Source organism: Aeribacillus composti (genome assembly GCF_007827555.1).
Lineage (GTDB): Bacteria > Bacillota > Bacilli > Bacillales > Aeribacillaceae > Aeribacillus > Aeribacillus composti.
In genome coordinates this window covers 1-57,671 of the sequence record NZ_VISS01000003.1, presented here as the reverse complement: position 1 = coordinate 57,671, position 57,671 = coordinate 1, and the positions used below count along the sequence as shown (strand labels likewise).

General features: G+C 38.5%; 56 protein-coding genes, 10 tRNA genes, 1 rRNA gene, 3 pseudogenes and 2 other annotated features (1 of these 72 running past the window's edge). Of the genes and pseudogenes, 50 read left to right on the top strand and 20 right to left on the bottom strand.

Features of this window, described 5'->3' with window-relative positions; genetic code table 11:
- Both FB379_RS02425 and FB379_RS02420 read left to right on the top strand, forming a co-directional pair.
- Positions 1-760 carry the 3' portion of an IclR family transcriptional regulator gene (locus FB379_RS02425; protein ID WP_063388379.1) on the top strand. It extends 20 nt beyond the left edge of the window, so the window shows 760 of its 780 coding nt (coding positions 21-780); the start codon falls outside the window, past its left edge; its stop codon occupies positions 758-760.
- A 20-nt stretch (positions 761-780) separates the two neighbouring features.
- Positions 781-1,719 carry an amidohydrolase family protein gene (locus FB379_RS02420; protein WP_130157907.1) on the top strand — a complete coding sequence of 313 codons (939 nt, stop codon included), beginning with the start codon at positions 781-783 and terminating at the stop codon, positions 1,717-1,719.
- Between the two features lie 190 nt (positions 1,720-1,909).
- Here the strand turns inward: FB379_RS02420 and FB379_RS02415 are convergent, their stop codons facing one another.
- A complete protein-coding gene (locus tag FB379_RS02415) occupies positions 1,910-2,677 on the bottom strand; it encodes an inositol monophosphatase family protein (protein ID WP_066247136.1) in 768 nt (255 codons plus the stop codon).
- Between the two features lie 318 nt (positions 2,678-2,995).
- Between FB379_RS02415 and FB379_RS02410 the strand changes: the two genes are divergently transcribed.
- The 4 genes from FB379_RS02410 (at position 2,996) to FB379_RS02395 (ending at position 6,426) form a co-directional block, all read left to right on the top strand.
- Positions 2,996-3,712: a FadR/GntR family transcriptional regulator gene (locus FB379_RS02410; protein WP_158640150.1), complete on the top strand. Its 717-nt coding sequence runs from the start codon at positions 2,996-2,998 to the stop codon at positions 3,710-3,712.
- 19 nt (positions 3,713-3,731) lie between these two features.
- Positions 3,732-4,940 carry a CaiB/BaiF CoA transferase family protein gene (locus FB379_RS02405; RefSeq protein ID WP_066247132.1) on the top strand — a complete coding sequence of 403 codons (1,209 nt, stop codon included), beginning with the start codon at positions 3,732-3,734 and terminating at the stop codon, positions 4,938-4,940.
- Positions 4,941-5,891 carry a hydroxymethylglutaryl-CoA lyase gene (locus FB379_RS02400; protein ID WP_144596872.1) on the top strand — a complete coding sequence of 317 codons (951 nt, stop codon included), beginning with the start codon at positions 4,941-4,943 and terminating at the stop codon, positions 5,889-5,891.
- A 160-nt stretch (positions 5,892-6,051) separates the two neighbouring features.
- The gene (locus FB379_RS02395) at positions 6,052-6,426 is read left to right on the top strand and encodes a hypothetical protein (protein ID WP_144596870.1); all 375 of its coding nucleotides are present in this window, start codon (positions 6,052-6,054) and stop codon (positions 6,424-6,426) included.
- Positions 6,427-6,605: 179 nt separating this feature from the next.
- On the opposite strand, the gene FB379_RS02390 is transcribed toward FB379_RS02395, so the two are convergent.
- The 8 genes and pseudogenes from FB379_RS02390 to FB379_RS02360 all read right to left on the bottom strand — a co-directional run bounded on the left by FB379_RS02390 (position 6,606) and on the right by FB379_RS02360 (position 14,001).
- Positions 6,606-7,541 carry a response regulator gene (locus FB379_RS02390; protein ID WP_066247125.1) on the bottom strand — a complete coding sequence of 312 codons (936 nt, stop codon included), beginning with the start codon at positions 7,539-7,541 and terminating at the stop codon, positions 6,606-6,608.
- A 32-nt stretch (positions 7,542-7,573) separates the two neighbouring features.
- Positions 7,574-8,839 (bottom strand): sensor histidine kinase, encoded by a 1,266-nt coding sequence (locus FB379_RS02385; protein ID WP_144596868.1) that lies wholly within the window; start codon positions 8,837-8,839, stop codon positions 7,574-7,576.
- A gap of 61 nt (positions 8,840-8,900) precedes the next feature.
- Positions 8,901-9,551, bottom strand: a complete 651-nt coding sequence (locus FB379_RS02380) for an amino acid ABC transporter permease (protein WP_117017463.1) — start codon at positions 9,549-9,551, stop codon at positions 8,901-8,903.
- A 122-nt stretch (positions 9,552-9,673) separates the two neighbouring features.
- Complete coding sequence (locus FB379_RS02375) at positions 9,674-10,327, bottom strand: amino acid ABC transporter permease (protein WP_144596865.1); 654 nt, start codon at positions 10,325-10,327, stop codon at positions 9,674-9,676.
- A gap of 63 nt (positions 10,328-10,390) precedes the next feature.
- Entirely contained in the window at positions 10,391-11,257 is an 867-nt protein-coding gene (locus FB379_RS02370) for a glutamate ABC transporter substrate-binding protein (RefSeq protein WP_066247116.1), read from the bottom strand.
- 21 nt (positions 11,258-11,278) lie between these two features.
- Entirely contained in the window at positions 11,279-12,007 is a 729-nt protein-coding gene (locus FB379_RS02365; RefSeq protein ID WP_066247113.1) for an amino acid ABC transporter ATP-binding protein, read from the bottom strand.
- 349 nt (positions 12,008-12,356) lie between these two features.
- A pseudogene (locus FB379_RS18685) lies at positions 12,357-12,603 on the bottom strand (IS256 family transposase); the annotation flags it as partial.
- Between the two features lie 1,218 nt (positions 12,604-13,821).
- Positions 13,822-14,001: an SE1832 family protein gene (locus FB379_RS02360; protein ID WP_063388738.1), complete on the bottom strand. Its 180-nt coding sequence runs from the start codon at positions 13,999-14,001 to the stop codon at positions 13,822-13,824.
- A 221-nt stretch (positions 14,002-14,222) separates the two neighbouring features.
- On the opposite strand from FB379_RS02360, the gene FB379_RS02355 reads away from it, so the two are divergent.
- From FB379_RS02355 to FB379_RS02345, 3 genes are all read left to right on the top strand, one after another.
- Complete coding sequence (locus FB379_RS02355; protein WP_063388739.1) at positions 14,223-14,426, top strand: hypothetical protein; 204 nt, start codon at positions 14,223-14,225, stop codon at positions 14,424-14,426.
- A gap of 93 nt (positions 14,427-14,519) precedes the next feature.
- Entirely contained in the window at positions 14,520-15,380 is an 861-nt protein-coding gene (locus tag FB379_RS02350) for a fructosamine kinase family protein (protein WP_144596863.1), read from the top strand.
- 573 nt (positions 15,381-15,953) lie between these two features.
- Entirely contained in the window at positions 15,954-16,478 is a 525-nt protein-coding gene (locus FB379_RS02345) for a type 1 glutamine amidotransferase domain-containing protein (protein WP_066247109.1), read from the top strand.
- 120 nt (positions 16,479-16,598) lie between these two features.
- On the opposite strand, the gene FB379_RS02340 is transcribed toward FB379_RS02345, so the two are convergent.
- From FB379_RS02340 to FB379_RS02330, 3 genes are all read right to left on the bottom strand, one after another.
- Positions 16,599-18,086, bottom strand: coding sequence for a peptide MFS transporter (locus FB379_RS02340; RefSeq protein WP_130157917.1), 1,488 nt, complete (start codon positions 18,084-18,086; stop codon positions 16,599-16,601).
- A gap of 281 nt (positions 18,087-18,367) precedes the next feature.
- Positions 18,368-19,366, bottom strand: coding sequence for an LLM class flavin-dependent oxidoreductase (locus FB379_RS02335; protein WP_144596861.1), 999 nt, complete (start codon positions 19,364-19,366; stop codon positions 18,368-18,370).
- A gap of 24 nt (positions 19,367-19,390) precedes the next feature.
- Positions 19,391-20,035 (bottom strand): SDR family oxidoreductase, encoded by a 645-nt coding sequence (locus FB379_RS02330; protein ID WP_063388744.1) that lies wholly within the window; start codon positions 20,033-20,035, stop codon positions 19,391-19,393.
- A gap of 162 nt (positions 20,036-20,197) precedes the next feature.
- Between FB379_RS02330 and FB379_RS02325 the strand changes: the two genes are divergently transcribed.
- Complete coding sequence (locus FB379_RS02325) at positions 20,198-21,397, top strand: CynX/NimT family MFS transporter (RefSeq protein ID WP_144596859.1); 1,200 nt, start codon at positions 20,198-20,200, stop codon at positions 21,395-21,397.
- A gap of 297 nt (positions 21,398-21,694) precedes the next feature.
- Here FB379_RS02325 and FB379_RS02320 read toward each other — a convergent pair whose 3' ends face one another.
- Complete coding sequence (locus tag FB379_RS02320) at positions 21,695-21,925, bottom strand: hypothetical protein (RefSeq protein ID WP_066247105.1); 231 nt, start codon at positions 21,923-21,925, stop codon at positions 21,695-21,697.
- Positions 21,926-22,048: 123 nt separating this feature from the next.
- On the bottom strand, positions 22,049-22,333 hold the full coding sequence (locus FB379_RS02315; protein ID WP_066247103.1) for a hypothetical protein: 285 nt from the start codon (positions 22,331-22,333) through the stop codon (positions 22,049-22,051).
- Between the two features lie 675 nt (positions 22,334-23,008).
- Here FB379_RS02315 and FB379_RS02310 point away from each other — a divergent pair.
- A pseudogene (locus FB379_RS02310) lies at positions 23,009-23,539 on the top strand (IS4 family transposase); the annotation flags it as partial.
- Between the two features lie 180 nt (positions 23,540-23,719).
- Here FB379_RS02310 and FB379_RS02305 read toward each other — a convergent pair.
- Together FB379_RS02305 and FB379_RS02300 are read right to left on the bottom strand one after the other, a co-directional pair.
- The gene (locus FB379_RS02305) at positions 23,720-24,391 is read right to left on the bottom strand and encodes an ABC transporter ATP-binding protein (protein WP_144596857.1); all 672 of its coding nucleotides are present in this window, start codon (positions 24,389-24,391) and stop codon (positions 23,720-23,722) included.
- Between the two features lie 17 nt (positions 24,392-24,408).
- Entirely contained in the window at positions 24,409-25,845 is a 1,437-nt protein-coding gene (locus tag FB379_RS02300) for an ABC transporter permease (protein ID WP_063388211.1), read from the bottom strand.
- A 175-nt stretch (positions 25,846-26,020) separates the two neighbouring features.
- Between FB379_RS02300 and FB379_RS02295 the strand changes: the two genes are divergently transcribed.
- The 6 genes from FB379_RS02295 to FB379_RS02270 all read left to right on the top strand — a co-directional run bounded on the left by FB379_RS02295 (position 26,021) and on the right by FB379_RS02270 (position 32,902).
- Positions 26,021-26,719: a response regulator transcription factor gene (locus FB379_RS02295; protein ID WP_063388212.1), complete on the top strand. Its 699-nt coding sequence runs from the start codon at positions 26,021-26,023 to the stop codon at positions 26,717-26,719.
- Complete coding sequence (locus FB379_RS02290) at positions 26,709-28,118, top strand: sensor histidine kinase (RefSeq protein ID WP_063388213.1); 1,410 nt, start codon at positions 26,709-26,711, stop codon at positions 28,116-28,118. The genes FB379_RS02295 and FB379_RS02290 overlap by 11 nt, the downstream gene beginning before the upstream one ends.
- Positions 28,119-28,147: 29 nt before the next feature.
- Positions 28,148-29,011: a VOC family protein gene (locus FB379_RS02285; protein ID WP_066247096.1), complete on the top strand. Its 864-nt coding sequence runs from the start codon at positions 28,148-28,150 to the stop codon at positions 29,009-29,011.
- Positions 29,012-29,134: 123 nt separating this feature from the next.
- Positions 29,135-30,331: a Ger(x)C family spore germination protein gene (locus tag FB379_RS02280; protein ID WP_144596855.1), complete on the top strand. Its 1,197-nt coding sequence runs from the start codon at positions 29,135-29,137 to the stop codon at positions 30,329-30,331.
- Between the two features lie 26 nt (positions 30,332-30,357).
- On the top strand, positions 30,358-31,494 hold the full coding sequence (locus FB379_RS02275) for a GerAB/ArcD/ProY family transporter (protein ID WP_144596853.1): 1,137 nt from the start codon (positions 30,358-30,360) through the stop codon (positions 31,492-31,494).
- Positions 31,487-32,902, top strand: a complete 1,416-nt coding sequence (locus tag FB379_RS02270) for an FMN-binding glutamate synthase family protein (RefSeq protein ID WP_144596851.1) — start codon at positions 31,487-31,489, stop codon at positions 32,900-32,902. Before FB379_RS02275 ends, FB379_RS02270 begins: the two co-directional genes overlap by 8 nt.
- A 6-nt stretch (positions 32,903-32,908) precedes the next feature.
- Here FB379_RS02270 and FB379_RS02265 read toward each other — a convergent pair whose 3' ends face one another.
- The gene (locus tag FB379_RS02265; protein WP_066247086.1) at positions 32,909-33,388 is read right to left on the bottom strand and encodes a ferritin family protein; all 480 of its coding nucleotides are present in this window, start codon (positions 33,386-33,388) and stop codon (positions 32,909-32,911) included.
- Positions 33,389-33,576: 188 nt separating this feature from the next.
- Positions 33,577-33,826, top strand: a binding site (T-box leader).
- 54 nt (positions 33,827-33,880) lie between these two features.
- Positions 33,881-34,133 (top strand) — a binding site (T-box leader).
- A gap of 185 nt (positions 34,134-34,318) precedes the next feature.
- Between FB379_RS02265 and FB379_RS02260 the strand changes: the two genes are divergently transcribed.
- Both FB379_RS02260 and FB379_RS02255 read left to right on the top strand, forming a co-directional pair.
- Entirely contained in the window at positions 34,319-35,389 is a 1,071-nt protein-coding gene (locus FB379_RS02260; RefSeq protein ID WP_063388219.1) for a branched-chain amino acid aminotransferase, read from the top strand.
- 141 nt (positions 35,390-35,530) lie between these two features.
- Positions 35,531-36,325, top strand: a complete 795-nt coding sequence (locus tag FB379_RS02255) for an HAD family hydrolase (protein ID WP_066247187.1) — start codon at positions 35,531-35,533, stop codon at positions 36,323-36,325.
- A gap of 221 nt (positions 36,326-36,546) precedes the next feature.
- Here the strand turns inward: FB379_RS02255 and FB379_RS02250 are convergent, their stop codons facing one another.
- Positions 36,547-36,867, bottom strand: coding sequence for a thioredoxin family protein (locus tag FB379_RS02250; protein WP_063388220.1), 321 nt, complete (start codon positions 36,865-36,867; stop codon positions 36,547-36,549).
- Between the two features lie 160 nt (positions 36,868-37,027).
- Here FB379_RS02250 and FB379_RS02245 point away from each other — a divergent pair, with 160 nt between their 5' ends.
- From FB379_RS02245 to FB379_RS02225, 5 genes are all read left to right on the top strand, one after another.
- Positions 37,028-38,125: a D-alanine--D-alanine ligase gene (locus FB379_RS02245; protein ID WP_144596849.1), complete on the top strand. Its 1,098-nt coding sequence runs from the start codon at positions 37,028-37,030 to the stop codon at positions 38,123-38,125.
- A gap of 56 nt (positions 38,126-38,181) precedes the next feature.
- Positions 38,182-39,546 (top strand): UDP-N-acetylmuramoyl-tripeptide--D-alanyl-D-alanine ligase, encoded by a 1,365-nt coding sequence (locus FB379_RS02240; RefSeq protein ID WP_144596847.1) that lies wholly within the window; start codon positions 38,182-38,184, stop codon positions 39,544-39,546.
- A 315-nt stretch (positions 39,547-39,861) separates the two neighbouring features.
- Entirely contained in the window at positions 39,862-41,241 is a 1,380-nt protein-coding gene (gene cshA, locus FB379_RS02235; protein WP_063388241.1) for a degradosome RNA helicase CshA, read from the top strand.
- Positions 41,242-41,377: 136 nt separating this feature from the next.
- Positions 41,378-41,857: a PH domain-containing protein gene (locus FB379_RS02230; protein ID WP_063388223.1), complete on the top strand. Its 480-nt coding sequence runs from the start codon at positions 41,378-41,380 to the stop codon at positions 41,855-41,857.
- Positions 41,847-43,274, top strand: a complete 1,428-nt coding sequence (locus FB379_RS02225) for a PH domain-containing protein (protein WP_066247079.1) — start codon at positions 41,847-41,849, stop codon at positions 43,272-43,274. Before FB379_RS02230 ends, FB379_RS02225 begins: the two co-directional genes overlap by 11 nt.
- 172 nt (positions 43,275-43,446) lie before the next feature.
- Here FB379_RS02225 and FB379_RS02220 read toward each other — a convergent pair.
- Positions 43,447-44,031 (bottom strand): annotated as a pseudogene (locus FB379_RS02220) (rhomboid family intramembrane serine protease); the annotation flags it as partial.
- A gap of 97 nt (positions 44,032-44,128) precedes the next feature.
- On the opposite strand from FB379_RS02220, the gene acpS reads away from it, so the two are divergent.
- The 14 genes from acpS to FB379_RS02150 all read left to right on the top strand — a co-directional run bounded on the left by acpS (position 44,129) and on the right by FB379_RS02150 (position 55,144).
- Positions 44,129-44,491 carry a holo-ACP synthase gene (acpS, locus tag FB379_RS02215; RefSeq protein ID WP_063388226.1) on the top strand — a complete coding sequence of 121 codons (363 nt, stop codon included), beginning with the start codon at positions 44,129-44,131 and terminating at the stop codon, positions 44,489-44,491.
- A gap of 123 nt (positions 44,492-44,614) precedes the next feature.
- Positions 44,615-45,631 (top strand): LolA family protein, encoded by a 1,017-nt coding sequence (locus FB379_RS18545; protein WP_165381955.1) that lies wholly within the window; start codon positions 44,615-44,617, stop codon positions 45,629-45,631.
- Positions 45,632-45,744: 113 nt separating this feature from the next.
- A complete protein-coding gene (gene alr / locus FB379_RS02205; protein ID WP_144596845.1) occupies positions 45,745-46,899 on the top strand; it encodes an alanine racemase in 1,155 nt (384 codons plus the stop codon).
- Positions 46,900-47,046: 147 nt separating this feature from the next.
- Positions 47,047-47,328, top strand: a complete 282-nt coding sequence (locus FB379_RS02200; RefSeq protein WP_063388229.1) for a CopG family ribbon-helix-helix protein — start codon at positions 47,047-47,049, stop codon at positions 47,326-47,328.
- A 4-nt stretch (positions 47,329-47,332) separates the two neighbouring features.
- Entirely contained in the window at positions 47,333-47,683 is a 351-nt protein-coding gene (gene ndoA, locus FB379_RS02195; protein WP_063388230.1) for a type II toxin-antitoxin system endoribonuclease NdoA, read from the top strand.
- 377 nt (positions 47,684-48,060) lie between these two features.
- Positions 48,061-48,894: an STAS domain-containing protein gene (locus FB379_RS02190; RefSeq protein WP_144596843.1), complete on the top strand. Its 834-nt coding sequence runs from the start codon at positions 48,061-48,063 to the stop codon at positions 48,892-48,894.
- A complete protein-coding gene (locus FB379_RS02185) occupies positions 48,894-49,256 on the top strand; it encodes an STAS domain-containing protein (RefSeq protein WP_063388242.1) in 363 nt (120 codons plus the stop codon). Before FB379_RS02190 ends, FB379_RS02185 begins: the two co-directional genes overlap by 1 nt.
- Position 49,257: 1 nt before the next feature.
- On the top strand, positions 49,258-49,659 hold the full coding sequence (locus FB379_RS02180; RefSeq protein ID WP_063388232.1) for an anti-sigma regulatory factor: 402 nt from the start codon (positions 49,258-49,260) through the stop codon (positions 49,657-49,659).
- Between the two features lie 9 nt (positions 49,660-49,668).
- Positions 49,669-50,676 (top strand): PP2C family protein-serine/threonine phosphatase, encoded by a 1,008-nt coding sequence (locus tag FB379_RS02175; RefSeq protein ID WP_066247065.1) that lies wholly within the window; start codon positions 49,669-49,671, stop codon positions 50,674-50,676.
- Between the two features lie 60 nt (positions 50,677-50,736).
- Positions 50,737-51,060 carry an anti-sigma factor antagonist gene (locus FB379_RS02170; RefSeq protein ID WP_063388234.1) on the top strand — a complete coding sequence of 108 codons (324 nt, stop codon included), beginning with the start codon at positions 50,737-50,739 and terminating at the stop codon, positions 51,058-51,060.
- A complete protein-coding gene (gene rsbW / locus FB379_RS02165; protein ID WP_144596841.1) occupies positions 51,060-51,542 on the top strand; it encodes an anti-sigma B factor RsbW in 483 nt (160 codons plus the stop codon). Before FB379_RS02170 ends, rsbW begins: the two co-directional genes overlap by 1 nt.
- Positions 51,508-52,293 carry an RNA polymerase sigma factor SigB gene (gene sigB / locus FB379_RS02160; protein WP_063388236.1) on the top strand — a complete coding sequence of 262 codons (786 nt, stop codon included), beginning with the start codon at positions 51,508-51,510 and terminating at the stop codon, positions 52,291-52,293. The genes rsbW and sigB overlap by 35 nt, the downstream gene beginning before the upstream one ends.
- Entirely contained in the window at positions 52,290-52,889 is a 600-nt protein-coding gene (locus FB379_RS02155; protein ID WP_066247059.1) for a PP2C family serine/threonine-protein phosphatase, read from the top strand. Before sigB ends, FB379_RS02155 begins: the two co-directional genes overlap by 4 nt.
- Before the next feature lie 98 nt (positions 52,890-52,987).
- Positions 52,988-55,144, top strand: coding sequence for a Tex family protein (locus tag FB379_RS02150; RefSeq protein WP_144596839.1), 2,157 nt, complete (start codon positions 52,988-52,990; stop codon positions 55,142-55,144).
- A gap of 142 nt (positions 55,145-55,286) precedes the next feature.
- On the opposite strand, the gene cmpA is transcribed toward FB379_RS02150, so the two are convergent.
- Positions 55,287-55,400, bottom strand: coding sequence for a cortex morphogenetic protein CmpA (gene cmpA, locus FB379_RS02145; RefSeq protein WP_094245000.1), 114 nt, complete (start codon positions 55,398-55,400; stop codon positions 55,287-55,289).
- A 169-nt stretch (positions 55,401-55,569) separates the two neighbouring features.
- On the opposite strand from cmpA, the gene FB379_RS02140 reads away from it, so the two are divergent.
- The 12 genes from FB379_RS02140 to FB379_RS02085 all read left to right on the top strand — a co-directional run.
- Complete coding sequence (locus FB379_RS02140; protein WP_063388239.1) at positions 55,570-56,028, top strand: SprT family protein; 459 nt, start codon at positions 55,570-55,572, stop codon at positions 56,026-56,028.
- 135 nt (positions 56,029-56,163) lie between these two features.
- A tRNA-Asn gene (locus FB379_RS02135) sits at positions 56,164-56,238 on the top strand.
- 4 nt (positions 56,239-56,242) lie between these two features.
- A tRNA-Ser gene (locus tag FB379_RS02130) sits at positions 56,243-56,333 on the top strand.
- An 8-nt stretch (positions 56,334-56,341) separates the two neighbouring features.
- Positions 56,342-56,413 (top strand) — tRNA-Glu (locus FB379_RS02125).
- A gap of 119 nt (positions 56,414-56,532) precedes the next feature.
- Positions 56,533-56,607 (top strand) — tRNA-Gln (locus FB379_RS02120).
- A 167-nt stretch (positions 56,608-56,774) separates the two neighbouring features.
- Positions 56,775-56,850: transfer RNA gene (locus FB379_RS02115), tRNA-Lys, on the top strand.
- 6 nt (positions 56,851-56,856) lie between these two features.
- Positions 56,857-56,938, top strand: a tRNA-Leu gene (locus tag FB379_RS02110).
- A gap of 5 nt (positions 56,939-56,943) precedes the next feature.
- Positions 56,944-57,029: transfer RNA gene (locus tag FB379_RS02105), tRNA-Leu, on the top strand.
- Positions 57,030-57,082: 53 nt separating this feature from the next.
- A tRNA-Arg gene (locus FB379_RS02100) sits at positions 57,083-57,159 on the top strand.
- Positions 57,160-57,163: 4 nt separating this feature from the next.
- Positions 57,164-57,237, top strand: a tRNA-Pro gene (locus tag FB379_RS02095).
- Between the two features lie 213 nt (positions 57,238-57,450).
- Positions 57,451-57,524, top strand: a tRNA-Gly gene (locus tag FB379_RS02090).
- Positions 57,525-57,598: 74 nt separating this feature from the next.
- A 16S ribosomal RNA gene (locus FB379_RS02085) occupies positions 57,599-57,671 on the top strand; the annotation flags it as partial.

Genomic DNA, 57,671 nt, shown 5'->3' with positions numbered 1-57,671 from the left:
AAATCAGCTTTCTTCCATCAAAAATGCGCTGAAAATATTGAAAAGCTTTACAATGGAAGAGCCAGAAAAAAAAATAAGCGATTTATCCAATTCTCTAGGATTAAATAAAAGCACAGTCAGCAGGACAATGAAGACGTTGGCAAGTGAAGGATTTGTTTATAAAGATTCAGAAACGAAGAAATACAGATTGGGATTATCCATTTTATCTTTAAGCGGCGTGCTATTCAGCAATATGGATATTTACAGAGAATCGCAGCCTGTACTAAATAAACTGGTCGAAACAACCGGTGAAACTGCCCATATTTCTGTATTGGACAATTTAGAAGTTGTTTATTTGCAAAAAGTAGAGTGCAATCACCCCGTAAGATTTTTAACCCATATCGGGAGACGCAATCCGCCTTATTGCACGAGCTCTGGAAAAGTTTTAATTGCATTTTCGGAAAATGAAACGGTCGAAAAAATTATATCTAAAGGGTTAAAGCGTTTTGCTAAAAATACGATTACGGATCCTGAGAAGCTGAGAGATCATTTAAAAAAAGTAAGGGAGAATGGGTATGCCGTTAGCATTGAAGAATTGTCCGAGGGAGTTAATTCCATTGCCGCCCCGATTTATGATTATACCGGAAAGGTTATTGCAGCACTTTCTGTAGTCGGTCCAAAACAACGAATCAATTCTTACAAGCTTAAAGCGATGGCGAAACAAGTGATCGCAGCCAGCAAGGAAATTTCTGAAAGAATGGGGTATTTGAATTTTTCTTAATTTGGTGGGAGAGTGGAGAGATGTATGATTTTCATACACATTTCATCCCTGAAGGCGTGATGGAATGGGTAAAAGAACATAAAGAAACTATTCATGCTGAATGGGTGAAAAAAGAAAAGGATAAGGAAGAGTTTTTGATTGTTAATCAAAAATGGGGATTTGAATTAAAAAAATCTTTTTTAGATTTAACCCTTTTTTTAAACGAACAATTGAAAGCGGGAGTTCATCATTCCGTCATTTCGCCGATACCGCAGCTTTTTATGTACGAGTTTCCGGAAGAAATCACTGCTGAACTATCCGGCGTGTATAATGATTCATTAGCGCGGCTTGTGCAATCTTTCCCGGAAAAATTGTCTGCGCTGGCAACGGTTCCGTTAAATAACCCGGATAAAGCTGCACAAATCTTGAACGATGCGATGGGAAAAGGGTTAAAAGGAGCCATTATCGGTCCTGGGGCAGCTAATCATATGCTGTCAGATGAATTTTTTATCCCATTTTTTGAAGAAGCCGATCGGTTGAAAGCGATTGTTTTCATTCATCCGTTATTGAGCGAAGATCCTCGCTTGAAAAGAAGAATGATGCCAAATTTAATCGGTGTTCCGTGGGAAACAACGATTTGTGCTACAGATCTTTTATTAAGCGGATTGATTGATCGATTTCCAAATGTGAAAATATTATTTGCCCATGGCGGAGGATTTTTGCCTTACCAAATCGGCAGAATTGAAAAAGGATACGAAGAATGGGAAGCGGTTTCAAAAAAATTAACATCCTCTCCGAAAGAATACTTAAAGCGTTTTTGGTATGACAATGTTTTGTGGGAGCAAGCAAGCATTGACTATTTAGTGCGAATAGTGGGAGAAGATCGAGTAGTGCCTGGCTCCGATTTTCCGTTCGACCTTTCTGTCTGGCCTCCAAATGAAAAGCATTGCAAAGGGGCAAGTTCATTAATAGATTTTTAAAAGCTTTTCGTCTTTTAAGCCAGCAGGCTGGACAATCAATCGCTAAATGATTTATCTTTTGAATCATCGTTCCGGTTTTTGTTAGCAAAACGTTATTTCACGAACGGGCTCAGCATCATGAAAACGGAAATGTCGTTGTATTATATGGCAGCAGAAAAGCATAAAAGCAGTCTAGACTTGCGGACTGCTTTTATGCCGTTGTGTGCTGAACAGGCAGTAAAGGTGCTATCTCGTCTATTATTTTTTGATCAGCAATGACAGTATAATTTCCGATCGTTTGTATAGCTCCGCCCGCTTCGCACACAAGCAGCTGTCCAGCAGCAATATCATAAAAATTAGGCTTATAGTAGACTGCGATATCAAGTTTGCCGCAAGCAATGTAGGCTAAAGTGACAGCAGCTGTTCCGATCATTCTGACTCGGTAAACGTCGTTTACAATGTTTTCAAGCAATGAAATGCGCTCTTTATTCGTTTGTTTATTGGCGTCCTTTGCAAAATCGCCAATGGAAATAAAAGCTTCCGCCAGGCTGGCATTTCGAATGTTTATAGCATTTCCATTTAAATAGGCTCCTTCTCCCTTTGCTGCCCAATACGTTTCCCCAAAAGCAGGCAATGATATAGCAGAGACGACTGGATCATTTTGATAGGTTAGGGCGATGGAAACTCCGTAAAGCGGAACGCCGAAACTGTAGTTGATGGTCCCGTCAATAGGGTCAATCACCCATTCAAATTCATCCTTTCCCCCAATGCTGCCGGCTTCCTCACTGAATATGCGGTGATCAGGATATGTCTCCTGAATGCGATCAATGATCAGCTTTTCAGCTTTCAAATCCATTTCAGTCACAAAATCTTTTGCTGACTTTAATGTTTGCTGCCCAGCTTTTCCTGCATACGGCCGAATCAATTCACCGGCCTCTTTAGCTAACTTTATCGCAAAAGGCAAATATTGCTTATACATTGCGTTCCTCCTTCGGAAAAGTGAATCAATGATTGATTGCTATTAATTAATTATAATATATTTCAAGAAATTTAGGAATAGATGGAATGTTAACACACACTTGCTTTAGAAGTGTAATGAAAGGTTTCCACATGAGAAATGAAATGCCCTGGATAAGAAAAATCATCTTACATCTTGCATTGAACGCTTTTCTCTTCATATCTTACGGTGTTTTACATGTTCGATGGTGCAGCGGCTTGACGATTTAATGACAGAATATTATAATTTTAATAAAATTGGACTGCCCAACAGTCCGAAAAAAATGAAAGGAACATGTTTATGAAATCCAATATATTTAATGAGCTCACCAATACGAGAGTTTACGAAAAAATTGTTGATCAAATTAAGCAGCTGATAGAAGAAGGAAAACTAAAACCAAATGACCGCCTGCCTCCGGAGCGTGAATTGGCGAAAATTCTCGGGTGCAGCAGGACTTCTTTGCGGGAAGCATGCAGAGTTTTAGAATCGGAAGGAATCATTATTTCAAAACCAGGCGGCGGACGGTTCGTTCAAAAAGTCGATCAAAGCTTGATTTTGAAATATCAGATCAACCCTATTGATGTACTCGAAAAAACAACAGTGATTCAATTTTTGGAGGCCCGGGAAGCATTGGAGCCAAAAATTGCTGAAATAGCATGCGAAAGGGCAACAAAAGAAGATATAGAAAAGATGGAAAAAGCATTGAAATTAATGGAAGAAAAGTTAAAAAATCCGGAAGAGGAAATAGATGCAGACAGCAACTTTCATTTATCTCTCGCCCAAGCAACACATAATTTTGTGTTCATCTCATTTATGGATACGAATTTGAATTTATACCGGCAAGTGCGAAAGCAAACGTTGCAGACGCAAGCGCGTTATTCTGAATCTTTTTTTGAACATGAAGCGATTTTGGAAGCCGTGAAACAGAAAGATAAAGCAAAAGCATCGGAAGCGATGAAAGTCCATTTAAGCAATTTGCGAAGCAATGTATTAGGCATGCTGCCAGAGAAAAATTAATGTTTTGGAGGGGGATACGATGGAAAAAGGAAAATATGGTCCGTTAACAGGAGTAAATATTTTGGATATATCGACTATGATCGCTGCTCCTTTTGGGGCAACGCTGTTAGCTGACCTTGGCGCCGAAGTGACGAAAATTGAATTGCCCAATAAAGGTGATACTTTGCGGACTGTAGGCCCTTGGAAGGGGAATGAGCCGCTCAGATGGCCAGGGCTTGCCCGCAACAAAAAATCAGTTACTTTAGATATACGGAAAGAAGAAGGAAAAGAAATTTTAAAAAAACTTATAAAAAATACGGATATTTTAATTGAAAACTTTCGCCCCGGTACTCTTGAAAAGTGGGGGCTAGGGTATGAAGAATTGAAAAAAGCAAATCCTAAATTGATTATGGTTCGAATCTCCGGCTACGGTCAAACAGGACCGTATCGCGAAAAAGCCGGGTTCGGAACTCCGTGCACCGCTTTCAGCGGCCATACTTATATCCAAGGGTATCCGGACAGACCGCCTGTCAGCCCATCTTATTCATTGCTTGATTATATCACTGGTGTATATACTGCATTTGCTGCGGTCAGTGCATTATATTACCGTGATAAAACTGATGATCCAGAAGGGCAAGTAGTCGAAATGGGATTATATGAATCGATTTTCCGAATGCTCGAATTTTTAGTAGCTGAATATGACCAAAACGGTATAGTAAGAGAAAGAACACCCGGGTTGGCCGGACATTCAAGTCCTGCAGGAACATATGAAACGAAGGATGGAAAATATGTTGTTCTTGTTTGCAGTACTGATTCAACTTTTAATCGGCTTGCAGAAGCAATGGAACGAACAGATATGCTTGAGGATGAACGTTATTATACAAATTCACAACGTTTAAAACATGACGATGAAGTACAAAAGATTGTCTCTGACTGGATACGCCAGTTTACGCTGAAGGAGCTGCAGGAAAAATTGGATTTGTACGGTGTGCCTGTCAGTCCGATTTTAAGTATTAAAGATATTTTTGAAAATGAACATTATCAAGCTAGGAAAAACATAGTAGAAGTTGAGCATCCTCGGCTTGGAAAAGTAAAAGTGCCGGGCGTCGTTCCTAATTTTTCAAAAACTCCTGGAACCATTCGTTACCGCGCTCCTGAGCTTGGAGAGCATAATGAAGAAATATTAGGCGGAAAATTAGGGTTATCAAAACAGGAGCTTGCCGAGTTAAAAGAGAAAGGAGTCATTTAAATGAGTGATGTCATGTTTCCTGCAAGGGTCATCATTTGCGAAGTTGCGCCGCGCGACGGGTTTCAATCAGAGGATCAATGGATTCCGACTGAGCAAAAAATAAAAATTATCCGTGCGCTTGCGAACACAGGAGTTCAATCGATAGAAGTGACATCGTTCGTTCATCCGAAAGCAATTCCGCAGTTGAAAGACGCCGAGGAAGTTGTGAAAGGGATAGAAGATTTAACGCATATTAAATTTCGGGCTTTAGTGCCAAATGTAAAAGGGGCCCAAAGAGCAATTGCGGCTGGAATAAAGAAATTGAAGCTTATGCTCTCGGCAACAGATTCGCATAGTTTATCAAATGCAAACTGCCTTGTGGAAGAAGCGCAAAGAGGATTTGAACCTATTGTCGATTTGGCGCAAAAACATAATGTTGAAGTAGGAGGATCAATTTCCGTTGCATTTGGATGTCCGTACGAAGGAAAAGTGCCTTTAGAAAAAATAGTAACAATTGTAGATCGATATAAGAAAATGGGGATAACTGAAGTTTCGCTTGCTGACACGACTGGAATGGCCAATCCAAAACAAGTCTATCAATATCTTGGCGTATTAAAAAAGGAATTTCCTCACATGACTTTCTCCATGCACTTCCATAATACGCGCGGAATGGCGTTGGCGAATGTGGTTGCCGCTTTGCAGCAAGGTGTCATCCATTTTGACAGTTCTGTCGCAGGTCTCGGCGGATGCCCATATGCACCAGGAGCAACGGGTAACATTGCAACAGAGGATTTAGTTCATTCACTAGAAGAGATGGGGATTGAGACTGGAATTCATTTAGATCGCATAATTGACGTTGCAAAAGATGTAAGAAACATGCTCGGTCATGATGGAGGAAGCTACATGCTTCAGGCAGGACCTTGTTCGAAATTGAGTCCAAAACCAACTGCTCAGGAAAAATTAGAAAAGTAAAATGATTGGTATGGAAAACATATTTTTAGATCGATCTAATAAGATCGATCAATTTTTTGCCGTCAAAAAAAAAGAGCCAGTTGAAATGCGTAAACCCAATCTGTTAGGCATTGAATAAAGAGTCATAGCAGGGCAGAAAAGTGACAGGAGCTAAAGACGGTTGTTGAAAACGAAAGAGCAAGAAACTCGAATGGTGAATTCGAAAACTCTGGCGATGACTCATTCGCTGTATCAAGGAGAACGTGGAATTCTGGGCAAGATCCCTGCCGCAACGTTCCTTGACAACATGATCATTTGTTCGGGAAGACGACCGACAGGAAGACTTGCCGGATTTACCTGCCACGTCAAGCCATCAGATCCATGTTTCTATCAAAGAGGGAAATTTACAAAAAAATTTGGACTTAACCGATTGTTATATTATATGTTATCGAAGGCTTTCCACATAAAAATCCCTTCCATGAGCTTTCTTTTTTCGGTCAACTATAAAGGGTATCATATCATTCGTGCGGTGGTTAAGTTTTTTATTGTGCAGTAGACATAGTATGATGATCATTGCTTTCTTGCAACTTTATATTCGGCGGATCATTTCCCTTATAAAAGAAAGGATTAAGATATAACATGTGTCAACAGATTGCCGGGAATAGATTCCAATTCATCGGTGGAGGTGGACAAGAGATGCTGATGAAAAATAATTTTTACTATATATGTAAGAAACTAGTGGAAATTCATTTCTTCTTTTGTCTCCAAATAAAGTGCAGTTATAAATTTTTTTATGCTCAATCGGCATTTTGTTGTCTTTTCTCCATTTTTTAGTTCCTCCATTCGTTGGCGGATTTCTTCAAAATCAAATAAACGGGGGGCGTAATGTTCGAAATTAGGGTTTGTATAATCAGTTAATCCAATTGAAGCTAAATTGGTGAATGTTTGTAAAACTATTCGGCGAATACGCTGTTCCATGGCACGCAATTCCTTTTGTAGAGATTCTTCATCAAAATGATTGCCAGATTGCAGCAAAATTTGTTTGTATAAGTCTTTTAATTGAGGAAGGTCGTGTATATTTTTTCCATTCTGTTCTCGAGCCTCTAGCCATTTTATCACTGCTAATATGTCAGAAGTTCCCGTCTCGCCAGCAATGCCTAAAGTGAGAAGGAGATGGCAAGCTTTTTCCTCAATCGAATGCTTTGCAGAATATGTAGAAGCTTTTAAAAATGTTTGCTGATCTTTATCTTTATCATCCATTACTTCTAATAAATTGCGAATAGATATAAGTGAAGAAGATAAGGCAAGATGGTTGGCAACTCGTTTTAAAACGGAAACAACTTCGTATTTGTTAATAGGTTTTTGAATGTATGTGTCGACACCCTGCAAGTATGCTTCACCGACCATTTCTTTATTTTCAACTTGAGAAATCATAATAAAGGGACCGGTGAATCCTTCGCTTCTCAATTTTTTCATTGTTTGAATGCCGTCTAGTCGAGGCATCAATAGATCAATTAGAATAACATCCACATTTTTGAGTTGATCGATTGAAACATTAATCCCATCATCTGCTTGCCCGATAACTTTTCCAAGCCCGCTGTCTGTTATTATTTTTTCCAACATTCTTCTAACAACAGGATCGTCTTCAATTAGGAAGAAGCGAAGGTACATCATGTTCCCCCCCTTTCTTTATTATGGAATACCTATGTAAGCGTTTTAAACAGCTGATCTTTTGGTATCGTTACTATAAATTGAGTAGGTGGTCCTTTTTCATTTGATAATTGTATTGAACCATTTAAATTTTGTACAATTTTTTGGGCGTGTGTCAAACCGATTCCTGTTGATGGATTCCCGTTTTTGTCAAATTTTGTTGTAAATCCGGGTTCAAAAATCCAGTCTTGATCTTCCTCGGATATACCAATACCGGAGTCGGTTACGAAAAATTTTATGCTGTGATTATCTTCCACTACACGCAGTTCAACCCAACCTGAATGATGTATTGCTTCGACTGCGTTTGAAACAAGGTTGTTTAATACAGATAGAAGAGCATATACATGGTTAGTACATGAGTCAATATCACATTTTTTTTGGAATTGAATTGACTTTTCTAAAGCTTCTGCATATTTTTGATTTGTTTTAATAACTAAATCGCAAATATCTGTAATGGAAATATGAAGGTTTAGTTGCTCTTGACTCATTAGTTTAGATAATCCTGCCAAAATCTTTTGTGAATCTTTTTTCACTTCATGAACATGTTCAGCAATATAAAGGGCTGTACTTGCCTCTTTATTTTCTAATTCCATTAAACGCATATATAGTTGATAGCTTTTTCTAGTAATATCTTCTAGATGGCTCATTGATTTCCGCAAAAAAAATGTTTCTTCATAAAGGCTTGTATTGATCATAACGAGACGTTCGAGTTCATGTTGTCGCGCTTCGCTTATGGCTTTTAATTGAGAAAGATTTAAAATATTGTAAAGCCCTACTGCGCAAAAACTTCTTAAAATCCCAAATAATAGTAGCATCCAAATAGTTTCTAACGTGAGGGTAAATTGTTCTTGTATTAGTATGCGAAAAGATAATTCCACCATATTAGATGAAAAATCAATGCATGCTCCAATGATTCCTACACGAATGGGAGTTTTTAAATATTTTTGAATTTTTGTAACATAAACGAGTAAAGTAAAATTAAAATAGTAAAAGGCAGCTGGTAAATGGATAAAGAAACTGTCGATCCAAAAGACTCGCCCTAATATAAGATCGATCATCATCCGAAACAGCAAAACAAAAATGCCAGTACTAAATCCAGTTACAAGGATAGGAGCAGATCGAAAAGATAGTAATCCAAAGAAGAAAATTGCACTTCCTAATGAAAATCGAAAAAAATTATCAAAAGGATTGATTTTCATTTCTCCCAGAAGTGCAGTAGTGAAAACAAGGACAACAAGTGTCCAAAGGCGGTTATTCATCGCATTCTCCCTCATAGACAATTATAATACCATTATGGCCAGAAACCTACGAAACGTCTATTTAGATATATTTGTTTTCCAACCGTCTTGAAACTAATGATAATAAATAATTTACAGTAAAATACATGAGAGCAACTAAAATAAAGATCGGAATGACATAGTTGATATTTTTGCCATTAATGATTTGTGCATGATTCATTAATTCTGGTAAAGAGATCACGACAGCAAAAGAAGTATCCTTTAGTAGTGAAATGAATTGACTGACAATTGGCGGAACCATCCGGCGTAAAGCTTGCGGCAGTATAATATACCATAAAGTTTGCAAATAATTTAATCCAGAAGAACGAGCAGCTTCTATTTGACCTTTTTCAATGGAATTTAATCCACTTCGAACAATTTCTGACAACATAGTAGATTCAAAAACTACTAATGCTAAAATGGCAGCGGCCATTTTATCTAATTTTAACCCTATTTCTGGAAGAGCAAAAAACGTAAAGAAAATAATTAATAATAACGGTAAGTTTCGAATCGTTTCCACCCAAACGGCCAGTAGGTGACTAATGACCGGAACTTTTGTGTAACGCAATACACCGATCATGATGCCGAATATAAAACTAAGGGTAATGGATATAAAAGCAACAAGTAGGGTGACAGAAAATCCTTTCAAGAGAAATATGATATGACTGGGTGAATAAGCACCAATAAAATCCATTTTGTTTTCCCCTCCCTCTATAATTTCTCCCAATTCTTTAACACCTATAGATTCTTAACCTCATGTTAGTGGATACAAATTGAATTTATTCAATATATTTACATGGTAGAGGGCTATCCTCTTTATCTATTTTTTGCTAGTCTGCGTTCAAGAAAACTGACACTTAAGCTTAAAGGAATAGTTAACAGCAAGTAAAACATAGCAACAAAAATATATACATCAAATGTTACGAATGTTTCAGAAGATATTAAATCACCGAAATACATGAGATCTAAGCCAGCAATTACACCGAGTACAGACGAGTTTTTCACAAGATTAAGAAATTGATTTCCTAATGGAGGGATAACAATTTTAATTGCTTGTGGCAAAATAATATACCACATCGTTTGTACGTATGTTAAACCGGAAGAACGGGCAGCTTCCATTTGACCTTTCGGTACTGCTTGAATACCTGCACGTATCGACTCGGCGATAAATGCGGCTGTATAAGTTGTAAGACCTAGTGTTCCTGCCAAAAAAGAATTAATGCGTAACCCCAAAGCGGAAGGAGCAAAAAAGAATACAAATACTATTAACATCAACGGGATGTTTCGGATAAATTCCACGTACATCGTGCCAAGCCAATTGAGTGGTCGAAAGGGAGCTATACGGAAAATAGCGATAATTGTTCCTGCAACTAAGCTTGCAATCATAGCGAATACACTAGCTTTTATTGTATTAAAAAAGCCTTCTATATACATATCCCAATGATCAATGAGTATGGAAAAATTCAACAAATATAATCACTCCTTTCAGGAAGAAACAGATGAGGGTGAAAAACCGCTCATCTGTTTATCAAATTATTTTTCATTTTTTGGTACGTCTCCGATCCATTTCTCATAAATTTTGTCATATTCGCCGTTTTCTTTAATTTCTTTTAAATATTCATTAATTGTATTTACAAATTCTGTATCACCTTTGCGGACAGCAATTCCATAAGGTTCTTCTGTAAATGTTTCATCAACGACTCGGAAATTAGGATCTTGCTTTGCCATTCCTAGTAATAAAGCATTATCTGTTGTCAAAGCATCTCCTTGACCAGCTTTTAAAGCAGTAAAGGCTTCAGCATAATTTTCAAATTCTAAAACAGTTGCTTCTGGTGCTTTTTCACGAATATTTTGAGCGGAAGTAGATCCTTTTGCAGTTAAAACGGTTACACCTTTTTTGACGTCAGAAATACCGTTGATTTTGCTGTCTTTCTTCACAAGTAAAGATTGTCCGGCCATAAAATAAACATCTGAAAAATCTACTTCTTTTTTGCGCTCTTCCGATATAGTCATTGTGGCAATGATACAGTCGATATCGCCATTGTTTAAAAGAGGAATTCGCGTTTTAGAAGTTACTTCTTTCAGTTCGATTTTATTTTCATCTCCTAATATTTTTTTAGCTAAACCTTTAGCAATATCGATATCAAACCCTTCCACCTTTCCGGTTTTAGGATCCTTAAGTCCGAAAAGATTTAAATCATATTTTACGCCGACAATCAATTTGTCCCTTTCTTTTATTTTTTCTAACGTATTTTGATTGTCGGAAGAATTTTCTGTTTTTTCTTGTTCTGCAGTAGTATTAGTAGTAGTTTTTCCGCCGCAGGCTGACAAAATAGATATACATAAAATAGAAATTAAAGAAATGGAAAGTATTTTCTTACAGAATGATCGAAAGCTCATATATAACATCCCCCTTCATATTTAATGATTTAATATTCTGTTTAGGAAATTTTTTGCTCTTTCTTCTTTTGGATTGGAGAAAAATTCTTCAGGTGTTGAAACCTCCAAAATTTTCCCTTGATCAATAAACACAATTCGGTCTGCAACTTCTCGGGCAAAACCCATTTCGTGTGTTACAACCACCATGGTCATCCCTTCTTTCGCCAGCTTTTTCATGACGTCTAACACTTCTCCGATTGTTTCTGGATCCAGTGCAGAAGTTGGTTCATCAAACAACATGATTTTTGGTTTCATTGCAAGACCACGGGCAATTGCAACACGCTGTTGTTGTCCTCCGGATAGAGAGGATGGATAGGAATTTGCCTTATCAGGTATTCCTACTTTTTCTAAATAGTACATTGCAGTTCTTTCAGCCTCTTCTTTTGCAATTCCTAACACTTTTATAGGAGCTAGCGTAATGTTTTGTAGGACGGTTTTGTGAGGATAAAGATGAAAATGTTGAAATACCATCCCGATGTTGCGGCGTAATTTATTTATATCTGTTTTTTTGTCATGAACTTTTACATTATCTACTATTAATTCTCCACTAGAAATTGTTTCAAGCCTGTTAATACAACGAACGAGTGTACTTTTCCCGGATCCTGAAGGACCGATAATGACGACAACTTCCCCTTGTTTAATATGCAGATTGATATTTTGCAGAACATGGAATTTTCCGTAATGTTTATTTACTTCATGGAAAATGATCATTAATCAACCCCCTCCTTTCTATATGTAAATAATTTTTAAAATATTTAACAAATTCTAAATTAATGTTAAATTAAATCTACGAAAATCTACAAAAAATTACAAAAACCAAATAAAAAACCTTGTCATATTTTTTTACAAAAGTAGAGAATGGTATAAATGGGGATACTTTAAAAAATTTTATGTAATGCGGGGCAGATACAATATTTCTGAATGAATTTGGAATTGATAGGGAACCGATTTCCTTTGCGGGAGACTGTCTAGGGGGTCAAATTCTAAAAATATTAACGTTTTTAAACCATAAAAAAGAGGCATCAATAAGCAGTAAACGCAATGAATCTGCCATATATGATTAATTGTTACGTTCTTCGAATTTTCGCTGGAGGGCTTCCTGCGCTTCTGCAAATCTTCGCAACTTTTCGTTCTGCCTATTTCTCGCTAAAAGTTTGAAAGGTCAAATATACTGCTTTTTCAGCGGATTCTTAACTGCTTAAACTGTTCATCGGCTTTAGACGTTTCCGAATCTCCTTGATCGCTCGTTGGATGGTATTTATCGTGTACATCACACTTCGATTACTGCTTAGGTTCATGAAGGCGAGACTCAAGATCGGGCTTCTCTTTTAAAATTTACTCAATTATTCCGATGCAAACTGCCGAAACGACTTCCATGCGTTTTCTTTACCCGGAGATCGATTAGACTGATGCCCTTTTGGTGCTAAGATCGAAACTCGGAATTTCAAACGCGAATTTCCCTTTTATAAACATTATACGGGCTCGCTTTTGGAAGCGATCATCAAGACATGGGAAATTAGCATGTGGATGAAAGTCCCTATTCTCCTGACGATCAGTTGTATGACCAGAAAGAGAAGACATCAAAAATGGCGCAACCGTCCACTATCCAAGCGTTATGCTGTTTTATATTTGGACTACGACGGTTGAAAAAAAGTCATTTATGTAGTGTTAGGAGTAAACGAAAAAGGATATCGCAAAATTTTGGATTTTTTCGTAGGTGGACAAAATTCTGTAAAACCTTTACACAAGAGGTGTCAAGAAGTGCTTTAAGCGTATTCGATGATTGCCAGGACTGGAGGAGCGCTTTATCCGCAAGGCGACGTACAGCGTTGTGTCGTTACGTTGTCTGTCATACTCTTAGCCGTGTAAATTAGAAATAAAAAAGGATCTGGAAATGAAAGCATATGGATTTCGTTACATATTGGGATGTGTCCACCTGTTCGATTTGATCTCATCCAGCAATCAGTTCTAATTTTTTTTGATTTATCATCATCATTGTGATTTAGAAAAAATGAAAGCATTTACGAAATCCTAAAAAATGATCGCAACAAACATAAATGCTTTATCAATAATATGAAACCGATCGGCTTTTAGGGCCACTTCTTCCCGTATAGATTTGGACGGCGCTTTTTAAGCAAATCGACTTGTGCTTTCTTCTTCTAAACTTTTAAATTGCATGTGTTTTCATACTTCCCGCCGATCGTAAAAACGCATCAAAAAGCCTCTACATTTTGACATTTCTTAAATTTTGCGTATGCCGCTTAATTCCAAAATGTTCATGAAGTTGCCGATAAGGGAGCCTCCTTTCATTTCAAACGAACGATTCACGCTTCAGATCTTCTGAATATGAGTTACATGTTTGATTTTTCACCATAAAAAATCCCCTCTCCGGCAGACTCCTAAGAACACTTTTTTTACTTTCCACCTGGAGGGGATAAAACCACACAGAACCTTCTTTTTTCCCATCCAATGGATCAATGAAAATGATTATGAAAGGAAACGGACAGCGGAATTTGATCTTGGTGTTAACGCTGCTTGTTCAGCGCCGTTCTAAGATTGGCCAACTCGTTTTCAATTTCCGTAAGCTGCTGTTCCGCTTTTTCTATATTTCCTCCGACTGATTCAAGCTTTTCGATGTCCCCTTGAATGCGGATATAGTCAGATTTTAATTCGGCGATTCTTTGTTCAATTTCTTGTTTTGTCATCAATATTCACTCCAATGTATCTGATTTCCTTTTTACCATTTTATCATGAATGTCGGAATGACGCCTTACACGATATGAGTGATTCCAACTAAAAATGTATGAGAAGTAACTATTATTTATGAAAGAGTCGAAAATATAATTATTTTTTCCGAAATAAAATAAGGAGAATTTTTGCGCCGTCTCTTTTAAGGGGTTTTTGGAAAAGGAGTAGGAAAAGGAGAATGAAAAATGTTTTGGTGCTGATGGAAAAAAATTTTGACCGAATCTACAAAAACTTTAACGATTTGTGCACAATGTTTGAAGAAAATCATCATTTAGACTACCAATCTTTTGAAACATATCAACAATTACGGAGAAAATTAATAGAAGATGTAAAAGCTCTTGAATATTTTATTGTTGGAACAATGAAATCTAAAGAAAAATAACTTTTCAATTAACAAAGGCTGCTTTGTTGATTTCGTTGCAAAAGATATATGATTTATGAAAAGATAAGTAAAAAAAGAAAAAGAGGAGGCAGGATGAAAAAAATTATAGCGGAAGCATTAAGGACTGCTGGAGATTTTGGAGTAATCGAAAACATTCGGAAAGTAAGCGGAGGTGATATTAACGAAAGCTATTTTGTACAGACAGAAAACCAAACGTATTTTTTAAAGTACAATTTAGAAGCTCCCGAAGATTTTTTCCGTCTGGAAGCGGAAGGGCTTCAACTGATTAGGGATACTAACACCGTGCGCGTACCGAAGGTGTTTGCTTACTCCGAGAATTCCAACGAGGGATTTTTGATCATGGAATGGGTGAACGGTAAAAAAGATGATAATACAGAAAAGCTGTTAGGCCAAAAGCTGGCAGCTTTACACAAAAGCCATTTTGTATATCACGGATATTCGAAAAATACATATATTGGAACGCTTCCTCAAAGAAACCGTCTTATGTCATCTTGGCTTGAATACTATCGGGACTACCGTTTAAGCGGACAAATGGAAATAGGAATCAAGAAAAATTATATACGTGGTGAACGTGGAAAAAGATTGGAAACTCTCCTTAATCGCTTGCATGAATGGATTCCAGCAAACGTGGAGGCTTCTCTTTTACACGGCGATTTATGGGGAGGGAATTGGATAGTTGGACCGAATGGGGAACCATTTTTAATTGATCCGTCCGTAATGTATGGAGATCGCCATTTTGAAATTGCCTTTACCGAATTATTTGGCGGCTTTTCCCAAGATTTTTACCGCTCATATGAAGAATATTACCCTCTTTCCGAAAGATATGAGGAAATCAAGCCTTTGTACCAGCTTTATTATTTGCTTGTCCATCTGAATTTGTTTGGGGAATCATATGGTGGAGCAGTAGACCGCATATTAAAAATGTATGTTTAAAAAAGATGAGGACTGAGAACCGTTAGTTTTTTCGGTTTAGACAACTGTTTCCCTTCGTTTTAAGAGCTTGCAACTCCCTAATTGTGCAAACGATCAAATGTTTTCTTCCAGAAAGAAAAGGATAGTTGTCGTCCCTCCCCGAAATTCTTATTTAAAAGCCCGCTCTTCTCAAATAAATTTATAAACGAACGTTTTCATTTTCTAATTCAACTGTAATGTCAAAGCTTCGCTGCCCGGCGCATTCGGTTTATTAGCTGAAAGAGGTTGGAATACTGAACTCAGCATCAAAATGCAAGGACTTGAAGCTGACAGCATTTCTATATTGAAGACAAATGAAACAGGCTTAATAGCTTGCTTGGTCCATTTTGTCTTGGTTGATTCGATTTATCTGAAAAATTCCGCCTCTAAACGCCGATGAAGGCAGCCGCATTGCGAGACTGCTGATTTTGGCAATCATATTTATTGTTAAACAAACGTTTGATTAGTAATATAGGTAATTGATAATAATATATGAAGCAAATAAATGTTTCCACAAAATTTTTTATGATAATCTAAAATAAAGGAGTTGATCACATGGCAAAAGTAGCTACTCTTATTACAGACTTGTTCGAAGACAGTGAGTTCACAAGTCCTGCAGAAGCATTTCAATCAGCAGGTCATGAAGTGGTCACAATTGAAAAAGAAGCTGGCAAAAAAGTTAAAGGAAAAAAAGGTGAAGCGGAAGTTAAAATTGACTATTCGATTGATGATGTAAAACCGGACGATTTTGATGCACTTCTTTTGCCGGGAGGTTTCTCGCCGGACATTTTGCGTGCGGATGACCGTTTTGTTTCTTTTGTAAAAGCTATGATGGATGCGAAAAAACCGGTATTTGCTATTTGTCATGGACCTCAGCTGCTAATTTCGGCAAAAGCATTGGAAGGTCGGGATGCAACTGGCTATAAATCAATTCGCGTAGATATGGAGTATGCAGGCGCCAACTATCATGACGAAGAAGTTGTCGTGTGCCAAAACCAATTGGTTACAAGCCGCACACCTGCTGACTTAGAAGCATTTAATAGAGAATCATTGAAGCTTTTGGATAAAGTATCAAAGTAAGCGGAGAGAAATTCAAAATTTTTTGCTGAGTGATTTTGGCAAAAACAAACTTCATATATGGCAAAAAACCTGCCTGTTTATGTTTGAACAGGCAGGTTTTTATCATGCAGCAAGACTTTATTATAGAACATCTTTCATCAAACGTTTAATCATAGGTGCCATGAAGAATAAAATAAGGCCAAGAATAATTGAAATCATGCCGATAATGCCAAAATAAACAATTTCTGTTTCAACTGTGTAGTATTTTACAAGCTGGGCATTAATGGCTTGAGCGGCTGCACTAGTTAAAAACCATAGGCTCATTGTTTGCGCTGAAAAAGCCGCTGGAGCAAGCTTTGTAGTTGCTGAAAGTCCTACTGGGGACAAGCACAGCTCTCCGATTACAACAAGGAAGAAGCTTAGTACGAGCCATAAAGGGCTAACTAATGACTCAGTACCGTTTACATAAGCAGGAATGATCATAACTAGAAATGATAGACCGCCAAAAATAAGTCCGAATGCAAACTTGCTCGGTGTTGATGGCTGACGCTTTCCAAGCTTCACCCAAAACCATGCAAAAACCGGCGCCAAAAAGATGATAAATAAAGGGTTCAATGATTGAAACCATGATGATTGCAGTTCAAGTCCTGCATAGGATAATTGGGTGCGCTTATCTGCATAAGTGGCTAAAATAATAGCCCCTTGTTCTTGAATAGCCCAAAAAACTACTGCGGCAATAAAGAGCGGAATGTAAGCAATTACACGCGAACGCTCCACTTCTGTTGTTTTAGGACTCCGGTACATAAATATAAAATAACATGCAGGTATTACAATTCCGAGGATGCTGACAATCATAGTAAAGCTATTTATAGTCAAAAGTCCTGCAGGGATGGTGACAGCTAAAAAGGCGATAATTACTAAAGCGCCGATGCCGAAAATAGTGAATACTTTTTTTCGTTCTTCCGGTTGTAATGGGTTAGGCACCTGTGTTCCGGCGAGACCAAGGTTTTTCTTTTTTGTTAGGACAAATGTCAAAAGCCCAAAAAACATACCAATAGCAGCAAGAGCAAAGCCAAGATGGAAATTATATCCTTGTCCTAAAGTTCCAACAATAATGGGAGCTAAAAATCCACCTAAATTAATACCCATGTAAAAAATACTAAACCCTGAATCGCGGCGGGCATCGTTATCTGCATAAAGATCGCCGACAACACTTGATACATTCGGCTTTAAAAGTCCAGTACCGAGAACAATCAGCGTCATGGAAATGAATAAAGCTTCAATATTTCCAGGGAAGGATAAGACGATATGGCCGAGCATGATTAAAATTCCGCCGTAAAAAACAGTTTTGCTTGTCCCTAACAGGCGGTCTGCAATCCATCCTCCAATCGTTCCCGACATATACACGAGAGAACCGTAGATCGCCATAATCGATGCAGCGGTAGCTTCATCTATTCCCAAACCGCCTTTAGAAACTTCATAATACATATAATAAAGAAGTATTGCTCTCATTCCGTAATAGGAAAAACGTTCCCAAAACTCCGTAAAAAACAGCGTAAATAATCCTTTTGGATGTCCAAAAAAACCTTTTTGCGGAAGGCTTTGGACAATCTGCTCCTTTGTTATCATAAAAATAAACCTCCATTATTTTTATATAATTTTTAAGATGTTTTGAATTGTCCGAAAATAAAAAAATAACCGTCCTACCGCTCTTTAAATAATATTTTAATATAATTAAAACGTCAACTGTTAAATGCATAAAATTATATATATATAATATTTGAAACAGTTGTAAGTTAGGGAATTTTTAAAAAAAGAGGAGGATACAATATGAAATGGGGGATTGGAAAAAGAAAAAATCGGTTCCCATATAGGTTAAACCGATTTTATCCATGGTCATATTGATTATATTAACGATAAGATTTCTTTCTATTTATTTCCTCTGCTATCAATTGATACGATTTTGTGCGTTCTTCATAGCTTCCAGTTATTGTTATGATCATCATTTCATCTGCTTCATACCAATTTTTTAATTCATATAAACGGTGAACGACAAATGTTGGATCGCCAATGATCATATTCTTTTGAAACTGTTGAAATTCATCTGAATTCAGCAATTGCTGCTTTGCTTCTTCTTTTAATGGAAAATCAAGTGTTTTTCCTTTATGATGCTGAAGATTCCATAAAAAGCTGCTGAAGGCAATTTGCTCCGCTTTTTCGTTAGTTTCAGCGCATATTGCCGAGACTGTGACAATTGTCTTTGGCTGCTGTTTTCTTTTTTTCTGGAACTGATTTTTATATGTTTGAATAATTTGCCGCCCGTCTTCATTGCTCATAAATTGGCCAAATGCATAGGAAATGCCGTTTTCAGCTGCTAAAAAGGCGCTCTTTATGCTTGTGCCAAGGATCCAAGGTTCAGGAGGAATATTTGGCAAAGGAGAGGCTGAGATGCTCGAAAATAATTCATTTTTTGGATAGTCATTATATAAAAAATGAAGCAGCTCTTGAACGGTTTTCGGCATGTTTTTTACATTTTCGAGATAATTGCCGGATAACGCAATGCTTGATTGAGCGTCTCCTCCGGGGGCCCGCCCGATCCCAAGATCAATGCGGTTAGGAAATAATGTTGCCAGCATATTAAACATTTCCGCAACTTTATACGGCTTATAGTGGGGGAGAAGCGTTGCGCCTGACCCGATGCGAATCGATTTTGTTTTTGCCCCTATAACTGGGAGCATAATTTCTGGAGCGGAGCAGGCAAGTCCGGAAAGATTGTGATGCTCCGCAATCCAGTAGCGGGTATAGCCTAGTTTTTCCGCCAATACGGCCAGTTGAATGGATTGCTCCAACGCCTCTTTTGCTGTTGAGTTGTTCAAAATCGGTGCTTGGTCTAAAATGCTAACCTGCATTATTCGCCAACCTTTCTTCGTAAATTAAAAATTTTTTAATGCTTCGCGAATCGGGGTGTTTCCTGAGACTAGGTCAAATGAGCGGCGAAAAGTGTTTTTCTCCGTTATTGATGCAAAAATAACCGAAGCCACATCTTCTCTTGGAATGGCGGCTCTTTCAAGATTTTCAGCAATTTTTATTTCTCCGGTTCCTTTCTCATCCAATAGCGCCCCCGGCCGGACAATTGTATAGTTTAAACGGCTTTGGACAAGGAAACGGTCGGCATAATGCTTGGCAACATAATAATGTTTAATCTTTTCGTTCCAATTTTGTCTATTATGGGCTTGCAGAGCGCTGACCATTATAAACCGTTGAACGCCTGTCTTTTCTGCTGCTTCAATTGTTTTTACGGCACCGTCTAGATCTACTAAAAGAGTTTTATCTGCACCTGTATGTCCGCCTGAACCTGCGGTAAAGACGATCCCTTCCGCACCTTTGATCGCCTCGGCAATCTGATCGACTGTGCCTTCCAAATCAGCTAAAACCGTCTTGACTCCGATCGAGTCAAAATATTCTTTTTGGTTTTCGTTGCGGATCATTGCTTTCACTGTGTGCTCGTTGCTTTCTTTTAATAACTGAACAAGAATTTTTCCGATTTTTCCATTGGCGCCAACTACAACAATTTCCATAACGGACTCTCCTTTCAAACATCGTTTATTAACATTATTCCAGAAGCTGGCTGTTTTCTCAAATGATCGATACATGGTATGTGGTTGATTTTCCCATCGATGGGGATTAGTATATTAATAATTGACTTTTAAGATGTTCAAGGGGGTAAAGGAGGGGTGAGTATGGAACGCTATACGGTAAAGGCAGAAAAAGAAATTTCTATTAAAAAAATGCTCTTGATAGTTGGAATCATCTTTGCTGCTTTTAATTTGCGTCCTGCTATTACTTCGGTCGGACCGCTCATCGGTTATATTCGTGAAGATCTCGGAATCTCCAACGGGGTTGCGGGTTTACTAACGACTATCCCGTTAATCGTTTTTGCGGTTCTTTCGCCATTAGCTCCGAAATTTGCAAGCCGATATGGAAATGAAACGGCGATTTTTGCCGGGTTAGTCGTGCTTCTTGCAGGAATGATTATTCGAACATTCGGAGCGATGATCGGTCTGCTTTTAGGAACTGTATTGATTGGAGTAGGCATTGCCATTGGAAATGTGCTTCTTCCGGGTATTGTAAAAGAACGGTTCCCGGATAAAATCGGACTGATGACAAGCGTTTATTCAACAGCTATGGGTATGCTTGCAGGGATCGCCTCCGGTTTAGCAATTCCGTTGTCGGAAGGATTAAAATTTGGATGGAAAAATGCCTTATTATTTTGGGCAATTTTAGCAATTGTGGCGATATGTTTATGGTTTCCATTAATTAGTGGAAAACAGAGATCCGCGAAACCGCCAATTGAACATATTTCAAATGGTTTTTTGCTCCAGTCGCCGCTGGCATGGCAAGTCACATTTTTTATGGGTCTTCAATCGTTCTTATTTTATAGTATGGTTGCATGGCTTCCTGAAATTTTGCAGGCGGACGGATTAAGTGCTTCAACAGCTGGTTGGATGCTGTTTCTTGTGCAAATTGCTGGCTTGCCGGCAACATTTGTCGCTCCGGCACTGTCGGACAAATATGCAGATCAAAGGCGAATTGTAGCGGTTTTAGGAGCTATTTATTTAGCAGGTCTCGTTGGATTATTGTATGGCGGGCCTCTTTTACTGATTGTCTTTTGGATTATTTTAATCGGTATTGGACAAGGGGCAAGCATTGGGCTCGTATTAGCGCTATTTGGTTTAAGAACAAGAAGCTCCGAGCAAGCTTCCGCTTTATCGGGAATGGCGCAATCAATTGGTTATTTGCTTGCTGCTTTTGGGCCCATTTTAATTGGCGTTTTGTATGACAAAACTCATTCGTGGGTGGCGCCCATTTTATTGTTTATTGCTGTCTGTGTTTTGATGATCATTGCTGGTTTGAATGCCGGACGAAATAAGTATGTGTAAAAAAAACTAAATAAAAAGCCGGGCAGTTCAAAGTCGTTTTTTCGACTTATTGACTGCCCCTTTTAATGTTTTAGAAACGTCGATATATCGGTGTTTATGACTGTTTGTTTTCAATGGGGATTTGACTTTTTGGACAACCCCAAGCTTTTTATTGTATTTGGAAGGTTCCATTTGATAAATGAATGTTCACATCGGCGATGGATGCAATGTTTAAGAAGGGGCTGTCAAGAAAGTCAGTGAAAAACGATTTTCTTGACAGCCCCATTCCGGCTTGTTGATAGTGATTAATAATATTGATTATTCTTCCTCATAATTAACACCTATTGTAACCTCTGTATTTTCAATTGAAAAGTTTACATTCCATCTAGGATGTATTTTAACTTTATTTTCTTCATCAAGTTCTAGGACCCCGTGTATTTCATCATTATTTTTAGAAATGAAAATAACTTGCTTTGTTTCTTCATTTACATAAACATTAATTGATTCATGATAATTAAGTGTAAAACCGTTAAAAGTCATTTTCTTCATAAACTAAATCTACTCCTATTCTTTATTTGGATAACACTTTCCCATTTTTATCTAAAGAAGCTATTCTTTTTCCATCTTTCTTTAATTTCCATACACGTCCACCACGTCCTGCTGTATCTTTTTCTACTGACCACTTCCCATTTTTAAAAGTACCAGAATTTTAGTTAGAGGTGTATTCCCGTGTTTATCTTTAAAAGAACCTAATTTCACTTTTCCGTTTGAATCTAACAATGATTGTGGTATTCCATAATTAGAAGCAATTACTCTTTTAGGATCATTAAAATAGTTAGAAATAGTTTTATAGAGCCAACTTCCAGCCTTAATAGTAACCCCACCAACTACTATTGCACCAGTCGCTAGTAATGCAACTTGACCAACACCAGGAACAAAATAAATAGCAGGAGCCAATGCAAAGAAAGGTTAAATAGAAGAACCACCATTACCATCACTTAAAACAACAATCTCAGGTGATTTTAAATACTCCTCAAATTCCTCTGGACTATAAAATTTGCCATCTATCAAAACACCATCTTCCAAACTTCAAAATTAGAAATATCTTGGTTATAAATGATCTCCTCATCTTTAAATTGAGAAGCTTTTAGAGTAGATATACCTGCAGTTCCTACAGATGAAAAAATTAAAGCAAAACTAAAATACATTTCATGCGGTTCATATCAAACGTTGCCTTTCAATTTTTGGTTCTTAAAATGTTTAAACAGGTAGAGAAATCACATATCCGATAAAAAACAGCATTGTTAAAAATATTTTTGATTTTCCAACCTTTTTAGCTGTTCTATAAAATCCCCCCTTTAAACTTCCAATTTTATGTAGGTTTTTAGCGATTGGGATACATTTCCATTAATGTTATTATAGTATTATGTTGTTTTCAACCCCTCTATATAACATGAGTCAGTCAAGACTTTGTGGGAACTTTTTTGATTCGCTGAAAAAAGAAGTAAGTCATAGGTTAGCGAACCATTTTTTTGAATTTCATCCGTAAGCGCTTTTGGACTCTCATCTCTTGCCATGACGGGCGAATATGTATACCTTTTTTTACCTACCTTGAATTTAAACAGAGCATGCCTTTTTGTCATTGGCATGGTCAAACAGCTAAAACAACGGTATCTCTTCAACGGAGAACGTTTAACCTTGGAACAACTGTATCGAAAAGCGAAACGAGACATTGGCTAAAAAGAAACACTCGGCTCGATTCACGTAACTCTTCATACGGGTTTACCAGTGAAAATCGTGTTTGTGCGGAATCGAAACAACCAAAGTGAATGGCTGGCCATTTTGAGTACAGATACCACGCTGTCTAATGAAGAAATCGTTCGAATCTATGGGATGCGTTGGGACATCGAAACCTTTTTTAAATTCAGTAAATCGTTTTTACATTTAGCCAAAGAGTTTCAAGGTCGTTCCTATGACATGATGATTAGCCATACTACCATTGTCTTCACTCGGTATATCTTGATTGCTTGGCAACTTCGGAAAGAAGAGGATCCAAAGACCATGGGCAACTTATTCTTGTTTCTATGTGACGAAGTAAAAGAGATGGACTTTAAAACGGCTTTACTACAATTGATTTCTCTTTTCCAAACTTTGGATGAAGCTATTGAATGCCGGACGAAATAAGTATGTGTAAAAAAAACTAAATAAAAAGACGGGGCAGTTCAAAGTCGTTTTTCCGGCTTATTGACTGCCCCTTTTAATGTTTTAGAAACGTTGATATATCGGTGTTTATGATTGTTTGTTTTCAATGGGGATTTGACTTTTTGGACAACCCCAAGCTTTTTATTGTATTTGGAAGGTTCCATTTGATAAATGAATGTTCACATCGGCGATGGATGCAATTGTTAAATCGTGCGTCACCATGATGACGCATTTTCCCTCTTGATGTGCTAAATCTTGAAAAATGCGGACGATTTCTTTAGATGTTTGCTCATCCAAGTTTCCTGTTGGTTCATCCGCGACAATTAACTGCGACTCGCAGCAAAGAGCGCGGGCAATGGAAACTCTTTGCTGTTGTCCTCCGCTTAGTGTCAGTACTTTTTGCTTTGCTTGGTCCTGCGAAATCCCCATTTGTTCTAATGTTTTTAGTGCAAATTGTTTATATGGCTTTTTAGAGGATTTCGTTATTTCCATTGCCGCAACGACGTTTTGCAATGCTGTCATATAAGGAAGCAGGTTGTATGATTGAAAGACGATTGAGACGTATTGATTGCGAAATTTGGAATAGCCGATTTTTTTTAAATCCTTGCCCTCGTATAAAATAGCCCCTTCTTTTGGAGAATCAAGAGCACCGGCAAGAGCTAAAAATGTGGATTTTCCCGCACCGCTTGGACCAGTAATTGTGTAAAATGTACCTTTTTCAAAATCAATATTGATCTTTTTTAAGATTTCTACTTTTTTTTGATCTCTGCTATACCAATAGCTAACATCTTGAAATTTCAACAATGCACTCATTTGATCCCCTTCTTTTCTTAGTCTTGTTTAGTTAAAATCACCTTCGGATGCAGCCGCAAAACGGACAGCGATGGAATAAATGATGATAAAACGGCAATTAACATTCCGATAGACGACAGCATGCCTAAATCTTTCGGTGTTATTGCGATTTCTAAGTCATCAATTGTTTCCACGTTAGCTGCTTGCCCTCTCATTCCTACACTGCCTCCCATTCCTGGTCGAAAGGATGGAGGTGTATTCATCTGCTCTTGCTGGGCCAGCTCTTGCGCTAATAATTGATCGCTGATCTTGCCGGCCACCACATTTCCGCATGCGCTTGAAATTCCGATGGCGAGAACGGCTACAATCAATATTTCTGCGACAAATTGACCGATGAGCTTCCATCTTTTCTCCCCAAGAGAAAGAAGAACACCCATCTCGTATTTCCGTTCGCGGATTGACAGCATGACAATCAGTCCAAGAATGACAGCCCCTGAAATCGTCACTAAGTAAACGACATTTTTTGAAAATGACGCGACATTGTTGATTGGTCCGACCATTTGATTGTATAGCTGATCATTTGCATCAAGCTTGAATGTATCGAAGTCTATGCTCGAATTTTTCTTCGCTTTTTGAATAAACGAGTCTATTTCCGCGGGATCTTTCATGTAATAAACAGCGCGGTCAATGGTATTTTCATAGTCTTCACCTTTCAGTGTGTTCGCGACAGTATATGGAACGTACAATTTGTTGTAAGGGTTCATAAAAGAAAAATTCATTCCTTGATCTTGTTCGTTTGTGGTTGTCTCATAAATGCCAATGATTTTTAATTCAATCGTTTTTTCCTCTTCATTGGCACCTTTTACCGTAATCGTATCACCGACAGTTAAGTCGTTTTCATCCGCCAATGTTTTTTCGATGACCACAACATTTTTTCCTAATGATTGATCGGTTATATGTTCACCTTCTACCAATGTAGAATCTCCGTTCATAAATTCTTCGACAGCATCAGTAAAAACGACGCCTTGCAGACTGACATCAGACTGAAACATTGGATTTCCATTTTCCCCAAAGGGACCTCTGTTTTCTGTTTCCTCATCCGAATCACTTGTGTCTTCATTTTCAATTGGATCAAAGTCTTCAGCAATTCCGTTTGTCGACGAATATAAGTTATAACCTTTTACTTCTGAGTATGTAGATAATTCTTCTGCCGATTTTACCGGAATGGGTTCAAGCTGAAACCTCGTCCGTTCACCTTCCGATTGCTGCTGATTCCGCATTTTTTCCATATCCATCTGCAAGGTCACTTCTCCTCCCAGCTTTTCCTTCGCTAAATCACTGGCTTTCTTTGCTGCACTTTCGATCGCCAGACCGGAAAGGACAAGTAAGCAAATGATGGTGAAAATAAACAGTTGTAAAAGGCTCTTTCCTTTTCTAGCCCATACGCTTAACAACGACCTTTTAAAAAAATTCATCTAATCTTACCTCCTTCGTGATTGTCAACGATAAGCATATTGGAAACATATGAACAATTTATGAAAAATCTATGTTCGAAAGTTTAATTTTTTAAAAGAGAAGTTGAAGTAGTTGCTTCCCTTTCTTTACTCGTTTATCTTGAAAATAAGAGTTGTTTTAGCGGGAGGAAGAGAAATGAAAATTTTAGTGATCGAAGATAATGAAAGCGTCTGTTCGATGCTAAATATGTTTTTTATAAAGGAAGGGATTGAAGGGGAATTTGTCCATGATGGACTTGAAGGCTACCAATCCGCTAAGAGTGGCAATTGGGACTTGCTCATCATCGATTGGATGCTTCCCGGAATGGATGGAGTCACGCTTTGCAGAAAATTAAGAGAAGAAGAACACTCCGTTCCGATCATCATGCTGACCGCTAAAGACAGTGAATCCGATCAAGTGATCGGACTTGAAATGGGAGCCGATGATTATGTCACGAAACCGTTTAGCCCGATTGCACTAATGGCGAGAATAAAGGCAGTGGCGAGAAGATATAACAAGCAAGAACCTCGTCAAAAAAACATTGTGACAACCAAACACTTTAAAGTGGATAAAGATGCAAGAGAAGCGTATTTTAAAGGACAATCGATTAATAACCTAACTCCAAAAGAGTTTGACCTCCTTTATCATTTTCTCACACATCCGCGCCAAGTATTTACGAGAGAGCAGTTGCTGGAAAGTATATGGGGGTATCAATTTTACGGGGATGAAAGAACGGTTGATGTCCATATGAAAAGGCTGAGAAAGAAGCTCGGGCCTGAAGCGCAAAACTTCCTTCACACGGTTTGGGGGGTGGGATATAAATTCGACGAATCGGTGAAGCACGATGAAACTTAAATATATGTATCAGCTGCTTATTAGCCATATAGGAGTTTTAGTCATTGCATTCTTGATTTTGAGCTTTTCCTTTGCAAAATATGTTGAAAACTATGTTTATCAAAATAAAGTAGAAGAATTGATTGCCTACGGCCAAAACATTTTACATGATTATAGCCGCGATAATTGGGGCGGAAACCGGATTTTGGATCAATACCGGCAGGTGCTGAGGACACGAAATATTATGTTCAGTGTGTTTAATCAACAAGGCGAAATTTTTTATCCGGAAGCTGGCTTTTTCCCGCGGTTCACAATGTCAGAAAAAGAATGGGAGAGTTTGGAGGATGGCAAAATTGTCGTGGTCAAGCAAGATTTAAAACGGTTTGATCAGGCGGTATCCTTCGTTTCTTTGCCATTCATCGTGAACGGGGAGCTGATGGGAGGAGTTCTCCTAGTTTCGCCGATAAGCGGTTCAAGAGAGACCATCAGCGACATTAATCAGTTTTTATTTTATACAATTTTAATTTCGTTGACGGTTTCATTTTTGCTAAGCGGTCTTTTATCGAAGCTGCATGTTCGGAGAATTCAGAGGATTCGTGAAGCAACGTCAATGGTGTCATCTGGAAACTATGACGTCCAGGTGAATGCCTCCAAAATCGATGAAATTGGTGAGCTGGCAAGCGACTTTAATGAAATGGTAAAAAAGCTTAAAGCTTCTCAGGAGGAAATAAGCAGGCTTGAAAAAAGAAGGAGACAGTTTATTGCAGATGTTTCTCATGAGTTGAAAACTCCGCTTACAACGATCAGCGGTGTCATTGAAGGATTAAAAAGCGATATGATTCCTGAAGAAGAAAAAGAAAGAGGCATTCAATTAGTAAGCCAAGAGGCAAAAAGGCTGATTCGGCTAGTTAATGAAAATTTAGATTATGAAAAAATTCGGTCGAATCAAGTAAAGCTAAATATAGAACCTATACAGTTAATTGATGTGTTTGAAATTGTGAAGGAACAGCTTCTTTCACAAGCTGAGGAGAAAAATAACATTATGATCATTGAAGCGGATGAAAATGAAATCATTTATGCTGATTATGATCGCCTCATTCAAATTTTGATCAATATTGTTAAAAATAGCATTCAGTTTACACAAAACGGAAAAATATTTTTGCGTGGGAAACCTGGATATAAGGAAACAATCATTGAAATCGAAGATACCGGGATCGGAATGGACGAAAAAGAAATTGAAAACATTTGGCAGAGATTTTACAAAGCAGATCTGTCAAGAACAAACAATAAATACGGGGAATTCGGGTTAGGACTCTCAATTGTGAAGCAGTTAGTGCTCCTGCATCAAGGAGAAATTAACGTGACAAGTAAAAAAGGCAAAGGAACGAAATTTGAGATTAAACTGCCTGTCAAAAGCTAAAGAATCTTGTAGAAGGGATTGGATAATACATGGAGCTTGAATTTCATCGTTCGCCCAATAAATATATCGGGGGAGTATCGATCAAAGTGGAGGATCTTAAGAGATCTATTGCGTTTTACCACAATTTATTGGGGTTTAAAATATTAGAGCAAAAGGAAAATAAAGTCGTTTTTTCTGCTGATGGAAAGAAGCCGCTATTGATTGTCGAACAACCGGATAATGTAATAAGAAAACAAGTCCGGACGACAGGGTTATATCATTTTGCCATTTTATTGCCGGAAAGGAAAGATTTAGCTAATGCCCTTTATCATCTCATTCAAATGAACTATCCGCTGCAGGGTGCTTCCGATCATTTGGTCAGTGAAGCGGTCTATTTGGCAGACCCGGATGGAAACGGCATTGAAATTTATGCTGATCGAAAGTCGGCGAATTGGGAATGGAATCAAAATCAAGTTGTGATGGACACGATTCCGTTAGATATAAACGATTTATTTTCTGAAAGAGATCCAGAGGGCTGGCAAGGGATGCCTGAAGCAACCATTATTGGTCATGTTCATTTGCATGTTGCCTATTTAGATGAAGCAGAACAATTTTATTGTAAAGGCCTCGGTTTTCAAATGACATCAAAATATGGATCTCATGCATTATTTATTTCTAGCGGCAAATACCATCACCATATTGCGTTAAATACTTGGAACGGTATAGGGGCTCCAAAGCCTCCTGAGAATAGTGTCGGGCTTAAATGGTTCACAATCATTTTGCCGAATAAGGAAGAAAAAGATCAGGTGATCAAGAGATTAAAAGAAATAAATGCACGTATAACTGAAAAAGATGGAAAAATATACACAATTGATCCTTCCGGAAATCAAATTGGAATAACGACAGCTCATTAAAAATCGATCATGAACATGGACGCATTGGCGTCTTTTTTTTGTGCAAATTTTTCTTGCATTAAGAATAAAAAAACGAAAAATGCAAATATTAACAAGAAATAAAAATGCTGGAGTTAAGCAAAAATGAAATTCAAAAAGATGCTTTTATTTGCTGTTGTTTTGTTGTTGTTATCCGGCTGCTGGAACCGAAGAGAATTAAACACGATTGCCATTCAAGTGGGTTTAGGGATCGATAAAGAAGGAGACCAGTATGTGGTGACCTCGCAAATAGTAAACCCTAGTCAAATTGCCATGCTGATGAGTAAAGGGGATAAAACTCCTGTTATGACTTATCAAGAGAAAGGTCACACCATCATTGAAGCTATACGGCGAATGACCACTGCTGTTCCAAGGAGAATTTACTCTTCTCATTTGCGGATTTTAGTAATCGGTGAGGAATTAGCAAAAGAGGGAATTGGGGAGGTGCTTGATCTTTTGTCACGCGATCATGAAATGAGAACAGATTTTTATATAACTGTTGCAAAGGATGCCAAGGCAGGGGATATTTTAAAAGTTTTAACAGCGTTAGAAGATATCCCGGCGAACCAGCTTTTTAATTCTCTTGAATTATCAGATAAGCAATGGGCGCTGACAATATCTGTAACTCTTGATCAATTGTTATCGGATTTAAGCAGCGAAGGGATCGAAGTGAAACTGACAGGAATATCAGTAGAAGGCAATCAGCAAGTCGGTGAAACGAAAGCCAATTATGAACAAATTGACCCTGAAGCAAAATTAAAATTTAAAGGAATCGCTTTGTTTCACCAAGACCGATTAATAGGCTGGCTGGATGAACAACAGAGCAGAGGACTTCATTATATTATCGGCAAAGTACATCGGACGATCGAAGAAATTTCATGCAAGAATGACGGAAAGATAAGCATTGACATTTTTTCTGCAAAAAGTCAGCTAAAAACAAAAATGCATAAAGGCAATCCCGTTGGTGAAGTTCATATAGAGGCTCAAGGAAATGTAGCGGATGTACAATGCAAGAATCTCACAATAACAAATACAAAAACGATAAGGAAGATAGAAAAAAAGACGGAAGAAAAAATAAAACAAGAAGTTGAAAAAGTTCTTTCGAATGTTCAGCAAAATTACCGAGTCGATGCTTTCGGTTTTGGAAAAGCGTTGTATCGGGACGATTATAAAAATTGGAAAAAAATAAAAAAACATTGGAAGGAAACGTTCACTGAACTTCCAATAAAAACTACTGTTGATGTCAAAATACGAAGAACAGGCACGATCAACAATCCTCCGCTTAACAAGCTGGAGGATTGAGAGCAGGGAAATGGAAGGAATTTTATATGGAAAAAGCAAAAATCGATGGGTTACAGATGTTTTCATTTATGTTTTTGTTTCAATTTGGAAGTCTGATTGTCACAGGGCTAGGATTGGAAGTAAAGCAAAATAATTGGATCGCCGTGTTAGTTGTTTCCGGAATTAACATTCTCCTTATTTTAATGATTTACGGTCCAATTTATAATCGTTTTCCAAACCTAACCTTGACAGGAATATTTTTGGAAAACACAGGGAAAATTGTTGGTACAGTGCTTTCAATCATATATAATTTTTATTTTATCTTAATCGCCGGCTTTATATTGCGGGATACTGGGGATAACATCATTAAATATCTTTTGCCTGAAACGCCTCTTGAAGTTGTTTTATTGATTGGAGTTTTACTTATTTCTTATTCATGCTTTTTAGGAATTGAAGTGTTCGCAAGAGTTGCCCAGCTGCTTTTCTTTATCATGATCACTCTAGGGATAATGGGAAATTTTTTAGTGTTTGCCTCCGGAATTGTTGATCCGATACATCTTTTGCCAATTTTAGAAGATGGCTTATTTCCTTTAATCAAAGCGGTGTTTCCGTCTATCATTTCTTATAGCGAAATGGTTGTCTTTTTCATGATACTTCCATACTTAAACAAACCTCAGAACGGTGTGCGAATTGGAACGTTATCGGTTTTATTCAGCGGTTTGGCCGTCTCATGGACTTTTGCATTAACTATTGCAGTGCTTGGGGTGTACGGAACGGAATTAGCCGATCTTCCTTTGCTTGATACAGCCCAAAAAATCAATGTCGGCGACTTTTTTCAGAGAATGGATCCGATTGTCATTTTAACTTTATTTATCGGCCTTTTCATAAAATTAAATATTTTTTTTTATGCAGGAGTTGTAGGAATGGCGGAGCTGTTTAAAAAACAAAAGCACCAGCCTTTTATACTGCCTGCAGCGATTATGATTTTTGTCATTGCAATTGTAAGTGCGGAAAATGAGATCGAGAAAAAAGAACTTTTAAAGGAAAAGCTTCCATTGTTCATTGAGCTGCCGATTTTAATTATTATTCCTTGTATATTGCTGGTGATCGTAGCCATTCGCGGAAAATGGCAAAAAAGAAAGCATCTACAACCTTATTCAAAAGGATCGATGAAGGATGAATGAATTTTTGGTAATAGGCGCATTATTATTAAGTCCCTTGCTGACATATGTGATCGTGTTATTAACTATTCGCCCTCTTATTAAAAAGGCTGTTTCATCATTTACAAAAATTCTCATGGGTGATCCTTATGCGGAAAATGTCTGGGAAATGGTCAGTGCCTTTATGCGGATAAGCCCAAGGATTGTCGTTGAGAACAGCTTGAGGGCTGCAGAAGGGAAAATTATTGACCGCCCGTTTGGTAGCCCGCGAAAATTTCTAAACTTTGACGGACTTGTTTTTTCACCCGCTCAGCTCGCTGTTTTTCCAGCAAAAGAGGACGCAAAAGTGGAAATGAAAACGGTTATTGGTCCCTTGGCCAAAAAACCTCTCACAATTGATATACCTGTTTTGCTTGGCGGGATGGCATATGGTCTTGGCGTAAGCGAACAAGTTCGAATTGCCCAAGCCTGGGGAACAGCCGTTGTCGGAACAGCCTGTAACATCGGTGAAGGGGGATTTTTACAAGAGGAACGTGAACGGGCAAAGCATTTGATCGTTCAATACCACACTGCGAATTGGGGGAAAAATGCAGATGTATTAAAACAGGCAGATGCTGTGGAAATCCATATTGGGCAAGGAGCTTCAGCTGCTGTCCCGGCAAGAATTTCACCTGAATTTTTGCAAGGAAAAGCCCGTGATATATTAGGTTTAAAACCGGATGAGACCGCAGTTATTCCAAGAAGATTCAATGAATGGAACAGTCCGAACGATTTAAGAAAGGTTGTAAAAGAATTAAAACAACTCACTGGAGGAGTCCCGATCGGAATCAAAATTTGTGCAAGCAACAGGCTTGAAGAAGATATTGAATACGGACTTTTGGCAGGTGTGGATTTTATTTCGATTGATGGCGGTCAGGCAGGTACAAAAGGATCGGCGCCGATCATACAAGATGATTTCGGATTGCCGACGATTTATGCATTGACTAGGGCTGTCCACTATATAACAAAAAGAGAAATGAAAGGAAAAGTGAGCTTATTGATTGGCGGCGGAATCAATACTCCCGGGGATGCATTGAAGGCTTTGGCGCTTGGAGCAGACGCTGTTTATATAGGAACTGCTGCTTTATGGGCAATGACGCATACACAGGTCGTAAAAACAATACCATTTGAGCCACCGACGGTATTGGCCTTTTATAGCGGAAGAATGGCGGATCAATTTAATAAAGAGGAGGCAGCATATTATTTATCTAATTTTTTAACGTCATTTTCGGAAGAAATACAGGTCGCTGTCAAAGGTTTAGGGAAAACAAATGTTCATGATGTGAACAAAAGTGATCTTGTCGCACTTGATGAAACAACAAGTAAAATTACAAAAGTCCCTTTAGCATTTGACCCAAATGAGACCGCTCATATGACTGGAAGCAAAAATTGATTTCGACTACTTCTTGTTTAGTACGTGGCTAAATCTTAACGCATGTTCAATTTCATCAGTCATGGCTCTAAAGAAAGCATCTCGAATCATTGGATCTTGTGTAGATAAATAATTATCGCGGTATGTCTCATATGCTTCCAATTCTTGTTCATAAGCGATCCGCAGACCTTCTTGGAAATTTCGGAATCGAGTTATTTTTGTTTGATAAACCGGTTTTTTTCCTGTTAATGTTTGATAAAGCTGCGTGAATGTTCGTAAATGTATTTTTTCGTCTTCTAGCGCATGTTCAATTGCCTGTCTCTGTTCAGAAGTTTCCGCCGCCTTTGCCAATCTTGTGTAAAAATCAATAGCACTTGCTTCAGAAGAAATTCCGTTTAAGATAGCCTTCAGTATATTGTCAATGGAGCTGTTGTTTCTATTTTGTCTAATGAAGCTGTGGTCGTAAACTGGATAATAGTAGTTTACATAATGTGTATTAGCATACATGCAAATATCCCACCTTTCATTTTTCTTATGTCAGTGTATTCAGATATAGAGAAAAAGTGATGAATTGGGTGAAATCGAGACGTGTCGGAAACAAATTTTTGTTAAAAACTAAATTCTTATTGACTTAAAACGAAAGAGGTTATATAATCATTTTCAAAATTATTTACTAAATAAATTATTTTCAGATAAGAAAAGCAAAGAAAAGGAGCAGTAAAAGAGGCCGGTGGCGCATAGAGAGCTGACCCGCAGGCTGAAAGGTCAGTCGTTCACCACTCTTTGAAGGTCACCTTGGAGCTTTGTTTTAGAAATAGCGCAAGCTAAAGTATAAAGCAACGGTTCTTCCGTTATCAAGAAAAGTCATGTACGTGACTTGCTGAGTCTGTATTTCGCGAGGAATACAGAAAAGTTGAGTGGTACCGCGAATAACTCGCCTCAACAATCCAATATTTCTTTTTGGATTGAGGCGAGTTTTTATTTTGATAATTTCATATGAAAAAGGTGAGGAAAAGGAGCAGTAGAAGAGAGCGATGACGTATTAGAGAGCTGACCCATAGGCTGAAAGGCCAGCCGTTATCTCTCTTTGAAGATCGCCTTGGAGCCTTGTTTTAGAAATGGCTTTTTGCCAAAGTATAAAACAACGGATCTTCCGTTACGAAGAAAGTCATCTATGTGTGACTTGCTGAGTCTGTATTCTGTGAGGAATACAGAGAAGCTGGGTGGTACCGCGAAGCATCTCGCCCCAGCAATCAACCGATGTTTTATGCGTTGGTGATTGCTGGGGCATGTTTTTTTAATTGGCTATTTCGCCATGCTGCCCGCTAAAAGAAAAGCCCGATTTAGCCAATCAAGCATTCAATAAAAATTGGCAACCCAATAGGTCTAGTCAGCAGCGCACAATAAAATTAAAATAATGAGAAAGGATGGATGAACATGAATCAAGTTATTGAATTTATTAAATCGGACCGGTTAAAAGAAAAGCCTGATCTTGAATCGTTAGGATTTGGAAAACATTTTACAGACCATATGTTTATATTGGATTATAATAAGGTGCAAGGGTGGCATTCCCCTCGTATAGTGCCGTTTGAACCGTTGGTGCTCTCGCCGTCAGCAATGGTATTTCATTACGGGCAAGCAATTTTTGAAGGGCTGAAAGCTTATAAAACGAATGACGGCCGCACATTGTTATTCAGACCGGATAAAAATATAGAGCGATTGAACCGCTCTTGCGAACGAATGTGTATTCCGCCCATTGACCCTGATCTAGTATTGGAAGCCATTGTGCGGCTTGTTGAAGTGGAAAGAGATTGGATTCCAAATAAAGAAGGCACTTCTTTATATATCAGACCGTTCATCATTGCAACGGAACCATATTTAGGAGTTAGACCAGCAAGCGAATACAAGTTTATGATTATCCTGTCGCCAGTTGGAGCTTACTATTCAGGCCGTCAGCTCGTTCCTGTAAAAATTTATGTTGAAGATGAATATGTTCGCGCTGTACCGGGAGGAGTTGGTCATGTTAAAACTTCCGGAAACTATGCCGCTAGCTTATACGCCCAAAAAAAAGCGGAGGAATTAGGATACGATCAGGTGCTCTGGCTCGATGGAAAAGAAAATAAATATGTAGAAGAAGTTGGAAGCATGAACATTTTCTTCAAAATCAACGGTGAAGTGTATACGCCAAAATTAAACGGAAGCATTTTGAGCGGTATAACAAGAGACTCCGTTATCCAGCTAGTGAAAGATTGGGGAGTACCGGTGCATGAAGAACGCATTTCAATAGAAGATATCTTCAATGCCTACAAAAACGGGGAATTGGAAGAAGTTTTCGGAACAGGAACAGCAGCGGTAATTTCGCCGGTCGGAGAGCTGAAATGGAATGAGCATAAAATGCTATTGAATAATTCAGAAACAGGCGAGTTTTCTAAAAAGCTTTATGAAACGATCACGAACATTCAATACGGAAAAGCGGAAGACAAGTTCGGCTGGACGAAAGAGGTATAATTCAATTTTATATTGATTTCAAATAAAATTTATTAAGGTGTCATCCATCTTTATTTGCTTTCGAATCAGAAATATTGGCAGTGTCAAAAAATTGTTTTTAGGTAAGAATGGAACAGAATATGGAGAGGAGATAGATGATTGATTAAAGCTGTTTTTTTTGACTTAGATGATACACTTCTTTGGGATGAAAAAAGCGTCAGCGACACATTCCAATATGTTTGCACCACAGCCGAAGAACAATACGGGGTTGATTCAAAACAGCTTGAGGAAGCGGTTCGTCAAGAAGCGAGAAAATTGTATGAATCTTATGAAACATATCCATTTACAAAAATGATTGGCATCAATCCGTTTGAAGGCCTTTGGGCGAATTTTAGCGAAATCGTGCACGAACAGTTTGGGAAGCTTAATCAATTGGCGCCTGTTTACAGAAAAGATGCTTGGACGAACGGTTTGAAGGCGGTCGGTATAGATGATGCTGAATTCGGGGAAAAGCTGGCTGAGCTTTTTCATGCAGAACGGCGCAAAAGACCGCTCGTATATGAAGATACATTTGAAGTATTAGAACAGCTGAAACAAAACTATCGTTTGCTTCTTTTAACAAACGGGGATCCAAGCCTGCAAAAAGAAAAGATTGCTAGTGTTTCTGCTCTCTCATCGTATTTTGAGCATATTGTCATTTCAGGTGAGTTCGGCAAAGGTAAGCCTGATCCGTCAATTTTTGAACACGCACTAAACTTAATGGGTGTTCAAAGCAATGAAGTGGTAATGGTTGGAGACAAACTGAGCACTGACATACTTGGGGCATCACGGACAAATATCCGGTCTGTTTGGATTAATCGAAAGCAGTTGGAGCTTAGCGGAGAAGTCACTCCAGACTATGAAATCAGCCAATTAAGAGATTTATTGACGGTTTTAGAGGATTTAAAAAAGGAATAGAAATATTTTGATAGGAAAAGAATTGAGGCTGGACTGGATGAAAAAACATCCGAAGTCCAGTTTTTTTAGATTCGTGCTTTTTATGAAAGGGCTGTCCAGAAAATCAAATCGCCATTGAAAACAAAAAATCATAAACACCGATATCAACGTTTCTAAAACATTCATGGGGGCGTCTATAAGCCGTAAAAACGACTTATTAGACACCCCCAGCGGCTTTTTCTTTATTTAAGATGCGAGCCTAAAAATTCTTTCACTTCCTCAGGTGTTTTTGCGTATGCGCTGTGCAGATGAGCGATTTTTTCGTTGTTTTTAAAAATTAAAATGCTTGGAATTCCCATTACTTGATATTTTTCAGCTAGGTCGGGGAATTGATCTTTATTGATCTCATACCATTCATATTGACCGTATTCTTCTAAAATGTCGCCGATAAACATGTCCATTCTTTTGCAATCAGGGCACCAATCGGCAAAAAACTTGATGATGGTTTCTTGATTGCTCTGAATCACTTGTTCAAACTGTTCTGCTGTCTCTATTGGCTTCATTGGATAACCCCTCCTTCCTTCGTATTTATTTTAATTCATGGTAAAGAAGAAGTGAATTTTTTTCTCCCGCAAATAAATTGTTCGGCAATGATAACAAAAACAACCTATATAATGATAAAATAGAACAGATGATTTTTTTCAAAACGGGAGGAAAAAATAAATGGCAATCAAACTGGCGCTTGTATATGGGGGCAAATCTGCCGAGCATCAAGTATCATTACAAACAGCTCGGGCAGTAATAAACGCTCTCGATAAAAATAAATTTGACATATATCCAATTTATATTACGGAGCAAGGGCAATGGGTAAAAGGAAAGCAATTGAACGGTCCAGTTGAAAGTGTAGAAGACTTGAAGTTTCTAGCGGGAAATTCCGAAGCTGGAGAAAAAGGTGAACATTTGCCGGTACCTTTCAGTCAAGAACTATTTAACGCTCCAGGAAGCGCTGATCCAGTCCATGTCGTATTTCCGCTATTGCATGGACCGAATGGTGAAGATGGAACGATACAAGGAATGCTGGAATTGCTGAATATACCTTATGTTGGGAATGGAGTTTTGGCTTCAGCAGCGGGAATGGATAAAATCATTATGAAAAATTTATTTGCCCAAGCAGGACTCGCTCAGGCAAAGTACGTTTGGTTTACGAACAAAGACTGGGAAAAAGATAAAGAGGAGGTTTTTCAAAAAGTCGAGGAGCAGCTCGGATATCCTTGCTTTGTAAAGCCAGCCAACCTCGGTTCAAGCGTAGGTATCAGCAAGGCAAAAGATCGGCAATCGCTCATTCAATCTATTGAAGAAGCGTTTCTGTATGATCGGAAGCTGATTATTGAAGAAAGTATTGATGGAAGGGAAGTTGAAATCGGAGTAATTGGAAATGATGAACCGATCTGCTCTGTTGTTGGGGAAATTGCTCCGAAAAAAGAGTTTTACGATTATAAAGCGAAATATGAAGACGGAGATACGGAGCTCATTATTCCAGCTGACATAACGGAAGAGCAATATGAACAAATCAAAAAAATGGCGCTGAAAGCATTTAAAGCTATCGATGGTTCTGGACTTGTTCGGGCAGACTTTTTCTTGAGAAAAGACGGAACACCGTTGATCAATGAAGTGAACACAATGCCTGGATTTACGCCGTTTAGCATGTTCCCTCTTTTATGGAAGCACAGCGGCATCGATTATCCGGCGTTGATTGAAAAATTGGTTCAGCTTGGAATCGAGCGATATGAACTAAAACAGAGAATCAAGTATACTATTTAAAGATCGTTCTTAGGGCGGCTGTGTAAAGCCGCCTTTTGAAAGGAGAACAAAAAAGCATGATAAAACGGCAATTATCAGCAATTAAGCAGATGGCAAACAACGCAGAATTAAAAGAGGAATTTGAGAAGATTACAATCGAAGGAGTAACGACTGATTCGCGGAATGTCCGTAAAGGAAACTTATTTGTACCCATTATTGGCGAAAAGTTTAATGGACATGACTTTGTCGAGAAAGCGTTCGAAAATGGTGCTCATGCCTCCTTATGGTCTAGATCAGTCCCGAATCCGCCGCAAGACAAACCATTGATCATTGTCGACGACACCTTGTCAGCATTGCAGCAGATTGCTTCTCACTATTTGTTGGCAGTAAACCCAAAAGTAGTAGGGATTACAGGCTCTAATGGCAAAACAACGACAAAAGATATGATCGCATCGGTTGTGGGCACTCGGTATCGCGTGCATAAAACGAAAGGGAATTTCAACAACCATATCGGTCTGCCTTTAACAATATTAGATATGCCTGAAGATACAGAAGTGGCCGTATTAGAAATGGGCATGAACGCTAAGGGAGAAATTGAATTATTATCATCAATTGCACGTCCTGATATAGCCGTCATTACCAATATCGGCGATGCTCATTTACAAGATTTAGGCTCTCGTGAAGGGATTGCGGAAGCAAAGCTTGAAATTATAAAGGGTTTAAAAGAGAATGGAACGCTCATTTATCATGGTGATGAGCCTTTGTTAAAAAAAGACTATTCATGTCAAACCGTAACGTTTGGAGAAAATAAAAACAATAATCTTTTTCCGACATCAATGGAGCTGTTGGGTGAAGGAACACGGTTTCGCGCCAATATAGCTGAACAGCCTTTTTTTATCCCTGTTTTAGGCCGTCACAATGTTTTAAACGCATTGGCAGCGATCGCTGTTGGAGAACTCCTAAAGATCGGACTGAATCGTATTGAAAAAGGGCTTCGCGATTTGAAAATAACAAACATGAGACTTGAATTGATTCAAACGAAGAACGGTATGTCCATCATAAATGATGCATATAACGCGAATCCTACAGCGATGAAAGCAGCCATTGATTTAGTCCATGGTCTAAAAGGATATTCGCAAAAAATTCTTGTCTTAGGGGATATGCTGGAGCTTGGCGAAAGAGAAGTTGAACTTCATCAAGAAGTAGGAATGATGCTGTCTGATCAAGAAATTGATCACCTCTTTACATTTGGAAAACTCGGAAAAGAAATTGCCGTTGGTGCAAAGAAAGTTATAGATGAAAGAAAAATTCATGTGTTTTTTGACAAAGATGAACTAATTCATGAATTAAAGAAAGCTGCAGGCTCAAAAGATCTTGTGTTAGTGAAAGCGTCCAGAGGAATGAAGCTGGAAGATGTTGTTCATGCATTAATGGAAGAATAAAATAAAACATCATTTTGCTTGTGCTTTTGTTTTTATGCTTTTTTAGCTATAGTGCGGTAAGTTGAAATAGATTGATGGAAATGGTATGATAACACCTGCGGTGAATGGATAAAAATCCCTATGCGTACTTTCCAGCAAAAATCGGAGTTTACACTATTCTCACGACTATGATAAGCTTACAGTTTCTAGAAAATACGCACAAGAGCCTTTTTATCCAGCAGCGCTTAATAAAAGTCTTAAAGGAGTTTGGAAAAATTGACAAATTTGTTTCACCAGTTCGGGTTGAGTCCGGAGCTGTTAAAATCAATAAAAAGAATGGGCTTTGAAGAAGCGACTCCCATTCAAATGCAGGCGATCCCTTTAGGCTTGAACAATAAAGACATCATTGGACAAGCGCAAACAGGGACAGGAAAAACAGCAGCTTTTGGCATCCCTTTAGTAGAAAAAATTAATGTTCATGATTCAGCTGTTCAAGCGATCGTGATAGCCCCAACACGGGAACTTGCTATACAAGTATCAGAAGAGTTATATAAAATCGGCTATGATAAACGGACAAGAGTATTGCCGATTTACGGAGGCCAGGACATTTCCAGGCAGATTCGGGCTTTGAAGAAGCCGCCCCACATCATTGTTGGAACACCTGGAAGGTTATTGGATCACATACGGCGCAATACGCTGCGGCTTGATTCTGTGCACACTGTCGTTTTAGATGAAGCGGATGAAATGCTCAACATGGGGTTTATTGATGATATTGAGCACATTCTTTCAAATATTCCTAGGGAGCGTCAAACCCTTCTATTTTCTGCGACAATGCCTGGTCCAATTAAATCAATTGCAGAACGCTTTATGAAAAATCCGACTCATGTCCGTGTAAAAGCGAAAGAAGTAACGGTTCCAAATGTGCAGCAATATTATTTAGAAGTGCCTGAAAAACAAAAATTTGACGTTTTGACAAGACTTCTTGATCTGCAATCACCGGAGCTTGCGATTGTGTTTGGCAGGACAAAGCGCCGAGTGGACGAACTTTCTGAAGCATTAAATGTCCGCGGCTATTCAGCAGAAGGAATTCATGGCGATTTAAGCCAAGCGAAACGCTTATCTGTTTTGAACAAATTTAAAAATGGAGCCATTGATGTACTTGTTGCAACAGACGTAGCAGCCAGAGGGCTTGATATATCTGGTATCACCCATATATATAATTTTGATGTACCTCAAGACCCTGAAAGCTATGTGCATAGAATTGGAAGAACAGGACGGGCTGGGAAGTCAGGAAAAGCGATGACGTTTATAACCGCAAGGGAACGCGGTATTTTGGAAACCATTGAGCATACAACAAAAAGAAAAATGGATCGAATGCGTCCTCCTACTTTAGATGAAGCACTAGTAGGAAAACAAAAAATGACGGTCGAAAAAATTTGCTCTGTAGTGGAAACTGAAAATTTAGATCAGTATAAAAATTTTGCTGCGGAGCTATTGGAAAAATATGATTCCGTCCCATTGCTTGCAGCAGCTATTAAAATGTTAACGAAGGAGCCGGATACGACACCTGTAAAATTGACGGAGGAACCTCCTCTCCCTATGAAGAAAGAAAAAAGCAGAAATAAACGAAAGCTTGATTTAAAAAACAAACGGGTTGGACGGAAACGCTCCTTTCATTCAGCAAGATCGACAAAAGGATCGGCTAGCCCAAAATAATTGGAATGAAAAAGAATAATCAGACATGGAAAAAGAGGCATTCCAAAACTTGGAGCTGCCTCCTTTTTATATATTTGAAACTTTTTGCCTAAATGAAACGTAATTTTTTACAGAAGGAGACAAGGGAGGGAAAAACTTGCGGCGCGAACCACAAAATCGCATTAGTCCTAAAGCTGTTACTGTATGGAAGATCACTGCGGCTATTTGGAGCATCGTTGAGTTGCTGGTGATCATAGGCATATCCTTATTGATATTTTTTTTCAACTGGCCGAAATGGATTATTCCTATATTGGCAATTATTTGGTTGGTGTCTTCTATTTGTTCCATTTTCATTTTTCCAAATATTCGGTTGAAAATATGGCGATATGAAGTTCATGAGAATGAACTGGATTTGCAGCATGGATTGTTTACAGTTACCCGTGTGCTTGTTCCAATGGTGAGAGTTCAGCATGTAGATACCTCACAAGGACCGATTTTAAGAAAATATAACTTGGCGACTGTAACTATTTCCACTGCAGCAACGGTTCACGAGATTCCTGCCCTGGAAATGGAAGAAGCGGATCAGCTTCGCGATTATATCTCGAAATTGGCACGGGAGGCGAAGGATGATGTATGATCAGAAAAGATTGCATCCCGTAGCTGTTTTAGTGAAAATTGCGAAGGCGATTAAAGAAATTATAGTAACGAATATTTTCTTGTTTGTCACAAACATAGGAAACATCCGGTCGTTTTTATTGATCGGAACGATTCTAGCACTTATACTCACGATCATTTCCAGTGTGTTAAATTGGTTGAAATTTACTTATCGCATTGAAGAAAATGAATTTCGTGTTGAGCAGGGCGTTTTTTTAAAAAAAAATCGATATATACCGATTGAAAGAATTCAATCCATAAATGTAACCGCCGGTTTCATCCAGCGCCTCTTCGGTGTAGTGAAGCTTGAAATCGAAACAGCGGGCGGCATGGGCGAAGCAGAGGTTGAACTTAGCGCCATACGGAAAGAAGAGGCAGAACAGATTCGGACAATCATCAAGGAGCAAAAAAGACAAATAGCACAAGGAGAAGCAGAGCAAGACAAACTGGAAGAAGGAAGGGTTCTTTACAAAATAAGCTTTAACGAACTGCTTATTACTGCAGCAACTTCAAGCGGCTTAGGGGTTGCTCTGTCAATCGTAGCCTTTTTAAGCCAATTTGATGAAATTATTCCGTACGAAAAAATATTTGACAAGCTGGAATGGATTGTCCATGCAAGTGTGACGATGATTGTCATCTTATGTTTGATTGGTTTGATCATTGCGTGGATTATAAGCTTTATCGGGGTTTTACTCCAGTACGGAGATTTTACAGTTCGAGAAGAAGCCGGACAGATTATTATTTCAAGTGGCATTTTTGAAAAAAAACAGATTTCTATACCAATAGATCGTATTCAAGCAATTAAAGTAACAGAAAATTGGCTGCGCCAGCCTTTTGGATATGCAACTGTACATATTGAATCGGCGGGAGGCGGAAGTGACAAGGATGTCGAGACCATTTTGTTTCCGTTAATTCGGAAGAAACAAGTTAAAGAAAAGGTTGAAAGCTTTTTTCATTTGACGATAAACGAGACACTGCACCCGGTTCCGCGGCGTGCGCTGTCCAGATTTTTGCTCCGTATGCTGATTTTATCACTTCTCATAGCCGTCCCTTTATGCTTGTTTTTTAAACCATGGGGCTACTTATCACTTATTCTCATTCCTTTTGCACTGGTGCTCGGATATTTTCAATATAAAGATACAGGTTGGTATTTAAATGGAAAAGAATTGACGCTGTCTTTCCGCGTGTTGAATAAGACAACCGTCTTTTTCGAAAAAAAGCGGATTCAATCATTGGAATTGAAACAATCCTATTTTCAGAGACAAAAAGATCTGACTTCTGTTCAGTGCAGTATTATTTCCAAGTCTACTGGAAGCTTTTTTGCTGTTAAAAACCTCGAGGAAAAGGACGGAATGGGAATTTATAAATGGTTTTCAAGAAGAAGTGAAGGACAAGTTTAGAAGCTCCCATCTCTCATGTGGATGGGAGTGATTTAAATTTTTACAACACATATAAAATAGCCGCAAGTATAAAAACGAAAACAAAAATCCATATCGACCATTTTTTGAAAAATAATTTCATTCCTTCCTGCCGAACCGGTTGATGATAATACGTATAATGAATGAAGCTTGGTTTTTTGCGGACAAACACTTTACCTAGCAAAAATCCAGCCAGAAGTCCTGTTACATGTGCAACTACATTGATATGGGCATCAATAAAGGACAGTACGAGAGCTATGGCTGTAACCGTTAAGATCATTTGAGAGTTTTTTTGATCCATATATTCCTTTCGGAAAAAACAGATGAACATGTACGTGCCCAAAATGCCAAAAATCGCCCCTGAAGCTCCTGCATGAGAATAATCCATTGGCATGATCAAATAGGTTGCAATGTTGGCTATAATGCCTGATGCACTGTAAATGACCAGAAAATAAATTGACTTTACCATTCGTTCCAGCGGCGGGGCAAAAATAATAAGTGTGATTGTATTAAACAAAAGATGGGAAAAGCTAGTATGCAAAAAAATTGGTGTAATGAGCCGCCACCATTCCCCTGAATGAACCCCTGCATTGTATCCGGTTAAAAAAGAAAATAGAAGCGTAAAAATTGGGAAAGAAAGTTTCATCATAATCCATAACACAACATGTATGCAGCTTATGATCGTGACAGCAGGATAAAGGCGAATAAAAGTGTGAAGGCTTTCTGTTCTGCGAAACATGTGAATTCTCCTTTTCAACAGGACAAGTATTCTATAATCATTTGTATGATTTTCAATTTATAAATAGTACAGTAGAAAATTAAAGGGATGTGATGGTGTGATCGTTGGGATTGGACTTGATATCGTTGAAATGGACAGGATGAAAGATATTATGGAGCGGAGATCCAACATTATTGACAGAATCTTATCGTTTCGCGAAAAGGAAATCTTTAATAAATTGCGGGATTCAAGACAATTGGAGTTTTTGGCAGGCAGATTTGCCGCTAAAGAAGCATTTAGCAAAGCATTAGGGACAGGAATCGGAAAGACAGTGGGCTTTTTAGATATTGAAATTTTACATGATGAAAAAGGGAAACCGATCATTGTGCAAAATATTACATCAGACCGGGTGTTTGTGACAATCACTCATTCAAAAAATTTTGCTGCTGCACAAGTAATCATTGAAAGCCTGTCAAGCTAGTCTGCATATTTGCTGACCTTGCCTCATATAGTTGTAATGCGGTAGGGGAGACAAGTCAGAAATTGTTCACTGACTCTTCAAAACTTCCTAGTGACGCTAATTGAGGCAAAGGGGTTGAAAAATTTGACGAGAGGCGTAAAGCTCGTGATTGTCTGTCTGCTTTTTGTGGGATTAATATCTGCATGTGGCGTAAAATCAAAAGAAGACGTTTCAAGTGCATTGAACAAAAAAATTGAAGAATTAAAAGGCTATAAGGTGAACGCCAAAATGACGATCAAAACAGCGGAAGAGCCGCATGTGTATGAAGTGGAAATTTGGCACAAAAAGCCCCATTATTATCGAGTGCTATTAAAAAATGATGACAGGGATCAAAGCCAGATTATTTTAAGAAATGATGATGGGGTATTTGTTCTGACTCCTGCTTTGAACAAAAGCTTCCGTTTCCAAAGCAATTGGCCGCAAAATTCGAGTCAAGCTTACCTGTATGAATCGCTTGTCCAAGATATATTGAAGGATAAAGAAGCGAAATTTGAAGTCGGGGAAAAGAACTATGTATTTGAAACAAAAACCAATTATCAAAACAATCAAATGCTCCCATACCAAAAAATTGCATTTCATAAGAAAAATTTGACACCTTCATATGTGAAAGTGATGGATGTTGATCGGAATGCGCTTGTTTCTGTTGAATTTTCCAATTTTGAATCGAATCCAAAATTTGATAAAAATGCCTTTGAAATAGAAAAAACGATGTCCAATGCCCAAGTGGATATTCCTGTTTTGGCTCAATCAGCGAACAAACAATTTGCTGTTCTTTATCCGCTTAAGGAAGACTTGCCGGAAGGTGTCGATCTCGTCCAAGAAAAAGAGCTGAATACAGATAGCGGAAAACGAGTAGTATTAACTTACGGAGGCGAAAAATCATTTACTCTTATTGAGGAGCTTGCGGAAGTTTCACCAGTTACCTCTTCAGAATTTGTCAGCGGAGAGCTGGTCGACTTAGGGTTTGCAGTTGGAGCGCTGACCGACAATTCTTTAACATGGACATATAATGGTGTGGATTATATGCTCGCTTCAAACGAACTGACGCAAGAAGAAATGATTGCAGTTGCTCGTTCTGTACAAAGCCAATCAGGGAAGTAGTAAAATTGAGCGGCAAAAGAAACGATCTTCTGCCGCCTTTTTTATGTACTATTGTTTAAAAAGAAACAGTGATATAAAATAAACAAAACGATATCGTTGGAGATGAAATTAAGATGCAGAACTATTTCCGAGATACATGGGCAGAAATTAATTTAGATCATATTGAAGCGAACATTCATGGATTAAAGGAACATTTGCCGAATGAAACTGAAATTATTGCTGTTGTGAAAGCTAATGCTTATGGTCATGGAGATGTGGAAGTTGCCCAAGCAGCATTGTCAGCAGGTGCTGCTAAATTAGCAGTCGCTTTTCTAGATGAAGCATTGAAATTGAGACAAGCAGGAATAAAGGCCCCTATCCTCGTTTTAGGAGCGGTAAGACCAGAAGATGTTACAGTTGCAGGAGAAAATGGGATAAGTGTGACTGCCTATTCAGCTGAATGGCTGGAAAGTGCTGGGAAATATTTAGGGAAAACATCAGTCAACATCCACTTGAAATTAGACACAGGTATGGGACGGATCGGAATAAGAGATAAAAAAGAACTCGAACAAGCCATTTCGCTCATAAAGGGACAGCAGTTATGTCGATTAGAAGGTATATTCACTCATTTTGCCACAGCAGACGAACACGATACAGCATATTTTGAACAGCAATATGAACGTTTCCTGGAATTATTGCAAATCGTGGATACAGACGGTTTGATTATTCATTGTGCTAACAGTGCTGCGACTCTTCGCTTTCCAACAAAAACTTTTAATGCGGTTCGCTTTGGCATTTCCATGTATGGTTTGGCGCCATCGGAATTTATCAAAAGCACGCTGCCTTTTCCGTTATATGAAGCCTTTTCTTTACACTCAAAGATTGTTCATATTAAAAAAATAAAAAAAGGGGAAAAAGTAAGTTACGGAGCAACATACGCAGCGAAAGAGGAGGAATGGATTGGTACGGTTCCAATCGGTTATGCTGATGGATGGATTCGAAAATTGACTGGTTCGGAAGTTCTTGTCGATGGAAGGCGCGTTCCTATTATCGGGCGCATTTGCATGGATCAACTGATGATTAAGCTTCCGGAAAAAAAACCTGTCGGGACAAAAGTGACACTTATCGGTTCACAAGGCAATGACATGATTTCAGTTGATGAAGTGGCCAAACGGCTGGAAACGATTAATTATGAAATTCCATGCATGATCAATTGGCGGGTTCCTCGGATTTATATAAGAAATGGAGGCAAAACAAACGTAAGAAATCCTCTGCTTACTGAAAAATGAAGAAACTTGAATAAAATATTCATATCAATGCCGATAATATTGAAGAAATTATTTGAAAAATGGCTTTGCTTCAACGAATATAAATGTTAATATTAATATTGGAATAAAATGATTTCGGCTTTGTAGGAACGGTGGAGGTGTATTTTGGTGTCTGAATCCAGCTCAACAACGGAAATTATTGTTCGATTGCCACAAGCACTTGTTTCTGAATTAGATGGAATCGTGAAACAGGAAAACGGAAACAGAAGTGAATTTATTTATCAAGCAATGAAAATGTATTTGAGAGAGCGTAAAAAACGCCAAATTCGGGAGTCAATGAGACGCGGTTATATGGAAATGGCGAAGATCAATCTAAATATTGCATCGGAGGCTTTTCTGGCAGAGTATGAGGCTGAACACACCGTTGAACGCTTAGTTAGCGGGGGGTAATCTTTTGATTGTTAAACGCGGCGACGTTTATTTTGCTGATTTATCCCCTGTAGTTGGTTCAGAGCAAGGCGGCGTTCGTCCAGTTTTAATTATCCAAAATGATATAGGGAATCGTTTTAGTCCAACGGTGATCGTAGCCGCTATTACAGCACAAATTCAAAAAGCAAAATTGCCGACTCATGTTGAAATTGATGCGAAAAAATATGGATTTGAACGGGATTCGGTCATTTTGCTTGAGCAGATTAGAACGATTGATAAACAACGGTTAACGGATAAAATTACCCATCTTGATGATGAAATGATGGATAAAGTGGACGATGCCTTACAAATCAGTTTAGGGCTGATCGATTTCTAATATTTTTTACGTATATTTCAACGATCTTTTCAAAAGGACTGCCTGCAGGTAGAATGTTTAAGATAAATAAGATTGAAAAAATGTCCACAGTTGCGAAACTGTGGTATTTTTGATTTTTGCGCAAAAATGAACAGACGTGCTGACAAGCTGCATTCGCTTTTTTAAACGACGAAGCATTTAAAAACAGCATCTTCCATAGTCGAGAAGCGAAAGGAAGATTTGCCGCGTTCCCTTTATAAAATAGCTGTAAGCAATGAATGCGACAGCTTAGCAGATATTGTGGAAGAAAAATGATAAAAACGGGAACATATCTATAATTTTTTTTTATTTTTCTATAAAAGTTGAAAAGGCAAAGTTTTTGAAAGGAGACATGCAACATGTCACTGAAAATTTCTGGAATAGTTGAATTTATCCGAATGCATCGAGACGAGATTATGAAGGATTGGATTGATCGCTTCAACAAGGCTGATGCCCAATCAATTTCCGCTGAGTCTGATCAAATTGATCAAGCAATTGCTGCAGAATATGTGAATATTCTCATCGAATGGAGCAAAAACAAAGAAGATGAATTTTCCAGAAAAATTCATGAATTTTCAAAACGGATTGTCCAGCTTGACTGGCCAATGGACAAAATTGCTCAATGCTTACATACTTTTGAAAAAATATTATTTGCTAAATTGCTTGAGAAACAAATACCGGGTGATCCGCTTGAATTATTATCGGAGATAGAGAAAGTTACCTCACCGGTTAATCGGGAAGTATTTCTGCAATATACCTCTTCATATGAAAGAACCATTAATCTCCAAAAAATGGCTCTGCAAGAATTGTCTGCGCCGTTGATTCCGGTTTTTGATAGCATCACTGTTATGCCATTGATTGGAACGATTGATACGGACCGTGCCAAAAGAATTATGGAAAATTTATTAAAAGGGGTCGTTAAATATCGTTCTGAAGTGGTGCTGATTGATATAACCGGTGTGCCTGTTGTGGATACGATGGTAGCCCATCACATTATACAAGCTGCAGAAGCAGTTCGTCTTGTAGGAGCAAAAAGCTTGCTTGTCGGCATTCGCCCTGAAATTGCGCAAACGATAGTGAATCTAGGCATTGATTTAAGTCAAATTACGACGAAAAATACCCTTCAAAAAGGCATCGAAGCTGCGCTTGAAATGACCAATCGAAAAATTGTTTCAATGGGTGAACGCAGATGATGAAAACGTCAAAAATACCTATTTTAAAACTGTATAATAATCTATTAATTTCAATACAGTGGGAGCTGGACGACAAAACAGCGATGCAATTTCAGGAAGATTTATTAAAGAAAATTCATGAAACAGGAGCAACAGGTGTTGTCATTGATTTAACTTCGGTTGATGTCATTGATTCATTTATCGCCAAGATTTTAGGGGACTGTGTCAACATGTCTAAGTTAATGGGGGCGACGGTCGTATTGACAGGTATTCAGCCTGCAGTGGCTATTACGCTGATCGAATTAGGCATTGAACTGGAAGATATTCATACTGCGCTTGACTTGGAAAAAGGGCTGGAATTGCTTAAGGAGCTGGAGGATTAGAATGGATGGCCAATCCTGTGTAATGATTATGAACGAATGGGATATTGTGGCTGCCCGCCAATTGGGTCGTCATGCTGCGAAAGAACTTGGATTCGGCGCAGTGGACCAAGCCCGGATTACCACCGCAATATCAGAATTAGCAAGGAACATTTATCATTATGCAAATGGTGGGAAAATTTACATCGACAAAATTGAAGAAAAAGAAAAAAAAGGAATTAAAATTACCGCCTCTGATCATGGGCCGGGAATTCCTGATATTCGCAAGGCAATGGAGGATGGATTTACGACGTCAGGAGGACTTGGGGCTGGATTGCCTGGTGTTAAGCGCTTAATGGACGAATTTTATATCGACTCAAAGACAGGCGAAGGGACCGTTGTACAAGTGGTGAAATGGCTTCGTTAGGAGGATTTTATGGCGTTTGATGATGATATTCAAATGAAATATAAAGAGATGTTAGCAAATTACATTCAAGAACTGACCGAACAAGCTTTATATGAAGGGCAGCGCTTCAGTTGGAAAGCAATTGAACATAAAATACCGCCTGAGGAAATCATCAACATCCATTTAAAAGTTTTAAAAGAATTATTTCCAGACATACCAAAAAAGATTTTAGATTCCTTTGACTTTTTATTGGAGGTAATGGTTGGTTATGGTCTGGCTTATCAAGAACATCAATTTTTGAGGGGCAGGCAGCTTGAGCTGAAATCCGAAATTGAAATTGCAGCAAACGTACAGCAGGCACTGCTGCAAACAAATATTCCAAAAGTCGAAGAATTGGACATAGGGGTCATCAGCGTTCCTGCCAAAATTATGAACGGAGATTATTACCAGTTTGCAGAACATGAAAACACAATGAGCGTTGCGATTGCGGATGTCATAGGCAAAGGCATACCTGCAGCATTGTGTATATCAATGATTAAATATGCGATGGACAGCCTCCTGGAATCAAGGCAAAATCCGAGTTACATATTAGAAAATTTAAATAGAGTTGTTGAACAAAACATCGATGTCAATATGTTTATTACCATGTTTTTTGGTAAGTACGATTTTCGGACGAATAAGATTACATATGCATCTGCAGGACATGAACCGGGCTTTTATTATTGCGCCAGCGAGGATCACTTTTATGACCTTCAATCAAAAGGGCTTGTTTTAGGTGTTGACCGGCAAGTGAAATATGAGCAATATGAATTAAATCTTTTCCAAAACGATATGATTATTCTTTTGTCAGATGGAGTAACTGAAACAAGAACGAAGGAAGGATTTATTGATAGAGCTGCAGTGACGAGCGCCATCCGAGCTCATTTACATTTGCCTGCTCAGCAAATAGTAGAAAATATTTATAAAGATTTTGAGAAAATGCAAGGTTTTCAATTGCGGGATGATTTCACCTTAATCATTATGAAAAAAAATGTTTAAACGGCTTCGAAAAAGGGTATAAGTGAATGGATGATTTTGTCTTTTATGAGGGGGATCAGAATGAATCTTGAAATTGATATTAAAAGGGAAAAAAAGGTTTCGTATGTGCATCTAAAAGGAGAGATTGATGCCTATACTGCGCCAGCGCTAAAAAATAAACTTGCGCCCATTTCTGAGGAAAGCGAACCTTTTATTGAAGTCAACCTAAAAGATGTTGAATATATGGACTCAACCGGATTAGGAGTTTTTGTCGGATTGTTGAAAACGGTCAGAAAACAAGGCGGAAAGCTGAAATTGACAAATTTGTCGCCGCGGCTGGAGCGCTTATTTCATATTACCGGTTTGGACAGCATCATCGAGATTTCAAGAAAAGGTGAGGATTAATGGATAAATGTATTGATTACATTGAAATGAAAATACCTGCGAAAACTGAGTATATAGGGATTGTCAGATTGACTCTATCCGGTATCGCCAATAGAATGGGGTACACATATGATGACATTGAAGATTTAAAGATTGCCGTCAGTGAAGCGTGTTCAAATGCGGTGCAGCATGCCTACGGTCATAATGAAAACGGTGAAGTGAGAATCGGCTTCAGCTTGTTTGAAAATCGATTAGAGATCACTGTTTCAGACGATGGAAAAAATTTCGATTTATCAAAAATGAAAGAAAACACCGGGCCTTATTCTCCTTCCATGCCGATTGAAAAATTGAGCGAGGGCGGTTTAGGTTTGTTTCTAATTAAAACGCTAATGGATGAAGTGACAATCGATATGAACTCAGGAGTAACTGTCAAGATGTCCAAGCTTTTAAATGAGGAGCGAATGAGAAATGAACAAACCTCATGGTCAAAAACGAAGCAATAACGAAATCCATGAACTCATTCGTCAAGTTCAGGAAAATAAAGATGAAAAAGCACAAGAACAAATTATTGAACTTTATCAGCCAATTGTTGTTGCACTGGCAAAAAAGTACTCAAGTTCGAAAATGTATCAGGAGGATTTGGTACAGGTCGGGATGATCGGTTTATTGGGAGCGATTGATCGCTTCGACCCAACAGTTGGGAAATCATTTGATGCGTTTGTTGTTCCAACGATTATTGGAGAAATCAAACGCTATCTTCGGGATAAAACGTGGAGCGTCCATGTGCCCCGCAGAATGAAAGAACTTGGACCAAAAATAAATGCAGCGGTGGAGCAGTTGACGAGTCAGCTGGAGCGCTCTCCGAAGGTCAAGGAAATAGCAGAATATTTAGGAGCAGCTGAGGAAGAAGTTTTGGAAGCTATGGAAATGGTCAAAAACTATCATACGCTTTCTGTTGATCACTCAATAGAAGCTGGACCGGATGGAACCGCGGTCACCATTTTAGATCTTGTCGGACAAAAAGACGAGGGCTTTGAACGCATTCTTCAAAAACTGACTATTGAAAACATTATGCACGTTTTAACTGAGAGAGAAAAAGAAATTATTCTACATTCTTTTTATCATAACCGCAGTCAAAAAGAAATAGGTGAAATTTTAGGTATCTCCCAAATGCATGTTTCCAGACTATTGCGCCAAGCATTAAAAAAATTAAAAAAAGCTGTTCACGCTGATCCAATGGAGATAGGGCAATGATTCAATATCAAGAAACTGAACATATTCAATTTTTGACATGTCAGGTTGGAAAAGTAGGCAGTGCTTATTGTGGAGACAGTTTTTTCACCTGTACGGACGAGCATAGATTTGTTTGTGTTGTCGCAGATGGGTTGGGAAGTGGACAAGCTGCGCGTGAATCATCTGAAATCATATGCCAAACGGTGAAGCAATACCAGCAGGAAACTGTACATGAGATTTTTAAACAGTGCCATAAGAAATTAAAAGGTAAAAGAGGCGCGACAGCCGGAATATTAAAGGTGGATTTCGTAGACAAAACTATTACATACGGCTCGGTAGGAAACGTTCGTTTCATCTTATATTTGCCTTCTGGGGAATACATTTATCCAATTCCAACCGCTGGATATTTACCTGGTAAAATGAAGAAATATCGCATCCGCACTTTTTCATATGAAAAAGGGTCAAAATTTATTATTCACACTGATGGCCTTTATGCTTCAAACATTAAAACGGCGTTAAAAGATCATTCTTCTATTCACGAGATTGCGAAAGGCTTCAATAAATTTCTTTCCGATCGGACAGATGATTTAACTTATATAATCGGGCAGCTTTTTTAATTGTTGGGACAATCGGATGGATAACGGTTGTCTTTTTATGTTGAAAAAATTTTTGATAAAATGTTTATGTAGATGGAAACAGTAGTGGAGGCTAAAGAATGTTAAATAATGAGAAAATTTTTCAAATGTTAAGCAGCGAATTATCAATATCCACCAAACAAATTCAAAATGTCATTGCATTGCTTGAAGACGGCAACACCGTTCCTTTTATTGCGCGGTACAGAAAAGAACAAACAGGCGCTTTAAATGAAGTGGAAATACGAAACATTAGTGAACGCTGGCAATACATACAAAACCTTGAAAAAAGAAAAGAAGAAGTTATTCGGTTAATTGAGGAACAAGGAAAACTAACAGAATCTTTGCGAAATGAAATACTGGCGGCTGAAAAATTGCAGCAAGTTGAAGACTTGTATCGGCCATACCGGCAAAAAAGAAGAACGAAAGCAACGATTGCAAAAGAAAGAGGGCTTGAGCCTTTAGCCAAATGGATATATTCCTTGCCGCTAGCGGGATCGATTGAAGAAGAAGCCGAAAAATACATCAATGAAGAGAAAGAAATCCATACGGTTGAAGATGCTCTCTCTGGTGCAAAAGATATTATTGCAGAATGGATTTCAGACGATCCGAATTATCGGCAATGGATAAGGGAGCAAACGTTGAAAGAAGGTATGGTCGTCTCAACGTGTAAAGACGAAGAAAAAGATGAGAAAAAAGTATTCGAAATGTATTACCAATATGAAGAACCGATCAGAAAAATCGTTCCCCATCGTGTTTTGGCGTTAAACAGAGGGGAGAAGGAAGGGATTTTAAGGGTGGCAATCGAGCCGCCGACAGAACAAATAGTAGCCTATTTGAAGAAAAAAATTGTTTCGGATCAAAGGACAATTGCTGCTGATATTTTAATTGAAACGTTGGAGGATGCGTATAGACGGCTCATACAGCCTTCGATTGAGCGGGAGATTAGAAAAGAATTGACTGAAAAAGCTGAAGATCAGGCCATTCGTGTTTTTTCCGAAAATTTAAGAAAACTGCTCCTTCAACCTCCATTAAAAGGAACGATCGTTTTAGGAATCGACCCGGCTTACCGTACAGGATGCAAGCTTGCGGCAGTCGATGAAACTGGAAAAGTTCTTTATATTGATGTGATTTATCCTCATCCGCCAAAAAATGAAATAGAAAAATCAAAACAAAAGCTGATCGATATTATTCAACGCTTCCAAATTGAAGTAATCGCTATCGGCAATGGAACAGCTTCAAGAGAAACAGAACAATTTGTTGCAGATGTAATAAAAGAATTAAAAGAAGATATTTATTATTTAATTGTTAACGAGGCGGGAGCAAGTGTTTATTCAGCTTCTGATTTAGCCCGGGAAGAGTTCCCAGATCTTGAAGTCGAAGAACGCAGCGCAGTATCCATTGCTAGAAGGCTTCAAGATCCGCTTGCTGAATTGGTGAAAATTGATCCTAAATCAATCGGTGTTGGTCAATACCAGCATGATGTATCCCAAAAGAAATTGCATGACTCTTTAACGTTTGTTGTGGAAACAGTTGTCAACCAAGTCGGTGTCAACGTAAATACTGCTTCGCCGTCTCTGTTGCAATACGTATCTGGATTATCAAAAACAGTGGCTCATAATATTGTGAAACGAAGAGAAGAAATTGGAAAATTTGTGAATCGCAACGATTTAAAATCCATCCCACGGCTTGGGGAGAAAACGTATGAGCAATGTATCGGCTTTTTAAGAATATTGGACGGCGACGATCCGCTTGACAGGACGAGCATTCATCCTGAAAGCTATGAAGACGCTAGAAAACTGCTGTCAAGCCTTTCATTGACAGTCGATGATATCGGTACAGAACTGTTGAAAGATAAAATCAGATCGCTGAATATTCAAGAAACTTCAAAAGCCTTGCATATTGGCGAATATACTTTGAAGGATATATGCGATGCTTTAATGAGACCGGAGCGCGATCCTCGTGATGAAGTTCCAAAACCTCTTTTGAAAAAAGATGTGCTGCAGCTTGAAGACTTGAAAGAAGGAATGGAGCTGCAAGGAACGGTTCGAAACGTAGTAGACTTTGGTGTATTTGTTGATATCGGCGTTAAACAGGATGGACTTGTGCACATTTCAAAATTAAGCAAACAATATGTAAAGCATCCTTTGGACGTTGTTTCGGTTGGGGACATCGTGACAGTCTGGGTGGAAAAAGTTGATGTTGATAAAGGAAGAGTCGCTTTAACAATGGTTAAATAAATAACAACAGAAATCACGGCTGTCGGCAAAGTCGACAGCTGATTTTTTATCAACCTTATATTGCATGCTGATGGAAGCAAACAACTATCTATCAACCAAAAATTTTGAAAAAAAGTTAGTCTATTCTTTGAGAGCTGTTGAATTATGAGCAATGCTTTTTTCTATAGAAATACCAGCATTGATTTAATAACTTGATTTGATAAACGTTTTTTTCATAATATGCTTTCTTCATTTGATTTATAAGCCAATTCGGCATTGGTTAATACCTCCTTGGATGTATTGTTCTTTTTGGCTTGCCATTTTATGGTCAAGAAAAAAAGCATATGCTAAAATAAAATATGTGAGTCCGATTAGATGTAGTAATATTTATTGTATGCGTTAAGTTGTTGTCCTGTTCAACATGTTTTTAAAGTAGGTGCAGTACATTGAATGATGACCAGCTTCAAAAACTTGTGGAGCAAATTTCACTATCCTTTTTTGGGAAAAAATTTGTTCACAAAGCGTATTTTAATCACCGTCTTCGAACAACAGGCGGAAGATATTTATTAAACAGCCATGATATTGAAGTGAATAAAAAATATTATGAACAATACGGAATGGACGAATTAATAGGGATTATTAAGCATGAACTTTGCCACTACCATCTTCATATCGAAGGAAAAGGTTTTCGGCATCGGGACTCTGACTTTAAAATGCTTTTAAAAAAAGTAGGTGCACCTAGATTTTGCACACCATTAAGAGAAAAAAATAAAAATAATATTATTTATATTTATAAATGCCTATCATGTATGAGCACTTTTATTCGCCGTAGAAAAATGAACCCAGAACGATATTTATGCGGAAAGTGCGGAGGAAAAATTCAATTTTATAAAAATAATGGTTGACGAAAAGGAGAAAGATATGATAAAGTATAAAAGCCGTCGCTAATTGGATGGCAGCGAAAAACAATATATAACGAACTGTTGACAAAATTATAAATGCTCATTACAATGGTTACAGTCGTCAATTTTTTTCTTCATTCCGCAGTAGCTCAGTGGTAGAGCATTCGGCTGTTAACCGAACGGTCGCAGGTTCGAATCCTGCCTGCGGAGCCAATTTGGAGAAGTACCCAAGTGGCTGAAGGGGCTCCCCTGCTAAGGGAGTAGGTCGTGTAAGCGGCGCGAGGGTTCAAATCCCTCCTTCTCCGCCATGAAAAATGGCCCGTTGGTCAAGTGGTTAAGACACCGCCCTTTCACGGCGGTAACACGGGTTCGAATCCCGTACGGGTCATTCATATTCGCTGAAATAGGAAGTTGAAAAACTTCCTATTTCTAACTTTAAAAAATCCAAACCAAAAAGTCTTTACATAGCGTTCAAAAAATGTTACAATAAATTTTGTGACTTTTTGATGGGCTATAGCCAAGCGGTAAGGCAACGGACTTTGACTCCGTGATGCGCTGGTTCGAATCCAGCTAGCCCAGCCACTTATTATAAAAATAATAAGAGCCATTAGCTCAGTCGGTAGAGCAACGAGCAAGGCTTCGTTGAATAAGCAGCGAGTTGTCCCGACGCATCCAGCACCTTGAGAAAGCTGGAAGAGGAAGGGACATCTGACCGACTTTAAAACAGATTAGAAGAAATTACTTTTTATGAGCCATTAGCTCAGTCGGTAGAGCATCTGACTTTTAATCAGAGGGTCGGAGGTTCGAATCCTCCATGGCTCACCATTTAATGCGGGTGTGGCGGAATTGGCAGACGCACTAGACTTAGGATCTAGCGCCTTACGGCGTGGGGGTTCAAGTCCCTCCACCCGCATATTCGCGGTAGTGGCGGAATGGCAGACGCGCTAGGTTGAGGGCCTAGTGGGGGCGACCCCGTGGAGGTTCGAGTCCTCTCTACCGCACCAAAAAAGTGTTGACATCATATTTTAAGTGAGTTACAATAAAAAACCTGTGGAATGCGCCCGTAGCTCAATTGGATAGAGCGTTTGACTACGGATCAAAAGGTTAGGGGTTCGACTCCTCTCGGGCGCGCCATATACGGGAAGTAGCTCAGCTTGGTAGAGCACATGGTTTGGGACCATGGGGTCGCAGGTTCGAATCCTGTCTTCCCGATTTTGATCAATATAGGCTTAAAAGCAAAATTGCATGAATAAATTAAGATATGTGGGTGTAGTTTAGTGGTAAAACCTCAGCCACGAGCGACACTTCAATGAATAATCTGCGAGTTGCCTCGACGCATTTACATCCTCGAACAATGCTGGAAGAGGAAGAGGCATGGAAAATGCGTGTTTATCATCTAAATAGAAAAAAAACAAATATTTTCGCGCGGGTGTAGTTTAGTGGTAAAACCTCAGCCTTCCAAGCTGATGTCGTGGGTTCGATTCCCATCACCCGCTCCAAAATGATCCTTGAAAACTGAACAAAACGAAAAGCGTGCCTGTTGATTCTGACAAGAGCATTTGGTGACAAACTTTTTTTGGAGAGTTTGATCCTGGCTCAGGACGAACGCTGGCGGCGTGCCTAATACATGCAAGTCGAGCGGACCG

What these genes read in the sequence shown, in the direction of transcription:
- FB379_RS02185 (WP_063388242.1), top strand. Translation starts at nt 48,894, where the DNA reads ATGAAAACGTCAAAAATACCTATTTTAAAACTGTATAATAATCTATTA.
- FB379_RS02345 (WP_066247109.1), top strand. Translation starts at nt 15,954, where the DNA reads ATGGCAAAAGTAGCTACTCTTATTACAGACTTGTTCGAAGACAGTGAG.
- FB379_RS02240 (WP_144596847.1), top strand. Translation starts at nt 38,182, where the DNA reads ATGATAAAACGGCAATTATCAGCAATTAAGCAGATGGCAAACAACGCA.
- sigB (WP_063388236.1), top strand. Translation starts at nt 51,508, where the DNA reads ATGAACAAACCTCATGGTCAAAAACGAAGCAATAACGAAATCCATGAA.
- FB379_RS02400 (WP_144596872.1), top strand. Translation starts at nt 4,941, where the DNA reads ATGAGTGATGTCATGTTTCCTGCAAGGGTCATCATTTGCGAAGTTGCG.
- FB379_RS02180 (WP_063388232.1), top strand. Translation starts at nt 49,258, where the DNA reads ATGGATGGCCAATCCTGTGTAATGATTATGAACGAATGGGATATTGTG.
- cmpA (WP_094245000.1), bottom strand. Translation starts at nt 55,400, where the DNA reads ATGCCGAATTGGCTTATAAATCAAATGAAGAAAGCATATTATGAAAAA.
- FB379_RS02290 (WP_063388213.1), top strand. Translation starts at nt 26,709, where the DNA reads ATGAAACTTAAATATATGTATCAGCTGCTTATTAGCCATATAGGAGTT.
- FB379_RS02415 (WP_066247136.1), bottom strand. Translation starts at nt 2,677, where the DNA reads ATGTATAAGCAATATTTGCCTTTTGCGATAAAGTTAGCTAAAGAGGCC.
- FB379_RS02225 (WP_066247079.1), top strand. Translation starts at nt 41,847, where the DNA reads ATGATGTATGATCAGAAAAGATTGCATCCCGTAGCTGTTTTAGTGAAA.
- FB379_RS02285 (WP_066247096.1), top strand. Translation starts at nt 28,148, where the DNA reads ATGGAGCTTGAATTTCATCGTTCGCCCAATAAATATATCGGGGGAGTA.
- FB379_RS02410 (WP_158640150.1), top strand. Translation starts at nt 2,996, where the DNA reads ATGAAATCCAATATATTTAATGAGCTCACCAATACGAGAGTTTACGAA.
- FB379_RS02250 (WP_063388220.1), bottom strand. Translation starts at nt 36,867, where the DNA reads ATGAAGCCAATAGAGACAGCAGAACAGTTTGAACAAGTGATTCAGAGC.
- FB379_RS02155 (WP_066247059.1), top strand. Translation starts at nt 52,290, where the DNA reads ATGATTCAATATCAAGAAACTGAACATATTCAATTTTTGACATGTCAG.
- FB379_RS02365 (WP_066247113.1), bottom strand. Translation starts at nt 12,007, where the DNA reads ATGATCATTTTCCATGAAGTAAATAAACATTACGGAAAATTCCATGTT.
- FB379_RS02370 (WP_066247116.1), bottom strand. Translation starts at nt 11,257, where the DNA reads ATGAGCTTTCGATCATTCTGTAAGAAAATACTTTCCATTTCTTTAATT.
- FB379_RS02270 (WP_144596851.1), top strand. Translation starts at nt 31,487, where the DNA reads ATGAATGAATTTTTGGTAATAGGCGCATTATTATTAAGTCCCTTGCTG.
- FB379_RS02190 (WP_144596843.1), top strand. Translation starts at nt 48,061, where the DNA reads ATGTCACTGAAAATTTCTGGAATAGTTGAATTTATCCGAATGCATCGA.
- FB379_RS02355 (WP_063388739.1), top strand. Translation starts at nt 14,223, where the DNA reads ATGAAAAATGTTTTGGTGCTGATGGAAAAAAATTTTGACCGAATCTAC.
- FB379_RS02405 (WP_066247132.1), top strand. Translation starts at nt 3,732, where the DNA reads ATGGAAAAAGGAAAATATGGTCCGTTAACAGGAGTAAATATTTTGGAT.
- FB379_RS02305 (WP_144596857.1), bottom strand. Translation starts at nt 24,391, where the DNA reads ATGAGTGCATTGTTGAAATTTCAAGATGTTAGCTATTGGTATAGCAGA.
- FB379_RS02280 (WP_144596855.1), top strand. Translation starts at nt 29,135, where the DNA reads ATGAAATTCAAAAAGATGCTTTTATTTGCTGTTGTTTTGTTGTTGTTA.
- FB379_RS02325 (WP_144596859.1), top strand. Translation starts at nt 20,198, where the DNA reads ATGGAACGCTATACGGTAAAGGCAGAAAAAGAAATTTCTATTAAAAAA.
- FB379_RS02390 (WP_066247125.1), bottom strand. Translation starts at nt 7,541, where the DNA reads ATGTACCTTCGCTTCTTCCTAATTGAAGACGATCCTGTTGTTAGAAGA.
- FB379_RS02380 (WP_117017463.1), bottom strand. Translation starts at nt 9,551, where the DNA reads ATGGATTTTATTGGTGCTTATTCACCCAGTCATATCATATTTCTCTTG.
- FB379_RS02275 (WP_144596853.1), top strand. Translation starts at nt 30,358, where the DNA reads ATGGAAAAAGCAAAAATCGATGGGTTACAGATGTTTTCATTTATGTTT.
- FB379_RS02330 (WP_063388744.1), bottom strand. Translation starts at nt 20,035, where the DNA reads ATGGAAATTGTTGTAGTTGGCGCCAATGGAAAAATCGGAAAAATTCTT.
- FB379_RS02340 (WP_130157917.1), bottom strand. Translation starts at nt 18,086, where the DNA reads ATGATAACAAAGGAGCAGATTGTCCAAAGCCTTCCGCAAAAAGGTTTT.
- FB379_RS02420 (WP_130157907.1), top strand. Translation starts at nt 781, where the DNA reads ATGTATGATTTTCATACACATTTCATCCCTGAAGGCGTGATGGAATGG.
- FB379_RS02350 (WP_144596863.1), top strand. Translation starts at nt 14,520, where the DNA reads ATGAAAAAAATTATAGCGGAAGCATTAAGGACTGCTGGAGATTTTGGA.
- FB379_RS02295 (WP_063388212.1), top strand. Translation starts at nt 26,021, where the DNA reads ATGAAAATTTTAGTGATCGAAGATAATGAAAGCGTCTGTTCGATGCTA.
- FB379_RS02170 (WP_063388234.1), top strand. Translation starts at nt 50,737, where the DNA reads ATGAATCTTGAAATTGATATTAAAAGGGAAAAAAAGGTTTCGTATGTG.
- FB379_RS02260 (WP_063388219.1), top strand. Translation starts at nt 34,319, where the DNA reads ATGAATCAAGTTATTGAATTTATTAAATCGGACCGGTTAAAAGAAAAG.
- FB379_RS02245 (WP_144596849.1), top strand. Translation starts at nt 37,028, where the DNA reads ATGGCAATCAAACTGGCGCTTGTATATGGGGGCAAATCTGCCGAGCAT.
- FB379_RS02150 (WP_144596839.1), top strand. Translation starts at nt 52,988, where the DNA reads ATGTTAAATAATGAGAAAATTTTTCAAATGTTAAGCAGCGAATTATCA.
- FB379_RS02335 (WP_144596861.1), bottom strand. Translation starts at nt 19,366, where the DNA reads ATGCAGGTTAGCATTTTAGACCAAGCACCGATTTTGAACAACTCAACA.
- alr (WP_144596845.1), top strand. Translation starts at nt 45,745, where the DNA reads ATGCAGAACTATTTCCGAGATACATGGGCAGAAATTAATTTAGATCAT.
- FB379_RS02300 (WP_063388211.1), bottom strand. Translation starts at nt 25,845, where the DNA reads ATGAATTTTTTTAAAAGGTCGTTGTTAAGCGTATGGGCTAGAAAAGGA.
- FB379_RS02320 (WP_066247105.1), bottom strand. Translation starts at nt 21,925, where the DNA reads ATGAAGAAAATGACTTTTAACGGTTTTACACTTAATTATCATGAATCA.
- FB379_RS02385 (WP_144596868.1), bottom strand. Translation starts at nt 8,839, where the DNA reads ATGAATAACCGCCTTTGGACACTTGTTGTCCTTGTTTTCACTACTGCA.
- cshA (WP_063388241.1), top strand. Translation starts at nt 39,862, where the DNA reads ATGGGCTTTGAAGAAGCGACTCCCATTCAAATGCAGGCGATCCCTTTA.
- FB379_RS02265 (WP_066247086.1), bottom strand. Translation starts at nt 33,388, where the DNA reads ATGTATGCTAATACACATTATGTAAACTACTATTATCCAGTTTACGAC.
- FB379_RS02175 (WP_066247065.1), top strand. Translation starts at nt 49,669, where the DNA reads ATGGCGTTTGATGATGATATTCAAATGAAATATAAAGAGATGTTAGCA.
- FB379_RS02360 (WP_063388738.1), bottom strand. Translation starts at nt 14,001, where the DNA reads ATGACAAAACAAGAAATTGAACAAAGAATCGCCGAATTAAAATCTGAC.
- rsbW (WP_144596841.1), top strand. Translation starts at nt 51,060, where the DNA reads ATGGATAAATGTATTGATTACATTGAAATGAAAATACCTGCGAAAACT.